The 56,965-nt window shown below is 58.9% G+C and carries 49 protein-coding genes, 2 tRNA genes and 2 pseudogenes (1 of these 53 running past the window's edge); 16 read left to right on the top strand and 37 right to left on the bottom strand.

Going from position 1 to position 56,965, the window contains the following annotated elements:
* From ACP7BO_RS15490 to ACP7BO_RS15475, 4 genes are all read left to right on the top strand, one after another.
* Window positions 1-706: the 3' portion of a LysR family transcriptional regulator gene (locus ACP7BO_RS15490; protein WP_397455035.1), read on the top strand. It extends 200 nt beyond the left edge of the window; 706 of the gene's 906 nt are visible here — the last part of the coding sequence; the start codon falls outside the window, past its left edge; its stop codon occupies window positions 704-706.
* 175 nt (window positions 707-881) lie between these two features.
* Window positions 882-2,096 (top strand): nicotinate phosphoribosyltransferase, encoded by a 1,215-nt coding sequence (gene pncB / locus ACP7BO_RS15485; protein ID WP_060695741.1) that lies wholly within the window; start codon window positions 882-884, stop codon window positions 2,094-2,096.
* Window positions 2,097-2,099: 3 nt separating this feature from the next.
* Entirely contained in the window at window positions 2,100-2,927 is an 828-nt protein-coding gene (gene nadE / locus ACP7BO_RS15480; protein WP_397455036.1) for an ammonia-dependent NAD(+) synthetase, read from the top strand.
* Window positions 2,928-3,114: 187 nt separating this feature from the next.
* Window positions 3,115-4,137 (top strand): DUF1338 domain-containing protein, encoded by a 1,023-nt coding sequence (locus ACP7BO_RS15475; protein WP_426211256.1) that lies wholly within the window; start codon window positions 3,115-3,117, stop codon window positions 4,135-4,137.
* Between the two features lie 64 nt (window positions 4,138-4,201).
* Here ACP7BO_RS15475 and azu read toward each other — a convergent pair whose 3' ends face one another.
* Window positions 4,202-4,648 (bottom strand): azurin, encoded by a 447-nt coding sequence (azu, locus tag ACP7BO_RS15470; protein ID WP_060695747.1) that lies wholly within the window; start codon window positions 4,646-4,648, stop codon window positions 4,202-4,204.
* Window positions 4,649-5,017: 369 nt separating this feature from the next.
* Between azu and ACP7BO_RS15465 the strand changes: the two genes are divergently transcribed.
* Window positions 5,018-5,224, top strand: coding sequence for a hypothetical protein (locus ACP7BO_RS15465; RefSeq protein WP_060695749.1), 207 nt, complete (start codon window positions 5,018-5,020; stop codon window positions 5,222-5,224).
* 269 nt (window positions 5,225-5,493) lie between these two features.
* On the opposite strand, the gene ACP7BO_RS15460 is transcribed toward ACP7BO_RS15465, so the two are convergent.
* From ACP7BO_RS15460 to rnr, 8 genes are all read right to left on the bottom strand, one after another.
* Window positions 5,494-7,800 carry a YgiQ family radical SAM protein gene (locus tag ACP7BO_RS15460; protein ID WP_060695751.1) on the bottom strand — a complete coding sequence of 769 codons (2,307 nt, stop codon included), beginning with the start codon at window positions 7,798-7,800 and terminating at the stop codon, window positions 5,494-5,496.
* 237 nt (window positions 7,801-8,037) lie between these two features.
* Window positions 8,038-9,432, bottom strand: coding sequence for a replicative DNA helicase (gene dnaB, locus ACP7BO_RS15455; RefSeq protein ID WP_048360319.1), 1,395 nt, complete (start codon window positions 9,430-9,432; stop codon window positions 8,038-8,040).
* A gap of 134 nt (window positions 9,433-9,566) precedes the next feature.
* The gene (gene rplI / locus ACP7BO_RS15450; RefSeq protein ID WP_003439047.1) at window positions 9,567-10,013 is read right to left on the bottom strand and encodes a 50S ribosomal protein L9; all 447 of its coding nucleotides are present in this window, start codon (window positions 10,011-10,013) and stop codon (window positions 9,567-9,569) included.
* A gap of 19 nt (window positions 10,014-10,032) precedes the next feature.
* Window positions 10,033-10,929, bottom strand: coding sequence for a hypothetical protein (locus ACP7BO_RS15445; protein WP_426211253.1), 897 nt, complete (start codon window positions 10,927-10,929; stop codon window positions 10,033-10,035).
* A 36-nt stretch (window positions 10,930-10,965) separates the two neighbouring features.
* Window positions 10,966-11,196 carry a 30S ribosomal protein S18 gene (rpsR, locus tag ACP7BO_RS15440; protein WP_003171373.1) on the bottom strand — a complete coding sequence of 77 codons (231 nt, stop codon included), beginning with the start codon at window positions 11,194-11,196 and terminating at the stop codon, window positions 10,966-10,968.
* 28 nt (window positions 11,197-11,224) lie between these two features.
* Entirely contained in the window at window positions 11,225-11,650 is a 426-nt protein-coding gene (rpsF, locus tag ACP7BO_RS15435; protein ID WP_003439045.1) for a 30S ribosomal protein S6, read from the bottom strand.
* A 294-nt stretch (window positions 11,651-11,944) separates the two neighbouring features.
* Window positions 11,945-12,712, bottom strand: a complete 768-nt coding sequence (gene rlmB / locus ACP7BO_RS15430) for a 23S rRNA (guanosine(2251)-2'-O)-methyltransferase RlmB (protein ID WP_060695754.1) — start codon at window positions 12,710-12,712, stop codon at window positions 11,945-11,947.
* Window positions 12,709-15,366, bottom strand: a complete 2,658-nt coding sequence (rnr, locus tag ACP7BO_RS15425) for a ribonuclease R (RefSeq protein ID WP_060695757.1) — start codon at window positions 15,364-15,366, stop codon at window positions 12,709-12,711. Before rnr ends, rlmB begins: the two co-directional genes overlap by 4 nt.
* Before the next feature lie 227 nt (window positions 15,367-15,593).
* Here rnr and ACP7BO_RS15420 point away from each other — a divergent pair.
* The 4 genes from ACP7BO_RS15420 (at window position 15,594) to ACP7BO_RS15405 (ending at window position 18,724) form a co-directional block, all read left to right on the top strand.
* Window positions 15,594-15,680: transfer RNA gene (locus tag ACP7BO_RS15420), tRNA-Leu, on the top strand.
* 165 nt (window positions 15,681-15,845) lie between these two features.
* Window positions 15,846-15,932, top strand: a tRNA-Leu gene (locus ACP7BO_RS15415).
* Between the two features lie 213 nt (window positions 15,933-16,145).
* On the top strand, window positions 16,146-17,171 hold the full coding sequence (locus ACP7BO_RS15410) for an iron ABC transporter substrate-binding protein (RefSeq protein WP_426211251.1): 1,026 nt from the start codon (window positions 16,146-16,148) through the stop codon (window positions 17,169-17,171).
* The gene (locus tag ACP7BO_RS15405; RefSeq protein WP_426211249.1) at window positions 17,171-18,724 is read left to right on the top strand and encodes an ABC transporter permease; all 1,554 of its coding nucleotides are present in this window, start codon (window positions 17,171-17,173) and stop codon (window positions 18,722-18,724) included. The genes ACP7BO_RS15410 and ACP7BO_RS15405 overlap by 1 nt, the downstream gene beginning before the upstream one ends.
* 91 nt (window positions 18,725-18,815) lie before the next feature.
* Here the strand turns inward: ACP7BO_RS15405 and ACP7BO_RS15400 are convergent.
* The 13 genes and pseudogenes from ACP7BO_RS15400 to ACP7BO_RS15340 all read right to left on the bottom strand — a co-directional run.
* A pseudogene (locus ACP7BO_RS15400) lies at window positions 18,816-19,310 on the bottom strand (methyl-accepting chemotaxis protein); the annotation flags it as partial.
* A gap of 411 nt (window positions 19,311-19,721) precedes the next feature.
* Window positions 19,722-19,787 (bottom strand): annotated as a pseudogene (locus ACP7BO_RS15395) (hypothetical protein); the annotation flags it as partial.
* A gap of 1,094 nt (window positions 19,788-20,881) precedes the next feature.
* On the bottom strand, window positions 20,882-22,177 hold the full coding sequence (locus ACP7BO_RS15390; RefSeq protein ID WP_003439037.1) for an adenylosuccinate synthase: 1,296 nt from the start codon (window positions 22,175-22,177) through the stop codon (window positions 20,882-20,884).
* A 53-nt stretch (window positions 22,178-22,230) separates the two neighbouring features.
* Complete coding sequence (locus ACP7BO_RS15385) at window positions 22,231-23,418, bottom strand: ATP phosphoribosyltransferase regulatory subunit (RefSeq protein WP_073509423.1); 1,188 nt, start codon at window positions 23,416-23,418, stop codon at window positions 22,231-22,233.
* Window positions 23,419-23,756: 338 nt separating this feature from the next.
* Window positions 23,757-24,635 (bottom strand): protease modulator HflC, encoded by an 879-nt coding sequence (gene hflC, locus ACP7BO_RS15380; protein WP_003439032.1) that lies wholly within the window; start codon window positions 24,633-24,635, stop codon window positions 23,757-23,759.
* Window positions 24,635-25,810, bottom strand: a complete 1,176-nt coding sequence (gene hflK / locus ACP7BO_RS15375) for an FtsH protease activity modulator HflK (RefSeq protein WP_060695766.1) — start codon at window positions 25,808-25,810, stop codon at window positions 24,635-24,637. The genes hflC and hflK overlap by 1 nt, the downstream gene beginning before the upstream one ends.
* Before the next feature lie 96 nt (window positions 25,811-25,906).
* Window positions 25,907-27,208 (bottom strand): ribosome rescue GTPase HflX, encoded by a 1,302-nt coding sequence (hflX, locus tag ACP7BO_RS15370; RefSeq protein ID WP_060695768.1) that lies wholly within the window; start codon window positions 27,206-27,208, stop codon window positions 25,907-25,909.
* A gap of 12 nt (window positions 27,209-27,220) precedes the next feature.
* Window positions 27,221-27,481, bottom strand: a complete 261-nt coding sequence (hfq, locus tag ACP7BO_RS15365) for an RNA chaperone Hfq (protein ID WP_003439025.1) — start codon at window positions 27,479-27,481, stop codon at window positions 27,221-27,223.
* Between the two features lie 89 nt (window positions 27,482-27,570).
* Window positions 27,571-28,551: a tRNA (adenosine(37)-N6)-dimethylallyltransferase MiaA gene (gene miaA, locus ACP7BO_RS15360; RefSeq protein WP_060695770.1), complete on the bottom strand. Its 981-nt coding sequence runs from the start codon at window positions 28,549-28,551 to the stop codon at window positions 27,571-27,573.
* Window positions 28,551-30,464, bottom strand: a complete 1,914-nt coding sequence (gene mutL / locus ACP7BO_RS15355; RefSeq protein WP_426211245.1) for a DNA mismatch repair endonuclease MutL — start codon at window positions 30,462-30,464, stop codon at window positions 28,551-28,553. Before mutL ends, miaA begins: the two co-directional genes overlap by 1 nt.
* Entirely contained in the window at window positions 30,461-31,885 is a 1,425-nt protein-coding gene (locus ACP7BO_RS15350) for an N-acetylmuramoyl-L-alanine amidase (RefSeq protein WP_397457318.1), read from the bottom strand. Before ACP7BO_RS15350 ends, mutL begins: the two co-directional genes overlap by 4 nt.
* Before the next feature lie 2 nt (window positions 31,886-31,887).
* Window positions 31,888-32,364 carry a tRNA (adenosine(37)-N6)-threonylcarbamoyltransferase complex ATPase subunit type 1 TsaE gene (tsaE, locus tag ACP7BO_RS15345; protein WP_426211243.1) on the bottom strand — a complete coding sequence of 159 codons (477 nt, stop codon included), beginning with the start codon at window positions 32,362-32,364 and terminating at the stop codon, window positions 31,888-31,890.
* Window positions 32,352-33,212, bottom strand: coding sequence for an NAD(P)H-hydrate dehydratase (locus ACP7BO_RS15340; protein WP_397455047.1), 861 nt, complete (start codon window positions 33,210-33,212; stop codon window positions 32,352-32,354). The genes tsaE and ACP7BO_RS15340 overlap by 13 nt, the downstream gene beginning before the upstream one ends.
* Window positions 33,213-33,274: 62 nt before the next feature.
* Between ACP7BO_RS15340 and queG the strand changes: the two genes are divergently transcribed.
* A complete protein-coding gene (queG, locus tag ACP7BO_RS15335; RefSeq protein ID WP_426211240.1) occupies window positions 33,275-34,342 on the top strand; it encodes a tRNA epoxyqueuosine(34) reductase QueG in 1,068 nt (355 codons plus the stop codon).
* A gap of 19 nt (window positions 34,343-34,361) precedes the next feature.
* Here the strand turns inward: queG and ACP7BO_RS15330 are convergent, their stop codons facing one another.
* Complete coding sequence (locus ACP7BO_RS15330; RefSeq protein ID WP_003439018.1) at window positions 34,362-34,973, bottom strand: trimeric intracellular cation channel family protein; 612 nt, start codon at window positions 34,971-34,973, stop codon at window positions 34,362-34,364.
* 145 nt (window positions 34,974-35,118) lie between these two features.
* Window positions 35,119-35,661, bottom strand: a complete 543-nt coding sequence (orn, locus tag ACP7BO_RS15325; protein ID WP_426211238.1) for an oligoribonuclease — start codon at window positions 35,659-35,661, stop codon at window positions 35,119-35,121.
* 106 nt (window positions 35,662-35,767) lie between these two features.
* Between orn and rsgA the strand changes: the two genes are divergently transcribed.
* The gene (gene rsgA, locus ACP7BO_RS15320; RefSeq protein ID WP_003439013.1) at window positions 35,768-36,799 is read left to right on the top strand and encodes a small ribosomal subunit biogenesis GTPase RsgA; all 1,032 of its coding nucleotides are present in this window, start codon (window positions 35,768-35,770) and stop codon (window positions 36,797-36,799) included.
* A gap of 46 nt (window positions 36,800-36,845) precedes the next feature.
* On the opposite strand, the gene motB is transcribed toward rsgA, so the two are convergent.
* Window positions 36,846-37,850 carry a flagellar motor protein MotB gene (motB, locus tag ACP7BO_RS15315; RefSeq protein WP_426211235.1) on the bottom strand — a complete coding sequence of 335 codons (1,005 nt, stop codon included), beginning with the start codon at window positions 37,848-37,850 and terminating at the stop codon, window positions 36,846-36,848.
* A 3-nt stretch (window positions 37,851-37,853) separates the two neighbouring features.
* Window positions 37,854-38,705, bottom strand: coding sequence for a flagellar motor stator protein MotA (motA, locus tag ACP7BO_RS15310; protein ID WP_060695781.1), 852 nt, complete (start codon window positions 38,703-38,705; stop codon window positions 37,854-37,856).
* A 164-nt stretch (window positions 38,706-38,869) separates the two neighbouring features.
* Here motA and ACP7BO_RS15305 point away from each other — a divergent pair, with 164 nt between their 5' ends.
* The 3 genes from ACP7BO_RS15305 to asd are packed head-to-tail and all read left to right on the top strand — an operon-like array spanning window position 38,870 to window position 42,155.
* Window positions 38,870-40,408 carry an HDOD domain-containing protein gene (locus ACP7BO_RS15305; RefSeq protein WP_426211233.1) on the top strand — a complete coding sequence of 513 codons (1,539 nt, stop codon included), beginning with the start codon at window positions 38,870-38,872 and terminating at the stop codon, window positions 40,406-40,408.
* A gap of 43 nt (window positions 40,409-40,451) precedes the next feature.
* A complete protein-coding gene (locus tag ACP7BO_RS15300) occupies window positions 40,452-41,279 on the top strand; it encodes a rhodanese-like domain-containing protein (protein ID WP_397455050.1) in 828 nt (275 codons plus the stop codon).
* Window positions 41,280-41,288: 9 nt separating this feature from the next.
* Window positions 41,289-42,155, top strand: a complete 867-nt coding sequence (asd, locus tag ACP7BO_RS15295; RefSeq protein WP_060695785.1) for an archaetidylserine decarboxylase — start codon at window positions 41,289-41,291, stop codon at window positions 42,153-42,155.
* 67 nt (window positions 42,156-42,222) lie between these two features.
* Here asd and serB read toward each other — a convergent pair whose 3' ends face one another.
* On the bottom strand, window positions 42,223-43,437 hold the full coding sequence (serB, locus tag ACP7BO_RS15290) for a phosphoserine phosphatase SerB (protein ID WP_073509417.1): 1,215 nt from the start codon (window positions 43,435-43,437) through the stop codon (window positions 42,223-42,225).
* Window positions 43,438-43,569: 132 nt separating this feature from the next.
* On the opposite strand from serB, the gene ACP7BO_RS15285 reads away from it, so the two are divergent.
* On the top strand, window positions 43,570-45,108 hold the full coding sequence (locus tag ACP7BO_RS15285; RefSeq protein WP_060695789.1) for an AhpA/YtjB family protein: 1,539 nt from the start codon (window positions 43,570-43,572) through the stop codon (window positions 45,106-45,108).
* Between the two features lie 132 nt (window positions 45,109-45,240).
* Here ACP7BO_RS15285 and ACP7BO_RS15280 read toward each other — a convergent pair whose 3' ends face one another.
* The 9 genes from ACP7BO_RS15280 to ACP7BO_RS15240 all read right to left on the bottom strand — a co-directional run bounded on the left by ACP7BO_RS15280 (window position 45,241) and on the right by ACP7BO_RS15240 (window position 54,509).
* Window positions 45,241-45,942 carry a PqiC family protein gene (locus ACP7BO_RS15280; RefSeq protein WP_426211230.1) on the bottom strand — a complete coding sequence of 234 codons (702 nt, stop codon included), beginning with the start codon at window positions 45,940-45,942 and terminating at the stop codon, window positions 45,241-45,243.
* A gap of 176 nt (window positions 45,943-46,118) precedes the next feature.
* Complete coding sequence (parC, locus tag ACP7BO_RS15275; protein WP_397455054.1) at window positions 46,119-48,383, bottom strand: DNA topoisomerase IV subunit A; 2,265 nt, start codon at window positions 48,381-48,383, stop codon at window positions 46,119-46,121.
* Window positions 48,384-48,394: 11 nt separating this feature from the next.
* Entirely contained in the window at window positions 48,395-48,916 is a 522-nt protein-coding gene (locus ACP7BO_RS15270; protein ID WP_060695795.1) for a retropepsin-like aspartic protease family protein, read from the bottom strand.
* Window positions 48,913-49,893 (bottom strand): esterase-like activity of phytase family protein, encoded by a 981-nt coding sequence (locus ACP7BO_RS15265; RefSeq protein ID WP_426211227.1) that lies wholly within the window; start codon window positions 49,891-49,893, stop codon window positions 48,913-48,915. The genes ACP7BO_RS15270 and ACP7BO_RS15265 overlap by 4 nt, the downstream gene beginning before the upstream one ends.
* Window positions 49,893-51,797 (bottom strand): DNA topoisomerase IV subunit B, encoded by a 1,905-nt coding sequence (parE, locus tag ACP7BO_RS15260; RefSeq protein WP_426211225.1) that lies wholly within the window; start codon window positions 51,795-51,797, stop codon window positions 49,893-49,895. Before parE ends, ACP7BO_RS15265 begins: the two co-directional genes overlap by 1 nt.
* A gap of 52 nt (window positions 51,798-51,849) precedes the next feature.
* Entirely contained in the window at window positions 51,850-52,458 is a 609-nt protein-coding gene (locus tag ACP7BO_RS15255; RefSeq protein ID WP_060695802.1) for a YqiA/YcfP family alpha/beta fold hydrolase, read from the bottom strand.
* A 76-nt stretch (window positions 52,459-52,534) separates the two neighbouring features.
* Complete coding sequence (gene cpdA, locus ACP7BO_RS15250) at window positions 52,535-53,350, bottom strand: 3',5'-cyclic-AMP phosphodiesterase (protein WP_060695804.1); 816 nt, start codon at window positions 53,348-53,350, stop codon at window positions 52,535-52,537.
* Window positions 53,351-53,448: 98 nt separating this feature from the next.
* Window positions 53,449-53,901 carry a DUF1249 domain-containing protein gene (locus ACP7BO_RS15245; protein ID WP_060695806.1) on the bottom strand — a complete coding sequence of 151 codons (453 nt, stop codon included), beginning with the start codon at window positions 53,899-53,901 and terminating at the stop codon, window positions 53,449-53,451.
* On the bottom strand, window positions 53,892-54,509 hold the full coding sequence (locus ACP7BO_RS15240; RefSeq protein ID WP_060696986.1) for an NUDIX domain-containing protein: 618 nt from the start codon (window positions 54,507-54,509) through the stop codon (window positions 53,892-53,894). The genes ACP7BO_RS15245 and ACP7BO_RS15240 overlap by 10 nt, the downstream gene beginning before the upstream one ends.
* Window positions 54,510-54,730: 221 nt before the next feature.
* Between ACP7BO_RS15240 and ACP7BO_RS15235 the strand changes: the two genes are divergently transcribed.
* The gene (locus ACP7BO_RS15235) at window positions 54,731-55,477 is read left to right on the top strand and encodes an RsiV family protein (RefSeq protein ID WP_426211222.1); all 747 of its coding nucleotides are present in this window, start codon (window positions 54,731-54,733) and stop codon (window positions 55,475-55,477) included.
* An 86-nt stretch (window positions 55,478-55,563) separates the two neighbouring features.
* Here ACP7BO_RS15235 and cytX read toward each other — a convergent pair whose 3' ends face one another.
* Window positions 55,564-56,838 carry a putative hydroxymethylpyrimidine transporter CytX gene (cytX, locus tag ACP7BO_RS15230; protein ID WP_426211416.1) on the bottom strand — a complete coding sequence of 425 codons (1,275 nt, stop codon included), beginning with the start codon at window positions 56,836-56,838 and terminating at the stop codon, window positions 55,564-55,566.
* Between the last annotated feature and the right edge of the window lie 127 nt (window positions 56,839-56,965).

Raw genomic sequence — 56,965 nt, 5'->3', positions numbered from 1 at the left:
CGGTGATTTGTATCTGGTAGAAGTCCGAAAAATCCTGACCCAGGTCGAGATGTCGACCCACACCCTGCGCTCCTACGGCGGCGAAACCGAAGTGCTGCGCGTATCGACACCCTCGACCTTCGGCGCCCGCTGGTTGGTGCCGCGCCTCAAAGGCTGGCGACTGCGATACCCGCATATTCATCTGGACCTGTGCAATGAGCAGCAGGCCGATGACTTGCTGCAAGGTCGCAGCGATCTGGCATTTTATTTTGGCCAGGGCGCACGCCCCGGCACCGAGTGCCTGAAGCTGTTTGGCGAAGAACTGGTGGCCGTGTGCGCGCCATCGAGCCTGCCTGAGATGCCCTATACCGACCCTACGCAGCTGACTGAACTGGTGCTGCTGCAAAATGCCTCCCGCCCACAGGCCTGGCATGACTGGTTTGAAAACCAGGGCTATCGCACCGATCACAGCTACCACGGCCCGCGCTTCGACACCTTTTATATGTGTATACGAGCGGCGCAAGTGGGGTGTGGCGTGGCATTGCTGCCACGGTTTCTGGTCGAAGAAGAATTGGCTGACGGCAAACTGGTTGTTGCCTGGCCGTACTCCATGCCGAGTCCCGACGCCTATTACCTGGCTTACCCGGAACATTCGGCCGGCGTGCCCAAGGTGCAGGCATTTGTGGCCTGGATGATGGCGCAATTGAACGACCCACAAACCCTGTAGGCGCGAGCTTGCTCGCGAGCTTTTGACCTTATAAAAGACCACGAGACAAGCTCGCTCCCGCAGATGAAAGAAAAACCGCTGGCAAAACCGCCTGCGGATATGCGCCACTAGCGCCATTCATTGAAAGAGCTGAACGTCGTGATTATCAGGCACGGCCAGCATGGAGATTGCCGCTATGAGCGAGAGTGTGTTTGCCGATCGCATCGTGCAGAACTTGCTCGACACCGACTTCTACAAATTGACCATGATGCAGGCGGTGCTGCACAACTATCCCAACGTTGAAGTCGAATGGGAATTCCGCTGCCGTAACAGTGAGGACTTGCGCCCGTACCTGAGCGAGATTCGCCATCAGATCGAGCGTCTGGGCGAGCTCAGCATGACTCAGGACCAGCTAGGGTTTCTGGAACGAATCACCTTTATGAAGCCCGATTTCATACGCTTCCTGGGCCTGTTTCGCTTCAATTTGCGCTATGTACATACCGGGATCGAAAACGGCGAGCTGGTCATCCGTCTGCGCGGACCGTGGCTGCACGTCATTCTGTTTGAAGTGCCGCTGCTGGCGATTGTCAGTGAGGTACGCAACCGCTCGCGCTATGCCGACACGCTGCTGTCACAGGCCCGCGAGCAGTTGTACCGCAAGTTTGACTGGTTGCTGGCCAACGCCAGCGCCGAAGAACTGGCCGAATTGCAAGTCGCCGATTTCGGAACACGCCGACGCTTTTCTTACCTGGTACAGGAAGAAGTGGTCAGCGTGCTCAAGCACGACTTCCCGGGCCGCTTCGTCGGCACCAGTAACGTCAACCTGTCCCGCGAGCTGGACATGAAGCCGCTGGGCACCATGGCCCATGAATGGATCATGGCCCATCAGCAACTGGGTCCGAGATTGATCGACAGCCAGAGTGCGGCGCTCGATTGCTGGGTGCGCGAATACCGCGGGCTGCTGGGGATTGCCCTGACGGACTGCATTACCACCGATGCATTTCTCGCCGATTTTGATCTGTACTTTGCCAAGCTGTTCGACGGTTTGCGCCATGACTCCGGTGACCCGGTGGTATGGGCCGAAAAATGCATCGCGCACTACCACAAGCTGGGCATTGATCCGATGAGCAAGACCCTGGTCTTCTCCGACAGCCTGACCCTGCCCCGCGCACTGGAGATATTCCGTGCATTGCGCGGGCGGATTAATGTCAGCTTCGGCATCGGCACCAACCTGACCTGTGACATTCCAGGTGTCGAGCCGATGAGCATCGTGCTTAAAATGACCGCCTGTAATGGCTCGCCCGTGGCCAAAATTTCGGACGAGCCGGGCAAGACCCATTGCTCGGACCCGAACTTTGCCGCCTACTTGCGCCATGTTTTCCAAGTTCCTGAACTACCTCCAAAGGAGTGAATCATGCAGGCCGTACAGCGTCAGATTGCTGAAGAGCTCAAGGTCCAACCGCCGTTTAGCGACACCGCAGCCCTTGAGGCCGAGGTGGCACGACGCATTACCTTTATCCAGTGCTGCCTGCACAATTCCGGGCTCAAGACCCTGGTGCTGGGCATCAGCGGCGGGGTCGACTCGCTGACGGCAGGTTTGATGGCCCAGCGCGCGGTCAAGCAACTGCGTGAACAGACTGGCGATCAGGCCTACCGCTTTATTGCCGTGCGCCTGCCATACGGCGTGCAGCACGACGAAATCGACGCCACTGCCGCTGTCGACTTTATTAACCCGGACGAACGTCAAACGGTGAATATCGGCCCGGCAGTAAAAGCACTGGCCGCCGAAATTTCGGCCTTTGAAGGCAAGCCACACGCTACGGTGGATTTTGTGCTGGGCAACACCAAGGCGCGGATGCGCATGGTGGCGCAATACACCATCGCCGGGGCTACGGGTGGCCTGGTGATTGGTACTGACCACGCCGCTGAAGCAGTGATGGGCTTTTTCACCAAATTCGGTGACGGTTCCTGCGACCTGGCACCGCTCAGCGGGCTGGTCAAGAATCAGGTGCGCGCGATTGCACGTCACTTTGGTGCGCCAGAATCGCTGGTGGAGAAAGTCCCGACCGCAGACCTTGAAGACCTGGAACCCGGCAAACCTGACGAAGCATCCCACGGCGTGACCTATGCCGAGATTGATGCCTTTTTGCACGGTCAGCCGGTGAGTCAGGACGCGTTTAACATCATCTGCCGCACGTACGAGAAGACCCAGCACAAGCGTGAGATGCCGCTGGCCCCTTGAAGTAAGCCTTGCACCTGTGGGGACTGGCTTGCCGGCGATGCAATCGCTGGCAACCCTGATCCCACAGGTTTTGCACAGACTGAACATGTACGAAAAAACGGAATGAACCCCACGTTTTTTTTCGCTTGCCGCCTCTGCATTCAAAGGCTTTGATAGACGCCTATTTGGTCGCCAGAGCCCTGCCCCCATGTCTTCTTTCGATGGTTTGTTCTCTCTTGTCGAGTCTGCGCTCGGTCAGCCTGCCGCTCACTGGCTGCGCGAGCATGTCGAGGTGCCCCGGGGGCTGCTGGCTTTCAGCTGGCATGAGCAGGCCGTGCACCGGGCCTGGCTGGCCGAAGCGTTAAACCTGTGCCTGCTGCACAAGCTGGTGGACGCCGTACCGGATGGCCGGCGCTACGTAGAGGAACAAGCGCTGCAAGGCCGCAAAGTGGTGTTTGACCATGGTGCGATTCGCACTGTCGACTGGCCCGCCAACGGCGAACTGCCCCGGGGCCGTCAGGCATTTTCGCGATTGCTGGAGCCACTGGGCTTTACCGATGTACGAACCTACCCGCTGACCAGGCTGAACATGACCGGGTGGGGCTATCGGCAGATGGACCTGCCAGAAGACATTGCGCAGTTTTTTGTCTCGGAATTACACCCGGGGCGATTTAGCCAGACGTTTCAGCAGGCGGTTACCCGCGTCGTCGGTTCCAGCCTCGATCCGCTGCAAGCCGAACACACCCGCATTCTCAAGCGCCTGAGCCTCACCCGCCATTGCCGTCTCGATGAGGCGCAAGCCCTGCTACCGGCGTTGTATCGAGCATTCGGCCGGCAACACGGCGCGGTGCTCGAAGCCGATTACCATTGCCTGCTCAGTGAAAGTGCAGAAATGGCCTGGATTGCCACCGAGGGCAACAGCTTCAACCATCTGACCGATCGCGTGCAGGATCTCGAAGCCTGTGTGGCACAACAACGGGACTTGCAGCGGCCGATGAAAGACAGCATCGAAGTCTCTGCCTCAGGCCGGGTGATGCAAACTGCGTATCGCGCCTGCACGGTTACGCGAGGGCTGATCGATGCCGACGGGCATTATCGCGAGCATCAGGTGCCGGGCTCTTTTGTCGAGTTCATTGAGCGCAAGGTCGACCCGGAAAACGGGCGTATCGATCTGAATTTCGACAGCAGCAATGCCCAGGGCATTTTCAAGATGACTGATTCAAAAGCCTGAGCCCAAACGCAAACAGCCCTGAGCGCACAAGGCGCGTCAGGGCTGTTTATTGGCTGGCCGGGTCTTATTTAAGAACCACGGAGCCTTTCATCATCGAGTTGTGGCCAGGGAATGTGCAGAAGAACTCGTACGTTTCAGCCGGGTTCAACTTCGACACGTCGAAGGTCACCGAATCTTTCTCACCGGCACCAATGATCTTGGTGTGGGCAATGATGCGGGTGTCGCCGTCTTTCAGGTAGTTTTTATCCAGCCCGGCTGCCATGCCGTCAGTAGCAACACCGGCCATGTCTGCAGTTTTGCTCAACACCCAGTTATGACCCATGACGTTTTTCGGCAAGCTGCCGGAGTGCGTCAGGTTAACGGTGAAAGTCTTGCAGGACTTGTCGATGACGATCTCTTTGGTGTTGTAAGACATTTGGTCAGTCGAATCGACAGTCACAGCGCATTCAGCCGCCAGCAAATGGCCACTGGCCAGGGTCAAAAGGGATACCGCAAGAACTTTGGCAAACATGGTGTATCTCCAAGGCAGGGTATGAACAACCAATCTGTATACAGATTGCCCGAAAATTGTCTCGATTCAAATGATCTGAGTCATGTTCCTGGCGTTGATGGAAACAATTCATCCATTGGGTCAACGCCGGGCTTATAACCTTAGGTCATCAATGCGGTATTCGGGGGAATAAGTGGCGGGACTTTCTGCGCTGATCAGCAGCTGCGATCACCTCCGGTCCGAGATTTAATCCACAACCGGCTTTTTCGGCAGTGTAGAGTCGTGTTTTCAGCGCAAAATAGCGACTTGCTAAAACCCAGCTAACGGCTAAGCACTAATACAGGGCAGAATACGCGCCGCTCAACCCCTTCGACCCCCAGAGGATCGCCCATGGCCAAACCAAATTACAACTTCGCTAAGCGTCAAAGAGACTTGGCTAAAGAGCAGAAGAAAGAGGAAAAGCTTGCCCGCAAGAAAGCGGCAGCTGAGGAAGGTACTGTAGAGCTGGATCCGAATGCCGACGTTGAAGTCGATGCAGAAGGTGATGTTGTCGCTGAAACCACCGACGCCGTAGAACAAAAAGCACCAGACGCGTAACACCCTCGGCCCGGTTATCCACAACCCGGCCCACAGGATCTGTGATCAGGATCAGCAGCCCGGCTGTTGATCCTCGCAGTCCGCCTGATTGCCCCTGCTGCATCCTCAGACGTTCCAGGTCACCTACGCCTACATCCGGACATTAATCATGCCTGCTCGCGCCTGACGGGCTTGTGCGCGCGCAGAATGCACAACGCCAGCCCGAAGGCTGGCGTTGTGTTTGGCCAATAGCGCTTTTGCAGGCGCCGGCAACCCGGCGCCAACAGAAGTTAGCGCGGAACCACCGGCTTGCGTGTCGGCTTCTGGCTCTTGCCGCCCTTGGCTGCTTCGTGACGTTCTTTGGCAGCCTGTTTGTTACGGGCAAATGCGGCGGCCTTGGCCTGCTCGCGCTTGTCCCACGGGTTGCCACCATCGCTGGCACGCGGCGGCAGGCCGGTGTGCTGGGTCAGGATCTTGGTGGTTTTCTCTCCGGCGACTTTGTGGCTACCGGCAGGCGTCGAGTTTTTGCGACGGGCACTCTGGTAGCTGTCGGTCGCCGGCTGATGCAACGGAATCAGTTGGTCTTTGCCCGAACCAATCAGGTCGGCACGGCCCATGCGGGTCAGGGCCTCACGCAGCATTGGCCAGCCCTTCGGGTCGTGGTAACGCAAGAACGCCTTGTGCAGACGACGCTGCTCCTCGCTCTTGACGATGATCACCGAGTCGCTTTTGTACGTGACCTTGCGCAGCGGGTTTTTGCCCGAGTGGTACATCGCAGTGGCAGTGGCCATCGGCGACGGGTAGAACGCCTGCACCTGGTCAGCACGGAAGCCATTACCCTTGAGCCACAGCGCAAGGTTCATCATGTCTTCGTCTTTGGTGCCGGGGTGAGCGGCGATGAAGTAAGGGATCAGGTACTGCTCTTTACCCGCTTCCTTGGTGTACTTCTCGAACATGCGCTTGAACTTGTCATAGCTGCCAATGCCCGGCTTCATCATCTGGTTGAGCGGACCTTCCTCGGTGTGTTCCGGGGCGATCTTCAGGTAACCGCCTACGTGGTGCGTCACCAGCTCTTTAACGTATTCCGGCGACTCGACCGCGAGGTCATAGCGAAGACCGGAAGCGATCAGGATTTTCTTCACGCCCGGCAAGGCACGGGCGCTGCGATACAGCTGAATCAACGACGAGTGGTCGGTGTTCAGGTTCGGGCAAATACCCGGGAACACGCAGGATGGCTTGCGGCACGCGGATTCGATTTCCGGGGTTTTGCAGGCGATGCGGTACATGTTCGCGGTCGGGCCGCCGAGGTCGGAAATGACGCCGGTGAAACCTGGCACCTTGTCGCGTATCTCTTCGATTTCGCGAATGATCGACTCTTCGGAACGGTTCTGGATGATCCGGCCTTCGTGCTCGGTGATCGAGCAGAAGGTGCAGCCGCCAAAGCAGCCACGCATGATGTTCACCGAGAAGCGGATCATGTCGTAGGCCGGAATTTTTTCCTTGCCGTACGCAGGGTGCGGAACACGTGCGTAAGGCATGCCAAACACGTAGTCCATTTCTTCGGTGGTCATCGGGATCGGAGGCGGGTTGAACCACACATCCACTTCGCCGTGCTTTTGCACCAGCGCACGGGCGTTACCCGGGTTGGTTTCAAGGTGAAGCACGCGGTTGGCGTGAGCGTACAGAACCGAGTCGCCACGCACTTTCTCTACCGATGGCAGACGGATAACCGTCTTGTCACGGGTCATGCGCGGGCTGGCCAGGATTTGCACAACCTTGGCTTCGTTCGGATCTTCAACCGGACCTTTTTCCTGCTCGATGGCACAGGCCTGAGTGTCCTGGGTGTTCACGTACGGGTTGATGATCTTGTCGATCTTGCCCGGACGGTCGATACGCGTGGAGTCGACTTCGTACCAGTCTTTTGGCGTATCGCGACGAATGAACGCGGTGCCGCGAACATCGGTAATGTCTTCGATCTTGTGGCCATACGACAAACGCTGGGCAACTTCGACAATGGCACGTTCGGCGTTGCCGTACAGCAGGATGTCGGCGCAGGCGTCGATCAGGATCGAGTTGCGCACGCGGTCCTGCCAGTAGTCGTAATGCGCGATACGGCGCAGGGACGCCTCGATGCCACCAAGTACGATCGGTACGTTTTTGTAGGCTTCCTTGCAGCGCTGGCTGTACACCAGGCTCGCGCGATCCGGACGTTTGCCAGCCATGCCACCGGGGGTGTAGGCGTCATCGGAACGGATTTTTTTGTCGGCGGTGTAGCGGTTGATCATCGAGTCCATGTTGCCGGCCGCAACGCCGAAGAACAGGTTCGGTTCGCCCAGCTTCATGAAGTCGTCTTTGGACTGCCAGTTCGGCTGCGCAATGATGCCCACACGGAAGCCCTGGGACTCCAGCAGGCGACCAATGATCGCCATGCCGAACGACGGGTGGTCGACGTATGCATCACCGGTGACGATGATGATGTCGCATGAATCCCAGCCAAGCTGATCCATCTCCTCCCTGCTCATCGGCAGGAATGGCGCTGGACCGAAACATTCGGCCCAGTACTTGGGATAGTCAAATAAAGGCTTGGCTGATTGCATGTCGATGACCGGTGTTGAGTACAGAAAATTGGGCGCGTCATTTACGAAGAAATTCGCGGGCGCGGAATATAGCACAAAAAATGATCAATTCCGACGGTAATGGTCGGAATTGATTGGAGCCTTGGATTGCGATCCCTCGCAGGCCTGACTTGCCGGCGATAGCCTCGGCGCGACCGCCAAGGCAATCACCTAGCCTGCAGCGCTGGCAAACCAGCACCCGCAGGGGCATGCGGGCCGTTAATCGTCGTCGAAGTTGTAGCTACCCGGGGCCAGGTTTTCAAAACGCGTGTATTTGCCGATAAACGCCAGGCGCGTGGTGCCGATAGGGCCGTTACGCTGCTTGCCGATGATGATTTCGGCAATGCCCTTGTGTTCGGTTTCGGGGTGATAGACCTCGTCCCGGTACACAAACATGATGACGTCGGCATCCTGCTCGATGGCGCCGGATTCACGCAAGTCGGAGTTGATCGGGCGCTTGTTGGGCCGCTGCTCAAGAGAACGGTTGAGCTGCGACAGCGCAACCACCGGGCAATTGAATTCTTTGGCCAGCGCTTTCAACGAGCGGGAAATCTCGGAGATTTCGTTGGTCCGGTTGTCACCGCCCGAACCGGGGATCTGCATCAGTTGCAGGTAGTCGATCATGATCAGACCGATCTCACCGTGTTCACGCACCAGACGACGGGTACGTGCGCGCATTTCCGACGGGCTGATGCCGGCCGTGTCATCGATGAACAGCTTGCGGTCGTTGAGCAGGTTGACCGCCGAGGTCAGGCGCGGCCAGTCATCGTCTTCCAGTCGACCGGCACGGACCTTGGTCTGGTCGATGCGGCCCAGGGACGACAGCATACGCATGATCAGCGATTCGCCTGGCATCTCGAGGGAGTAAACCAGTACCGCTTTTTCGCTGCGCAATACCGCGTTTTCCACCAGGTTCATCGCAAAGGTGGTTTTACCCATCGATGGACGACCGGCAACGATGATCAGGTCGGACGGCTGCAAGCCGCTGGTCATGCCATCGAGGTCGGTATAGCCGGTGGACAGGCCGGTGATGGCGTTGTCGGTATTGAACAGCGTATCGATCCGGTCGATAGCCTTGGTCAGCAGGTCGTTAACGCTTACCGGGCCGCCGGTTTTTGGCCGGGCCTCGGCAATTGCAAAGATCTGGCGCTCGGCTTCATCGAGAATTTCGGCCGCATTACGCCCTTCAGGATTAAAAGCGCTATCGGCGATTTCGGTACTGATGCCGATCAGCTGGCGCAACGTGGCGCGCTCGCGAACGATTTGCGCATAGGCCTTGATGTTGGCGACCGATGGCGTGTTTTTCGCCAGCTCGCCCAGGTAGCCCAGGCCACCGACTTGTGAGGTCTGACCTTCCTTGTCCAGTTGCTCGGCAAGGGTCACGACGTCAATCGGGGAGTTCTGGTCTGCCAGCTTGGCGATGGCGCGGAAGATCAGGCGGTGGTCATGCCGATAGAAATCGCCGTCCGAGACCTGATCCAGCACGCGTTCCCAGGCGTTGTTGTCCAGCATCAGACCACCGAGCACAGCCTGTTCGGCCTCGATGGAATGCGGCGGCACCTTCAGGGCTGCGGTTTGCAGGTCATATTGCTCAGGAGCGGAGATATCGTTCATGGCCACTTGGTTAATTTGTAAAAGCTGGGGGTTTGAAATCAGGAACAGCAGAAAGACAAAGGGCACGACCTGTAAACAGGATCGTGCCCGATGTTAACCGCCTGACACACAAGGTGCCAGTCAGTTAAGACTGCTTAAGCAGCTACCACAACAACGCGTACGGTTGCTTCAACTTCGGCGTGCAAGTGCACAGCCACGTCGAATTCGCCAACGTTGCGGATAGTGCCGTTCGGCAGACGAACTTCGCTTTTTGCAACTTCAACGCCAGAGGCGGTCAGTGCATCAGCGATGTCGTGGGTGCCGATCGAACCGAACAGCTTGCCTTCGTCGCCAGCGGTGGCGGTGATAGTCACTTCCAGCTCAGCCAGTTGGGCAGCGCGTGTTTCAGCCGAAGCTTTTTTGTCTGCTGCTGCTTGTTCCAGCTCAGCACGACGCTCTTCAAACGCAGCCAGGTTGGCAGCGGTTGCAGCGGTAGCTTTGCCGTACGGCAGCAGGTAGTTACGACCGTAACCGGCCTTAACATTTACTTTGTCGCCCAGGTTGCCCAGGTTCGCGACTTTTTCCAGAAGGATCAGTTGCATGTGAAAATCCTCTTAACTTTTAACCTTCACCGTCCGCAGAGTCTTTACCAGCGTCTTTCGGCGCCAGACGTCCGCGAAAATCAATCAGGCTGTCGACAATGGCCAGGACCACGAGTAACGGATAGATCAGCTGCATAAACAGCAACAGCGTGACGTACAACCCCACCAGCCAAAACTTGGCCAGTCGCTTTTGCGCCACCAGCCCGTGTATCAGGGCCAGCCCGGCGAAGAACAACGCTACGCTGCACAACGGCGTGAGCATGGCCATTTGAGGACCGAAATTCGGTCCTACAAGCATGCACGCCAGCAACAGTAACGCTGGACCCAGCGGTAGGCGGATGCTGCGAAATTCGCTGGCAAAACCGCCCGGGTTGTACAACAACGCCTGCCAATAACGCCCGATAATCAGGCTAAGCACGCTGACGACCTGCATCAAAGCTGCAATCAAACCGGTGAGAACAGGGGCAATCAATGCTCCTAGGCGCGCTCGCTCTACGTCAGACAACTTGTCGTAGAGACCATTGAGGACCTGCGGAAGAAGTTTTTCCAACTCCTGCGCCATCGCACCAATGGGTTCGCGGAAAACCGTACCCAGGATCACGCCATACACTACACCCAACGCCACGCTGACCAGCAGCACGCGATACCAGGGCTGACCGGCGCGTAACATCATCGCCAATCCCAGAGATCCCAACAGCACCATCAAGGTGCGAGGTTCTCCGATAAACCACCAGACCAAGGCCGGCAGTAGAGCCCACGTGAGGATGCTCAAGGCATCTCTCGGACCGCGCCGCAGGAGCACAAGGCAACCTGCAGCAGCACTCAACCAGAACAAAAACGGCAATGCCGCACATCCGGCCACGATTAACGCGGCCTGCACACGGCCTCGCATGATGAACTCAGCTAAGGCGCGCATGCTTTCAATCCTTTACTACTTGTCGACTGCCCGGTCTCAGCGGCCGTGGCTGTCGGTGTAGGCCAGCAGGGCCAGGAAGCGGGCGCGCTTGATAGCGGTGGCCAGCTGACGCTGATAACGAGCTTTAGTACCGGTGATGCGGCTTGGAACAATTTTGCCGGTCTCGGATACGTAAGCTTTCAGAGTGTTGAGATCCTTGTAATCGATCTCTTTCACTTCTTCTGCGGTGAAGCGGCAGAATTTACGACGACGGAAGAAACGTGCCATGTAATTGGCTCCTCAAAAGGTCCGTGGATTACTCGTCAGCGTTATCGCTGGCGTCGCTGTTATCGCTGTCATCGCCATCGGCGCTGTCAGAATGCTCAGGACGGTCACGACGCTCACGGCGCTCACTGCGGTTCTCTTCAGCCTTGAGCATCTCGGACTGGCCAGTTACGGCTTCGTCGCGACGGATGACCAGGTTACGGATCACAGCATCGTTGTAACGGAAGTTGTCTTCCAGCTCAGCCAGGGCTTTGCCAGTGCACTCAACGTTCAGCATCACGTAGTGAGCCTTGTGAACATTGTTGATTGCGTAGGCCAGTTGACGACGGCCCCAATCTTCCAGACGGTGGATTTTGCCGCCGTCTTCTTCGATCAGCTTGGTGTAACGCTCTACCATGCCGCCGACTTGTTCGCTTTGATCCGGGTGGACCAAAAAGATGATTTCGTAATGACGCATGAATGCTCCTTACGGGTTGTAGCCTGCCGCTAACTAAAAAGCGGTCAGACAAGGAGTGAATGACACTTGTGTGTCTTGCCTAGAGAGGCACATATGCGCCCGCCATGACGGCAAGGGGCGCAATTGTAGAGAAGGGGCAAGAGAGGTGCAAGGCAATTGGTGATTATTTGAACAATCTTTAATCACCACAAACCTGTAGTCGCTGCTGAAGGGTGCGAGAGGGACCGCAGAGCCATCAAAAGAACGGATTGCTTCACAATCCTTCGCAGCCTGCGGCAGCGACTACAAGTATTGCTATTTCTTCTTTGAAGAAGTCTTGGCCTTGACGCTGCGCTGGCGCAGCGCTTCAAACAGGCAGACGCCCGTTGCGACCGATACGTTCAGACTGCTGACGCTACCGGCCATCGGCAGACGCACCAGATAATCGCAATGCTCACGAGTCAGGCGGCGCATGCCTTTGCCTTCAGCACCCATGATCAGGATGGTCGGGCCGGTCATGTCTTGGTCGTAGAGTTCCTGCTCGGCTTCGCCGGCAGTGCCCACGATCCACAGTCCGCGCTGCTGAAGCTTTTTCAGCGTGGCGGCGAGGTTAGTAACTGCAACCAACGGAATGACTTCCGCAGCGCCGCAGGCTACTTTTCGTACAGTCGGAGTCAGGGTTGCAGACTTGTCCTTAGGTACGATGACGGCCAAAGCACCCGCCGCATCCGCCGTGCGTAAGCAAGCGCCCAGGTTGTGCGGATCGGTCACGCCGTCCAGAACCAGAATCAGCGGAGCACCTTCGGTACGGTCCAGCAATTCGTTGAGCATGGCCTCGCCCCACACCTGACTCGGGCTCACTTCAGCCACGACGCCCTGGTGCACGCCTTCAACCCAAACGTCCATCTCGCGACGTTCAGCGTTACCGACATCAATCCGGTTTTCGGCAGCCAGCGCAATCAGGGTCTGAACGCGAGGATCGCTGCGGCTTTCAGCCAACCATACTTGCTTGACGCGTTTTGGATGGTGACGAAGCAACGCTTCTACAGCGTGAATACCGTAGATTTTTTCCAACTGACTCATGACTTGGCCTTAGGTTTGCGCGCTCCGCCACTTTTGGCAGCAGGAGCGGTGCCCGATTTTGGCGGGCCTTTACGATGTTTGCTCGGCTTGGAAGGCTTACCTGCATCTTTGGCAGGCGCCCCCCTACCCGACTTTCCCGGCTCCGATGTCCGACCGCCGCTTTTCGCGTCGGCCAGAAGCGCCTGCTTCAACTCACGACTTTTGCGCAGCTCGGCATTTTTTGCCGCAGCATCGCTCGGGCGATACGTATCGTCGGTTTTCTTGGCAGCCTTGGGCGCGCTGCGACGAGCGGCCGGGGCCGGCTCGACAGGTTTTTCCGTAGCTTTGGTGCCCGATTTACCGGCATTTTTGGCAGCAGGCGCGTCAGTACCGCGATTTTTGCGGCCAATTGGCGCGCTGAGGGTTTTCTCAGCCATCTCAAAGTCGATTTTGCGTTCGTCGAGATCGACGCGCATCACTCGCACTTCAACGGTGTCGCCCAAACGGAAGCTGCGACCGGTGCGCTCGCCCGCCAGGCGGTGATGCACAGGATCGAAGTGGTAGTAATCGCCCGGCAACGCGGTCACATGGACCAGACCTTCAACATAAATGTCGGTCAGCTCGACGAACAGGCCAAAGCCCGTTACCGCAGTAACTACGCCAGGGAAAGACTCGCCGACGCGATCCTTCATGAACTCGCACTTCAACCAGTTGGTCACGTCACGCGTGGCTTCATCGGCACGACGCTCGCTCATCGAACACTGCTCGCCGAGTTGCTCAAGAATCGCTTCGTCGTACGGATAAATGCGCGCTTTCGGAATCGTCATCGCACCGGCACGGCGAACGTGCGGGGTATCCATTTTGGAATGGATGACGCTGCGAATTGCCCGGTGGGTTAGCAGGTCCGGGTAGCGACGAATCGGCGAGGTGAAGTGGGTATAGGCTTCATAGTTCAGGCCGAAGTGGCCCTGGTTATCAGCGCTGTACACCGCCTGACTCAACGAACGCAGCATCACGGTCTGGATCAGATGGAAATCCGGACGATCCTTGATGCTGGCCAGCAACGCCTGGTAATCCTTCGGCGACGGACCATCTTTGCCCTTGTGCAGGCTCAGACCCAACTCACCAAGGAAGGCACGCAGCTTTTCCAGACGCTCAGGTGGAGGACCATCGTGAACGCGATACAGGGCCGGAATTTCGTGCTTCTTGAGGAATTCAGCAGTGGCCACGTTGGCAGCCAGCATGCATTCTTCGATCAGTTTGTGCGCATCGTTACGCGTGGTAGGGCGAATTTCGGCAATTTTGCGCTCGGAACCGAAGATGATTCGGGTTTCCTGCGTTTCAAAATCAATCGCGCCGCGCACATGACGAGCCGCCAGCAGCACCTTGTACAACGAGTAAAGTTGCTTGAGGTGCGGTACTACATCAGCGTATTCGCTGCGCAGTTGCTTGGCTTCGCTGGTTTTCGGCTGTTCCAGGATAGTGCTGACCTTGTTGTAGGTCAGACGTGCCTGGGAGTGAATCACCGCTTCATAGAACTTGTAGTCGGTCATTTCGCCGGACTTGGAGATGGTCATCTCGCAAACCATGGCCAAACGGTCGACTTTCGGGTTCAGGGAGCACAGACCGTTGGATAACTGCTCGGGCAGCATCGGGATCACGCGCTCAGGGAAATACACCGAGTTACCACGTACCTGAGACTCGGCATCCAGCGCCGAACCGATTTTCACGTAGCTGGAGACGTCGGCAATTGCCACGTACAACGTCCAGCCACCCGAGAACAGGCGCAGCTTGCCCGGCTTGGCTTCGCAGTAAACCGCATCATCGAAATCGCGCGCATCTTCGCCGTCAATGGTGACGAACGGCAGATGGCGCAGGTCGATACGCTTCTCTTTGTCTTTTTCTTCAACTTCAGGCTTGAGCTTGGCGGCTTCTTTAAGCACTGCCTCAGGCCAGACGTGAGGAATATCGTAGGTGCGCAGGGCAATGTCGATTTCCATGCCGGGCGCCATATAGTTGCCCACCACTTCAAGCACATCGCCTTGAGGCTGGAAGCGCGGCGTCGGCCAGTGAGTAATCTTCACTTCGACAAACTGGCCAACCTTGGCGCCGGCGTTACGACCCGGGGTAACCAGCACTTCTTGCTGGATCTTCGGATTGTCGGCAACCACAAAGCCAATGCCGCCTTCTTCGAAGTAACGCCCTACGATGGTTTCGTGAGCTCGCGAGACCACTTCAACGATCACGCCCTCACGGCGACCACGGCGATCCAGCCCGGAAACACGAGCCAGCGCACGATCGCCATCGAACACCAGACGCATTTGCGACGGGCTCATGAACAGGTCGTCGCTTCCATCATCAGGGACCAGGAAGCCGAAGCCGTCACGATGACCGCTGATGCGGCCGAGAATCAGGTCGAGCTTGTCCACCGGCGCATAAGTGCCACGGCGGGTATAAATGAGCTGGGCATCACGCTCCATCGCACGCAGGCGACGACGCAAGGCCTCGATTTGGTCTTCTGTAGTCAGACCGAACTCTTCTACCAACTGCTCGCGAGCAGCCGGCGAACCACGCTCGGCCAGATGCTGAAGGATCAGCTCGCGGCTAGGGATAGGGTTTTCGTATTTTTCCGCTTCACGTGCGGCCTCGGGATCGAGGGTCTGCCAATCGGCCATTAGATAGTTTTCACCTTGTCTATATGCGGGTTAGTTTGGCATACGCGTATTGAAACGGGAAATTTCGGACTCATACAGAGCCGTAATAGCCCGTTCTGACGCACATTGCGGTCGCGCACTCGCCGTTCGCGAAATATTTTCACTATTTTTATGCACAACGCTTTACAGGTCAAAGGGTCGTCCGTATAGTGCGCGCCATCGACAACGGCAACGACGTTGAAGATGATGCCCAGATGGTGAAATTGGTAGACACGCCAGCTTCAGGTGCTGGTGACCGCAAGGTCGTGGAAGTTCGAGTCTTCTTCTGGGCACCAATTTAGAGATGCAGATTAGTACAATCTGCAGACTCACACAAAAACCCGCGAAAGCGGGTTTTTGCATTCTAAGCCGCTGATTTATTAAAACTAAAACAGGGGTTTACAGAATCAAAAGCCCTCCGTATAGTGCGCCACATCAACAGCGGCAACGTTGCTGATACTGCCCAGATGGTGAAATTGGTAGACACGCCAGCTTCAGGTGCTGGTGACCGCAAGGTCGTGGAAGTTCGAGTCTTCTTCTGGGCACCAATTCAAGTTTGAAATGTTTTCGCTGAAAACATTTCAAATCTCACAAAAACCCGCGAAAGCGGGTTTTTGCGTTTCCGTGGCTGGCAATCGTCCCAGCCCAAGCTTTCTATCCCTCCTCCTGCGACTATCGCCCCATCCTTGTGGCGCACTTGAGAAGCAATATCGTTTATTATTGTTACAAGTTTTGTAGTACCCAAGCGAGGAACCCAGCGAATGATGCTCCGAAATACCCAGCTTGCAACATTTCTACTGCGTAGTTTGTCCATCGCAACTCTTGGCCTGACCCTGATCACTCCCGCCGCTCAGGCTGCCGATCCTGTAACCCTGACCCTGTATAACGGCCAGCACAAAGAAGTCGGCGACAATCTCGCCGCAGCCTTTGAAGCCAAGACCGGTATTCACGTCGACGTACGCAAAGGCAGCAGTAACCAACTCGCCAGCCAGATCGTCGAAGAAGGCGACCGCTCGCCTGCCGACGTGTTCTATGCCGAAGAATCGCCGCCGCTCAACAGCCTTGGCGAACAGGGCTTTCTGGCCAAGGCCGACGACAGCACCCTGCAAGCGCTACCCAAGGAATATGTGGCCGCCAATGGCACCTGGATCGGCGTGACTGCGCGCACCCGCGTCGTGGCGTTCAACCCTGACAAGATCAAGGAAGAAGAGCTGCCCAAGTCAGTTCTGGATTTCGCAGGCCCCGAATGGCAAGGCAAAGTAGGTTTCGTACCTACCAGCGGTGCATTCCAGGAACAGGCCGTGGCCATTATCAAACTGCATGGCCGTGATGCCGCCGAGGAGTGGCTGACCGGGCTACGCGCCTTTGGCAAGACCTACACCAACAACATGGTTGCGCTAAAAGCCGTCGAAAATGGCGAAGTGGCCGCCGTACTGGTCAACAATTACTACTGGTTCGCCCTGCAGCGCGAGAAAGGCAAGCTGAACTCCAAGCTGTACTACTTCACCGATGGCGATGCGGGCGGTCTGATTACCGTATCCAGCGCCGGCGTACTGAAGGCCAGCAAACACCCCAAAGAAGCCCAGCAACTTCTGGCGTACATGGCCAGCGAAGAAGGTCAGCGAGTGATCACCAACACCACTGCTGAATACCCGATGCGCAAAGGCATGGTCTCGGAACGCGGCCTCAAGCCATTTGATGAGCTACAACCGCCAAAAATCACTCCGGCCGACCTTGGCAACGCTGATGAAGCGCTGGAGCTTGAACAAGATGTAGGCTTGCTCTGATGCTGTCTGCCGCCCAACCTGCACGCTTCACCGTGAAACGTAAAAGGCCTTCGGTCTGGCTGTTGTTGCCCGTGCTGTTGCTGGTAGGCCTGAGCCTGTTGCCGTTGCTGTATGTCGGCACCAAGGCGTGGCAGGCCGGGTGGGCACAAGCGGCGCACTTGTTGTGGCGGCCTTTTGTATTTGACCTGATGCGCAACACGCTGCTGCTGATGGTGGGCGTGACCGTAACCTGCGCGCTGGTCGGCTTGTCGCTGGCCTGGCTGCTTGAGCGCAGTAACTTGCCGGGGCGCCGCCTGTGGGGCGTGATCCTGTGCCTGCCGTTTGCCGTTCCGGCATTCGTCAGCAGCTTCACCTGGGTGTCCCTCAGCTCCAGCTTTGAGGGCCTGGGCGGCGCCATTCTGGTGATGAGCCTGTCCAAATACCCACTGATCTTCCTGCCTGTCGCGGCCACTTTGCGCAATCTCGACCCGGCACTTGAAGAGTCGGCCCGCACCCTGGGCCAGAATCGCCTGGGGGTGTTTTTCAGGATCACCCTGCCGCTGCTCTGGCCTTCGTTGCTGGCAGGCTCGTTGTTGATTGCCCTGCATATGCTGGTGGAGTTTGGCGCGCTGTCGATCATCGGCCTGCAGACCTTCACCACTGCGATCTATCAGCAATTCGAGCTGTCGTTCAGCAACGCCAATGCAGCCATGCTCTCGGCAGTGCTGCTGGTGATGTGTCTGAGCCTGCTGTGGCTGGAACTGAAAGTGCGCGGCAAAGGCCGGCACATTCGAATCGGCCAGGGCGCAGCACGGCGCGCCGAGCAAGTGCGGCTGGGCAAATGGTCATTTATTGGCCAGCTGTATTGCCTGGCACTGGCAATCATTGGGAGCGGGGTCCCGCTGGGCATGCTGGCGTATTGGCTGGTCAAGGGCAGCTCCGCAGCGTTCCCGATGGCAGCCATTGGCGAGGCGCTGCTCTCGTCCCTGTCACTGGCGCTGGGCGGCGCTGCCCTGTGCCTGGTGCTGGCGGTCCCCGTAGGCTTGCTGGTGGTGCGGTATAAAGGCCGGCTGGCCATCTGGGCCGAGCGTCTGCCATACCTGCTGCATGCATTGCCCGGACTGGTGATTGCCCTGGCGCTGGTGTACTTCTCGCTGCATTACGTGCCAGCGCTGTACCAGACCTCCGCCCTGCTGCTGATTGCCTATGCCTTGCTGTTTTTACCACTGGCGCAGGCGCCGATTCGCACGGCGCTGAACAAGGCCGCTCCGCAGCTTGAAGAAGCGGCACGCACCCTGGGCGCATCGTCGTTTTCGGCGTTTTGCCGGGTGACATTGCCAATCATTTTCCCGGCACTGGGGGCGGCTTTCGCCCTGGTGTTCCTGGACGCCATGAAAGAGCTGACCGCCACACTGCTTTTGAGTCCGACCGGTCTTAATACATTGGCAACACAGGTTTGGTCCCACACCTCCAACATCGAGTTTGCGGCGGCGGCCCCCTATGCGGCGCTGTTGATCCTGGTATCGGGGCTGCCGGTTTACCTGCTGACCACCAAGATGTATCTGAGCCGCTAGCAATCTGTTGACGTAGGAGCGAGCTTGCTCGCGAGCTCTTTGGTGGTTGAAAAGCTCGCGAGCAAGCTCGCTCCTACAGGTTGCTCGCGGCCTATGCCCTGAACTGTCCCAGGCTCGCTTTTAGCTGCGCCGCTAACCCGTCAAGTATCTGGCCGCTGGCGGTCGTTTCGTTGACCGCACGGGCTGCACGCTCAGCCTGGGCATGAATCACTTCAACCCGCCCACGCACCGCATGCGCGCCCTGGGCCTGATGCGCAGCAGCTTTAGTGGCATCCCCAATCGCGGCGTGCACCTGCTCAACCGAAGCCTGCACAGTTTTCTGCAACTGAACGCTGCCTCGCAGCACTGCCAACCCCTCATTGGCCTGGCGCCCGGCCAGAGCAATCGCCGCTACTGCCTCCCTGGCCCCCTGCTGCAAGGCTACGATGTGAGCCTGGATGTCGCCGGTAGAGCTCTGCGTCTTGCTGGCCAGCGCCCGCACCTCATCTGCCACCACAGCAAAACCGCGCCCTGTCTCCCCTGCCCGTGCAGCCTCAATCGCCGCATTAAGGGCCAGAAGATTGGTTTGCTCGGCGATGCCGTGAATGACCGTCAGTACCACTTCAATTTGCTCACTTTGCTGTGCCAGACGCTCAATGACCTTGGCTCCAGCCCCAACCTGTCCGGCCAGCGCCTCGATCAAGCCGCCGACTTGTGCAGAGGTGCGGGTATTTTCATCAGTGGCCTGACGAATATCCTGCACCTGCCTGAGCGCTGCCTGCATCGCCTGACTTTCCGACTGCGCCGCATCGGCCATGGTCGATAGCGCCTCCAGGCTCTGGGCCACTTCATCACGCTGCAACTGGGCCGCAGCATTGGCCCCTGCATTGCGCTCTGTCATGGCACCAATCTCGACCCCGGTACGCTGCGCCACATCACCTGCCTCACGCACAATGGGCTGCAACTTGTCGATAAAACGGTTCACCGCCCCCGCCATATCGCCAATCTCATCCTTGCTGTTCAGGCCCACACGCTTGGTCAGATCACCCTCGCCTGCAGCCAGATCGTTCAACGCGGCAATCATCAGCAGCAATTTGTTGACCACCCGCCGCCCCAACACCACAGCCAGCAACAGCAAAACACCCAGCCCCACAATCGCCAGCCCCATGCCAATGCGCCAGCGCAAGGTGTCAGCCGCATCGCGAACGGTCACCGCGGTATTGGCCTGCATCTGCGCCGCTGCAGCCTGGGCTGATTCCAGACGCGCGCCCAGTGCTGCCGAGCTGTCTTTTGCAGCGCCCTGCAGGCTTTCATCCACCAAATGCTCACTGCTGACGATCAGTTGCGCAAAACGCTTATCAAGGGCAGCCAGATCCTTCTCGACCGAGGCCGTGGAAACGCCCATTAACACCTTGCCAATCTCAACGCCATTGGGGCTGATGGAGGCTTCGAGGTAATAAACCGCCGGGTCGTGCCGCGCCGCATCCAGAACTTTATCCAAGGCTCGCTCGCCCTTACCCTTCTCCAAAAGAGCCTTGTTGATCGAATTTTCACGATTGAGGTAACGCGTCAGATGCTGTCCGGCAACGTCGTCATACACCACGAACAGCACGTTGGGATTGCGCTGGGCACGACGGGCGAAATCGGACAATGTGGGCGCATCATTGTCCCAGATGGCCCGTGGCGCTACAGCCGCCAGCAGTTGCGCCATATCATTGGCCGAATCCATCAGATTCTTTTCCAGTGCATTGCGCAGCTGCATTTGCTCTTCTTTCAAGCGCGGCGCCAGCCCGGCCGTCAGGCGTTCGCGAGTGCTGGCAGACAACCCTTCAAGACTGCTCTTGACCTCACGCCCGGCCTGCTCCAGCTCGCCCGTAAGCTTTTGACTGTCCGCCCCCAGGCGCGCATCCAGATCAGACTCAAGGGCCGCCACTGTGCTGCGCGTCAGTGCAACAGCCACCAGCACCTGCACCAAGAGAGCGATACCTAGGGTAACGAATACAGGCCGCAATAGACGACTTCGTAACAGTGAGAGCACGGCAGACACAGAAAACCCCTCCACAGCGGTGCCACTATATTGATGGCACCTTAATGGCTATTTCACAGCAAGGGTCGTGCCGCACGGCAGGCAGAAACAACAAAGGGCCCCGAGGGGCCCTTTGTTTACATCAAAACGTCTTAAGCGAACGGGTGACGCAGAACGATGGTCTCGTTGCGGTCCGGGCCAGTCGAGATGATGTCGATCGGAGCACCGATCAGCTCTTCTACGCGCTTGATGTAAGCACGCGCAGCAGCAGGCAGCTCTTCCAGGGTTTTGGCACCCACGGTCGATTCTGTCCAGCCCGGTACAGCTTCGTAAACCGGCTGCAGACCTTCGTAGCTGTCAGCATCGGTCGGCGCGTCCACCAGGACGTTACCGTTTGCATCTTTGTAGCCGACACAAATATTGATGGTTTCCAGACCGTCGAGTACGTCCAGCTTGGTCAGGCAGATACCCGAGATGCTGTTCACATCGATAGCGCGACGCAGGATAACGGCATCGAACCAGCCGCAACGACGGGCACGGCCGGTGGTTGCACCGAACTCGTGACCCTGTTTGGCCAAGTGAGCGCCCACTTCGTCGAACAGCTCAGTCGGGAATGGACCCGAACCCACGCGAGTGGTGTAAGCCTTGGTGATACCCAGGATGTAATCCAGGAACATCGGACCAACGCCCGAACCGGTGGCAACACCGCCAGCGGTAGTGTTGGAGCTGGTCACGTACGGGTAGGTACCGTGGTCGATGTCCAGCAACGAACCCTGGGCGCCTTCGAACATGATGTCTTTGCCAGCGCGGCGCAGACCGTGCAGCTCGGCAGTCACGTCCAGCATCAGCGGCTTGAGCAGCTCGGCGTATTCCTTGCACTCGGCCAGGGTCTTGTCGAAGTCGATGGCGGCTTCTTTGTAGTAACCCACCAGCATGAAGTTGTGGTATTCCACCAATTCACGCAGCTTGGCTTCAAAGCGCGGCATGTTGAGCAGATCGCCAACACGCAGGCCACGACGAGCAACCTTGTCTTCATATGCCGGGCCAATGCCGCGACCGGTAGTACCGATCTTCAGCTCGCCACGGGCCTTTTCACGAGCCTGATCCAGCGCTACGTGGAAGGACAGGATCAGCGGGCAAGACGGACTGATACGCAGGCGCTCGCGCACCGGTACGCCTTTCTCTTCCAGCTTGATGATTTCACGCAACAGGGCGTCGGGAGCAACCACCACGCCGTTGCCGATCAGGCACTGCACGCCTTCGCGCAATACGCCCGACGGGATCAGGTGCAGAACGGTTTTTTCACCGTCGATTACCAAGGTGTGGCCAGCGTTGTGGCCACCCTGGTAGCGCACTACAGCGGCAGCATGTTCGGTCAGCAGATCAACGATCTTGCCTTTGCCCTCATCACCCCATTGGGTGCCCAGGACTACGACATTCTTACCCATAACACTTGTCCTCTTCGCGCAAACTTGGTGCCGGCAGCCGCCGGCAGGAAAACTCAAGAAGCCAGCGGCACTACTTGCCACAAGCCATTCTGCTGAATCAATTGGCGGTCGCAGTCCGCCTCACTGGCGGCGATCCGTGACTGGCCAGGCAATGCCTGAACCACACGCTGACCTTCACTGCGAAGCTGGCAAACCTGCTGCCAGAGTGTCGCATCTGTACTGTCGGGCATCCAGATACCGCCACACGGTAGCTCGACTTCAGCACGCCCCAGGGTCACCAGGGTTTTCAAATCAGTCGAAAAACCGGTCGCCGGACGGGCACGCCCGAAAACAGCACCAATATCGTCATAACGACCGCCCTGAGCGATGGAATCCCCAACGCCCGGAACAAAGACCGCAAACACCACACCTGTGTGGTAGTGATACCCACGCAACTCACCCAGGTCAAAATACAGCGGCAACTGCGGGAAACGCACAGACAACCGCTCGGCAATCGCCAGCAAATCGTCCAGAGCAGCCAGAACCGGGGCCGGAGCCTGGGCCAGGCGCTCACGCGCAGCAACCAGCACGTCGCGGCCGCCACACAAACCAACCAATGCCTGCAGCATGCCTGCCAAATCAGCCGGCAAACCTTCGGTCAAGGCCGTTACTTCGTCGATCGCCTTGCGTTGCAGAGCGTCGAACAATTGTTGTTCCACTTCAACCGACAGGTTGGCCGCACGGGCCAAACCACGGTAGATACCAACGTGACCCAGGTCCATGTGGACATCCGGCACGTCGGCCAATTGCAGCATGGCCAGCATCAAGCTGATGACTTCCACGTCGCTGCTCGGGCTGGCATCGCCATACAACTCGGCACCCAGCTGGATCGGGCTGCGCGAGGATGACAACCCGCGCGGCTGAGCATGCAGCACGCTGCCGGCGTAGCACAGACGGCTCGGGCCTTCACGGCGCAAGGTATGCGCGTCAATGCGCGCCACTTGTGGCGTGATGTCGGCACGAAAACCCATCTGGCGACCCGTTTGCGGGTCAATAACCTTAAAGGTCCGCAAGTCGAGATCCTGGCCTGCCCCTGTCAGCAAGGACTCCAGGTATTCGATATGCGGGGTGACAACGAACTCATAGCCCCAGCTCTGGAACAGATCCAACACCTGACGGCGCGCCACTTCAATGCGGGCTGCCTCAGGTGGAAGTACTTCTTCGATGCCATCTGGCAGAAGCCAGCGGTCTACCGTTGCCATTACGCCATTCCCCTATGATCCGGGCGGCCAGCCAGCAGGCGAGCCTTGAGTAAAGCAGAACGTGGCTGCGTCTTGAACGCGCACAGCAAAAAAGCCCAAAGCGACAGGCTCGCACATTCCTCGAAAAATCTGCCGACGTGTAACAGCCAGTCGGTCAATCAAACATGCAGACGCAAAAAAGCCGGGAATTTCCCGGCTGCCGCATCATACACACGTTTTCTAAAAGGATCACCCCGCCAGGCAATTTGCCCGCCGGGCGGAGTGAATACATGCGCCAGATATTCATATGTATGAGCGAGCAAACCCGCTCATACAGTGACTAACCGGCGACGCCCCCTTTACTGCTGTGCCGGCTTGGATTTTTCCAGGTAGCGGAAGAAATCGCTGCTTGGGTCCAGAACCAGTACATCGCTCTTGTTCGCAAAACTTTCGCGGTAAGCGCGCAGGCTGCGATAGAACTTGTAGAACTCCTGATCCTGACCATAAGCCTTGGAGTAGATCGCGGAAGCCTGGGCATCACCATCACCGCGAGCCTCTTCGGACTGACGATACGCCTCAGCCAACAGCACGCGGGCTTGACGATCAGCGTCAGCACGGATGCCTTCTGCCAGCTCGTTACCCTTGGCGCGGTGCTCACGAGCTTCACGCTCACGCTCACTGCTCATGCGTTCGAAAACGCTGCGGTTTACTTCCTTCGGCAGGTCGATGGCCTTGACCCGGACATCAACAACTTCGATGCCCAGCTCTTTTTCAGCCATTTTGTTCAGCGACGCAGTCAGGTCAGCCATCAGCGCGTCGCGCTCACCGGACACAACCTCATGCAGCGTGCGCTTGCCGAACTGGTCGCGCAGACCCGATTCGAGACGACGCGACAAGCGCTCGTCAGCAACTTGCTTAAGACCGGAGGTCGCAGCATAGAAGCGACCGGCATCTTTCACGCGCCACTTGGCGAAGGCATCAACCATTACCGCTTTCTTTTCCAGCGTCAGAAAACGCTGAGTCGGCGCATCCAGCGTCATCAGGCGACCGTCGAACTTGCGCACCTGGTTGACGTAAGGAATCTTCACATGCAGACCCGGCGGAACATCGTCCTGCACCACACGACCAAAGCGCAGCATGACTGCACGTTCGGTTTGCGAAACGATGTAGAAGCTGTTCCAGGCAACAATCGCCACGACAACGGCAACAATAAGGGCGATCAGCGATTTATTGCTCATCAGCGACTCTCCCTGGTACGCGGTGGTGTCGGCATATCCGAGTTGGCATGGGATGCCGAATCGTTATTGCCCGCCGCAGCTGCCGAGCCCGTTGCCGGGGTGCTGCCATTACGGCCTTCAATCATTTTGTCCAATGGCAAGTACAGCAAGTTGCTCTGGCCGTTTTTGTTGCCGGTCACGAGTACTTTGCTGGTATTGCTGAAGACTTCCTGCATGGTGTCCAGGTACAGGCGGTCACGCGTCACATCCGGAGCCTTGCGATACTCGCTCACCAGTTTGGTAAAGCGGTCTGCCTCACCCTTGGCGCGAGAAATCACTTCATCACGATAGCCATTGGCGTTTTCGATGATGCGCTGGGCCTGACCGCGCGCTTCCGGCACCACGCCATTGGCGTAGCTTTCTGCCTGGTTGCGGGCACGCTGCTCGTCTTCACGAGCGCGGATCACGTCATCAAAGGCTTCTTGTACTTCACGCGGTGCTGCTGCGTTCTGTACGTTCACCTGAGTCACAGTGATACCGGTCTTGTAGGTATCAAGGAATCGCTGCAAGCGCTCCTTGATGTCCACAGCCATCTGCTCACGGCCTTCGGTCAATACCTGATCCATCGCAGTGGAACCCACTACGTGACGCAAGGCACTGTCGGTGGCCTGTTGCAGGCTGACTTCCGGCTGATCAACGTTCAGCACGAAGTCGCGCAGGTTGCTGATCTTGTACTGCACGGTCAGCGGCACTTCGACGATGTTTTCGTCTTCAGTGAGCATCTGGCCCTGCTTGGTGTACGCACGCTCACGCGTCACGTTTTCCAGGTACTTTTTATCGAACGGCGGGAAGTAGATGTTCAGACCCGGCCCTACGGTGTCGTAGTACTTGCCCAGACGCAGCACCACGGCTTGCTCCTGTTCGTCGACCACGTAAACCGCGCTGTACAGCCAGGCTGCAGCCAGCACGACCAGACCAATGCCCAGCAGGCCAAAACCAGCACCTTTGCCGCCATTTGATCCGCCGTCGCCGCTACCACGTTTTTTCCCACCACCGAACAACCCATTCAGGCTTTCCTGCAGCTTTCGGAAGGCCTCGTCGAGATCTGGTGGTCCCTTGCGGCCGCCGTTATTCGGGCGTTTGCCACCCCAAGGATCTTGATTATTCGAGTTGCCACCCGGCTCATTCCAAGCCATAGCGCTCTCCATCTGATAAAGCAAAGACGCGCCCACGGCGCGCCGACCAATGCTACAGAATGCCTACCATAGCGGCACAGCCGCTTTGTGAGGCTTTTATTGCAAAGTGTGTTGTTCGATAAATTCCAGCGGCTGCATCCCTTCGCGGCTGACCAAGCGATTGAGCTCGGATCGCGGCAGGCGTACGTCCAGCAGACTGGCACCCTCATCGTCGTGCTCTTCTTTTTGTACTACCCCCAGTTCAAAGAACTGGGCACGCAGTCGAGCAAAACGTTGCGGCAAGCGCAAGGTACCCACAAACAAATCATTGCCCAGCAACTCGGCGATGGCTTGTTCAAGCAACTCCAGCCCGACCCCGTCACGCGCCGACAACCAGACCCGCTGCGGTTTGCCATCGGCATCCCGCTGGATCTGCGGCTCGACACCTTCAAGCAAATCGATTTTGTTGTAGACCTCGAGGATCGGCAAGTCCTGGGCTCCAATCTCGCCCAGCACCACCATCACCTGCTCGATCTGCGCCATACGCTCAGGTTCGTGCGCATCGATCACGTGCAGCAGCAAATCGGAATTGCTCGACTCTTCGAGCGTAGACCGGAAAGCCTCAACAAGCTTGTGTGGAAGGTGACGAATAAAGCCCACTGTGTCAGCCAGAACAATCGGCCCCAGGTCGGCCAGTTCAAGACGGCGCAAGGTAGGGTCAAGCGTGGCAAACAACTGGTCGGCGGCAAACACGTCAGAGCCGGTAACCGCATTGAACAGTGTGGATTTACCGGCGTTGGTATAACCCACCAGCGACACCGTAGGAATGTCGGCGCGTTGGCGCCCTCTACGGGACTGCTCGCGTTGACTGCGGACTTTTTTCAGGCGGGCCTTGATCTGGCTGATGCGTACGCGCAACAGACGACGGTCTGTTTCGAGCTGGGTTTCACCCGGCCCGCGCATACCAATACCCCCACCTTGACGCTCAAGGTGAGTCCAGCCGCGCACAAGGCGCGTGCTCATGTGATCAAGCTGGGCCAGTTCGACCTGCAGCTTGCCTTCATGGGTACGGGCGCGTTGAGCGAAGATGTCGAGAATCAACCCGGTACGGTCAAGTACGCGACACTCGAATACACGCTCGAGGTTACGCTCCTGACTCGGGGTGAGGACGTGATTGAAAATCACAATGTCGACCTTCTCGGCCTTGACCAGGTCGCGTAACTCCTCGACCTTGCCACTGCCAATCAGGTACTTGGCCGATGGCCGATGACGCGGCACGTTAAAAAACGCGACCGTCTCGGCGCCGGCCGATACAGCTAACTCCTGGAACTCCTGCGGATCTTCGCGCGCCTCAGGGTCCTGTCCTTCCAAGTGAACGAGGATCGCTCGCTCACCACCACCGTGGCGCTCAAAGAACAAAGCAGACTCCTATCAGGCGTTACCTGGTTCAGCGTCTGCCAGTTCCGATTCAGCTGCGCTTGGCAGACGAATAGGACGTACTGGTACGACTGTCGAGATAGCGTGCTTGTAAACCATTTGGCTGACGGTGTTTTTCAGCAGAATCACGAACTGGTCGAAAGACTCGATAGTCCCCTGCAGCTTGATCCCGTTGACCAGATAGATGGAAACGCCAACCTTCTCTTTACGCAAAGTATTCAAGTAAGGGTCTTGTAGCGAATGCCCTTTTGACATATGCCGCACTCCTGTAAGGATAAAAATAGAAACAAAAATTAGATGGCTGATGACGCCATACCCATAGGATAGACGGCATTTCCTGAGACTCAGCTCAATATGGAGACCGATTCCAGGTATTTCAAGGCTCGTGGCAGATTGTCGCAGTCCAGACTGTCCAGCCAATGCAGATCATTCCAGCTGCGTAACCAGGTGAACTGACGCTTGGCCAACTGGCGCGTGGCAATTATGCCGCGCTCCTGCATCTCGGCCGCTGTCAGCTTGCCGTCAAGGTAATCCCAGACTTGCCGGTAACCCACTGCACGTATAGACGGCAACCCTGCATGCAGGTCACTTCTATTACGCAGGGCTAGGACCTCATCAATGAACCCCTGTTCCAGCATCTGCCCGAATCTTTGTGCAATTCGCTCATGCAGCACCTGACGATTAGCCGGAGCAATGGCCAGGTTCGCGACAGTATAGGGCAATTGACTGCAGCCAGAAGCCGCTGCTTTAGTAGATTCTTCAGATTGTTTCTGGCGGTGGTCCGTCATGCTCATGCCGCTGACCCGATAAACCTCTAAGGCACGGGTCAGACGCTGCGGATCGTTGGGATGAATGCGTGCCGCCGACGCTGGATCGATGGCTGCCAACTGGTCGTGCAACGCTTGCCAGCCGAGGCGCAATGCCTCTTCCTCGAGTTGCGCACGCACTTGCGGATCGGCCGCAGGCATGTCTGCCAGCCCCTCACTAAGCGCTTTGTAATAGAGCATGGTGCCGCCCACCAACAGCGGGATATTGCCGCGAGCGGTGATTTCAGCCATGGCTGTGAGCGCATCACGACGGAAATCAGCCGCCGAATAGCTTTCAGCCGGGTCGAGAATATCGATCAGCCGGTGCGGATGCGCGGCCAGGATTTCTTTCGAGGGTTTGGCCGTGCCGATATCCATACCGCGATAGACCAGTGCCGAGTCGACACTGACCAGCTCGCAGGGCAGCACCTTGCTCAGCTCGATCGCTAGGTCGGTTTTGCCCGCGGCAGTCGGCCCCATCAAAAAGATGGCCGGAGGTAAAGCGTTGGAACCTGTCATCAGCGACCGCGCAAAAAGAGTTTGTCCAAGTCGTCCAGACCCATTTGGGTCCAGGTCGGACGACCATGATTGCACTGACCGCTGCGCTCGGTATTTTCCATGTCACGCAACAAGCCGTTCATTTCCGGCAAGGCCAGGCGCCGATTGGCGCGGATCGCACCGTGGCAGGCCATGGTGCCGAGCAATTCATTGAGATGTGCCTGAATCCGGTCACTGGTACCGTACTCCATCAGATCGGCCAATACGTCGTGCACCAGACGCTGTGCCTCAGCCTGCTTGAGCAGGGCCGGAATCTGGCGGATGGCCAATGTTTCCGGTCCCAGGCGCTGCAGCTCAAAGCCAAGACGCTGGAACCACTCGGCGTGCTCTTCGGCGCAATCGGCTTCCCGCTGACTGACTGCAATCGACTCCGGCACCAGCAGCGGCTGACCGCTCAGCCCTTCACTGGCCATGGCGATCTTCAAGCGCTCATACATGATCCGCTCGTGGGCCGCATGCATGTCCACCAGCACCAGCCCCTGGGCGTTTTCCGCGAGGATATAAATGCCCTTGAGCTGCGCCAGTGCATAGCCCAGCGGCGGAATATCGCCCTGCCCTTCAGGCATCGGCGAGGCGCCGGCCTCAGGCAATGGCGCGAAAAATTCCCGGTAGGCGTTGCGCGCCTCCGCGGCCGGAACAGACGGCGTCGCCGATGGCGGGCGATAGAACGATTGATAGCCCGCCCCGGCACCAGAACCCGGCACATGGGCCGAAGGTGCAGCCTGGGGCGGCTCGAGCAGATTCGCCGCCAGACGCATTTCACCTTGCGGGCCAAACTCACCCGCATCGATCCCGGTAGGCCGTTCGGCACCCGGTACCGGCGCAGGGGCCGCCAGTTGATCTTCCGGTCGCACATCGCCCAGAGCGCGGTGCAACGTGCCGTACAAGAAGTCATGCACCATGCGCCCGTCACGGAAACGCACTTCGTGCTTGGTCGGGTGCACGTTGACGTCTACCGCCGCCGGGTCGACCTCAAAAAACAGCACGAAGGTCGGATGACGGCCGTTGAACAGCACATCGCGGTAAGCCTGACGCACCGCGTGCGCCACCAATTTGTCGCGCACTGCACGGCCATTCACATAGAAGTACTGCAAGTCGGCCTGGCTGCGCGAAAAGGTCGGCAAGCCCACCCAGCCCCACAAATGCAGGCCGTTGCGCTCGATCTCGATCGGCAGCGCCTGCTCCAGGAAGGCCGCACCGCACACTGCCGCCACACGCCTGGCGCGGGCAGTATCGTCGTGGGCTTCGTGTAGATTGAGGATGGTTTTACCGTTGTGCCGCAGATTGAACGCCACATCAAAACGCGCCAGCGCCAAACGCTTGATTACTTCTTGCAGGTGATCGAATTCGGTTTTTTCAGTTTTGAGAAACTTGCGCCGCGCAGGCGTGTTGAAAAACAGGTCCCGTACTTCAACCGAGGTACCGACCGGATGGGCTGCCGGCTGGACCCGGGGCGCCATGTCGCGCCCCTCGGTCTCAACCTGCCACGCCTGATCGGCGCCGCGGGTGCGCGATGTCAGGGTCAGCCTTGCCACCGAACTGATGGAGGCCAGCGCCTCGCCTCGAAAACCCAGGCTCATCACCCGCTCAAGGTCTTCCAGGTCGCGGATCTTGCTGGTGGCGTGACGCGCCAGGGCCAGCGGCAAGTCGTCGCTGGAAATCCCGCTGCCATCGTCGCGCACCCGCAGCAGCTTGATGCCGGCCTGCTCCACATCCACGTCGATTCGTTTGGCACCCGAGTCGAGGCTGTTTTCCAGCAGCTCCTTAATCACCGACGCCGGGCGCTCAACCACCTCGCCAGCCGCAATCTGGTTAGCCAGGCGCGGGCTGAGCAGCTCGATACGCGCACTACTGTTCAACACCCCGTCACTCATTGCTTGGACACCAGTTCGGTGGCAGGGATGTTCAGGTTCTGGCCAACTCGCAACTCATCGGTTTTCAAGTTGTTGCTCGACCGCAGCGTCGCAACCCCCACCTGATAACGCACAGCAATCATCGCCAGGGTTTCGCCAGGACGAACCGTGTGTTCGCGTGCACCCTGGGCGATTTTGCCGGTATCACGCAGCCAGGCAATGTAAGTGCCCGGTGGCGGGTTTTGCTGGAAGAATTGACGCACACCACTGCTGATCGAACGTGCCAGCGCCTGCTGGTGGCTGGAGGACGACAGTTTGTTGGCTTCGTTGGCGTTCGAGATAAACCCGGTTTCGACGAGAATCGATGGAATATCCGGCGATTTGAGCACCATGAACCCGGCTTGTTCCACGCGCTGCTTGTGCAGCGGCGTCACTCGACCGATGTTGCTCAAGACTTTTTGCCCTACGTTCAGGCTGGAGGTGAGCGAAGCGGTCATCGACAAATCGAGCAACACGCCTGCCAGCATCCGGTCCTTGTCATCCAGGCTCACGTTCCCGGCGCCACCGATCAAGTCAGAACGGTTTTCACTGTCTGCCAGCCAACGAGCGGTTTCGGACGTTGCGCCGCGCTCGGACAAGGCGAAGACCGATGCACCAAAGGCAGCCTTGGAAGGCGCGGCGTCAGCGTGGATAGACACAAACAGGTCGGCGCCCTTCTTGCGGGCAATTTCGGTGCGTCCGCGTAACGGAATAAAGTAGTCGCCGGTACGGGTGAGCTCGGCTTTAAAGCCTTTCATGCCGTTGATCTGGCGCTGCAGCTCTTTGGCAATCGCCAGTACCACGTTCTTCTCGTGCTGACCGCCAGCACCCGAAGCGCCCGGGTCTTCGCCGCCATGTCCGGCGTCAATCACCACCACTACGTTACGTTTGCCACTGGGCACGGGAGGCAGATTGACCTCTGGTTGCGCGGGGGTCACCGGTACCACCGGAACCGTCGCCACATTGGTCGCCGGCAAACTCGGGCTCAGGTCAGCCCCCTGGTCATACAGGTCGACCACCAGACGGTTGCCGTATTGCGCATTAGGTGGGAGAACGAAGCTTTTAGGGGTCACGGCCCTTTTCAGATCGATCACCACCCGCAAGTCGGTAGGCGTGCGTTGCGCCGAGCGCATGCTGGTGATTGGCGTGTTGGCCGTGGCCACATTCAAAGGCCCGCCAAGGGTCGCGCCATTGATATCAATCACCAGGCGATCCGGTGCTGTTAGCGTAAATACGCTGTGTTGCACCGGGCCTGTGAGGTCAAACACCAGCCGAGTGTTGTCCGGAGCACGCCATAAACGAACGCTTTTTACCTGAGTCGCGGCCACGGCATTCACGGCCATGACACTGAGCAACAGACCAACGACACTCACTAACGCGCGAAAGCGCATACCAAACCCCATCATTATTTGTATTCCGGTGCCAAGGCGGCACACCAAGACTCGCCACGTGAACCTTGGGGCGTCAACTTCAGCAAACGCCCGGTGTTATGCGGGCTAATGGTAATGGTAATGGTCAGGTCAGGCTTTGGCAAAAAGCCTGCACCTTTATCGGGCCACTCGATCAAGCATAGGGCGTCTTCGTCGAAATAATCGCGAATCCCCATATATTCCAGCTCTTCAGGGTCGACCAGGCGATACAGATCAAAGTGAAAAGCGCGTATATCGCCAATTTCGTAAGGCTCGACCAGGGTAAAGGTCGGACTTTTGACCGAGCCAGTGTGCCCCAAGCCGCGAATCAAACCCCGTGACAGGGTGGTTTTACCCATCCCCAAGTCGCCATCGAGAAAGATCAGACCGTGACCCTGGGTAACGGTCGCCAAGCGTGCGCCAAACGCGGTCATGGCCTCTTCATCAGCCAGATGCAGTGTTATCTCGTGCACGGTGCGTATTCCTCCAACAACTGACGAATGACTGGTATCAAATCACTGGCCGCCAGCCCACGGCCCAATATTCCTTGTTGTTCACCGGCGCGGGCATGCAGCCACACCGCCAGACATGCCGCCTCAAATGCAGTCATGCCCTGAGCCAGCAAGGCGCCGATCACGCCAGCCAGCACGTCGCCCAGACCTGCCGTCGCCATTGCCGGGTGGCCATGATTGCACACGGCCAGCTCATCATTCAGGCCTGCGATCAAGGTGCCTGCACCTTTAAGAACGCACACCACTGAGTATTTTTTAACCAGCGCCCGGACTGCAGCAGGGCGGTCGGCCTGCACTTGTGCAGTACTGATCCCCAGCAACCGCGAGGCTTCACCGGGATGCGGAGTGATAACCGAACCTGACGCCAGTTTAAAGTCAGCGTTGGACAACAGATTCAGCGCATCGGCATCCCAGACTTGAGGCATTTTTGCCTGAGCCGCCGCCGATAACAAACTGCGGCCCCATGGCGCCTGCCCCAACCCTGGCCCCACCACCAAAACCGAGGCCTGGGCCAACACACCCATCAGCTGATTGGCCGATGACACACCCAGGGTCATCACCTCCGGCAGGCGCACCAGAGCGCCAGGCACATGCTCAGGCCGGGTAGCCAGCGACACCAGCCCCGCACCGCAGCGCAATGCCGCCTGCGCACTAAGGGTAATCGACCCGCCAAACCCCCGGTCTCCGCCAATCAGCAGCACATGCCCGAACTGGCCTTTATGGGCATCCGGCGCTCGCGCAGGCAGCCGCGACAGGTTATCGGCGAGAAGGGGTTCAGGGCTGGCAAACAGGCGTTTGGTCTGTGGCATGGGTATCGGGCTCCGATGTCTGGCAGAATTATACGCATCTCAGCCCCGGTTTCTCTTGCCTCATGCCTGCTATTACCGTCGACCTCCCCGCTCTCGCACAATCCATCAAGGAATGGGGCCGCGAGCTGGGCTTTCAACAAGTCGCCATTGCCGGCCTCGACCTGGGAGAACACGAGCAACATCTGGAGCGCTGGCTGGCAGCCGGCTACCACGGCGACATGGAATACATGGGCGCACATGGCAGCAAACGTTCACATCCTGAAGAGCTAGTGCCCGGCACCTTGCGCGTGGTGTCGCTGCGCATGGACTACCTGCCCGGCGATACCCACATGGCGCAATTGCTGGCCCAGCCTGAAAAAGCCTACGTATCGCGCTACGCCCTGGGCCGCGACTACCACAAGCTGATCCGCAAACGCGTGCAGCAACTGGGTGACCGGATCCAGGCGGACATCGGCCCGTTCGGCTTTCGCGCCTTTGTCGACAGCGCCCCGGTGCTGGAAAAAGCCATCGCGCAAAAGGCCGGCCTGGGCTGGATCGGCAAAAACACCCTGGTACTCAACCGCAAGGCCGGAAGCTACTTCTTTCTGAGCGAGCTGTTTGTGGATTTACCGCTGCCCGTGGATGCGCCCCACGAGACAGAACACTGCGGACGCTGCACTGCATGCCTGGACATTTGCCCCACCAACGCCTTCGTCGGGCCTTACGTACTGGATGCGCGGCGCTGCATTTCATACCTGACCATCGAACTGAAAACCGCGATCCCCGAAGACTTGCGTCCACTGATCGGCAATCGGGTGTTCGGGTGTGACGATTGCCAGATCGTCTGCCCCTGGAACCGCTTTGCCCGCACCACGGCTGAAGGCGACTTCAAACCCCGACACAACCTCGATAACGCCGGGCTGGCCGAACTGTTCATGTGGGACGAAGACAAGTTTCTGAGCAACACCGAAGGCTCTCCGCTACGCCGTGCCGGCTACGAGCGCTGGCTGCGCAACCTGGCGGTTGGCCTGGGCAATGCCCCGTCGAGCATACCGGTACTCGAAGCGCTCAAAGCAAGGCGTGAATACCCGTCCGAGCTGGTACAGGAACATGTGGAGTGGGCGTTGGCCCAGCACGAGCAACGCGTCTGAGCGCACCCGCATCGCTGGCTCAATGCTCGTCGTTGTACACGAACTTGGGCATTTCCCAGTTGAAGCGAATCGCCAGCAAACGCAGCAAAAGCCCGCCGAACAAGGTGACGAAAATCGCCTGATCGTTGGGCATCTGCAGATAGGTGCACAGCAAGAAACACCAGGCCGCAGCAAACGACACGCTGGCGTACAGCTCGCGGCGGAAGATCAGCGGGATGTCGTTACAGAAGATATCGCGCAGGATGCCACCGAACACCCCGGTAATCACGCCACTCACCGAAGCGACCAACATGCCCTGGCCCATTTCGAGCGCGGTCATGCAGCCAATCAGGGTGAACGCTACCAGCCCCAGTGCGTCGAGCACCAAAAACAGTGAGCGCAGATGGCGCATCAACGGCGCGATAAAGATCGTCACCAGCGCGGCAAAGGTGGTGAGCACCAAGTATTCCGGGTGTTTGACCCAGGTCAGCGGGTAATGGCCCAACAGCACATCACGCACCGATCCGCCGCCCAAGGCGGTGACGCAGGCAATCAGCACCACCCCGAACCAGTCCATGCCCCGCCGACCGGCAGACAGTGCCCCGGTCATGGCCTCGGCAGTAATGGCAACTAAATAGAGCATCAGCAACATGGCAGCGATCCTTGCAATAAGGCGCGCAGTCTACTCATTTGCTTCAAGCACCAATAGAGGGCAGAAAACACACACCCTGTAGGAGCGAGCTTGTCTCGCGATCAACATCAAAATCGCGAGACAAGCTCGCTCCTACAGGAGGGGGTTAGAACTTGATGAAGTGCTTGCGGTAGTGCTGTAGCTCGGCAATCGACTCGCGAATGTCGTCCAGCGCCAGGTGCGTGCCTTTTTTCACCAGGCTGTCGCGCACTTCCGGTGCCCAGCGGGCAACCAGCTCTTTAAGGGTCGAGACGTCGAGGTTGCGATAATGGAAGTAGCTCTCGAGGGTTTTCATGTGGGTGTACAAAAAACGCCGGTCCTGGCAAATGCTGTTGCCGCAGATCGGTGATTTGCCTTTAGGCACCCATTGCTCAAGAAAGGCGAGGGTCTGCGCCTCGGCCTCGGCCATGGTGGTGGTGCTGTCCTTGACCCGCTGGGTCAGGCCGCTGCCACCGTGAGTGCGAGTGTTCCATTCGTCCATGCGCGCCAGCACTTCATCGCTGTGATGGATGGCGATAACCGGACCTTCAGCCAAGGTGTTGAGGTTGCTGTCGGTGACGATGGTGGCCATTTCAATAATGACGTCGTTATCAGGATCCAGACCGGTCATTTCCAGGTCGATCCAGATCAGGTTCTGCGCGTTGTTCATAAATGGCTCCTGGGCTTAGTCGCGCAGTTTAGCTTAGGCATGCAGCCCTCGTGCTAAACTCGCCAGCGTTTTACCCTCCTTATCGTTTTATCAACACGGAACACCCATGGCCAAACGCCAGCTCAATCGTCGCCAAAACTGGCGCATCGAAAAGATCCAGGGCGAGCGCGCTGCCCGCGCCGCCAAACGTGAATCCAGTGCCGTCGAAGCACTTGAAGGCGGCGACCTGGGCGCCGAACAGCTCGGCCTGGTGATCGCGCACTTTGGGGTGCAGGTCGAAGTCGAAGCCCAGGAAGGCGAGCTGAAAGGCCAGATGTTCCGTTGCCACTTGCGCGCCAACCTGCCTGCACTGGTCACCGGTGACACAGTCGTGTGGCGCGCGGGCAACCAGGGGATCGGCGTTATCGTCGCCCAGTTGCCGCGTAAAACCGAACTCTGCCGCCCGGACAGCCGCGGTCAGCTAAAACCGGTCGCAGCAAACGTCGACATGATCGTCATCGTGTTCGCTCCGATGCCCGAGCCGCATGCAAACCTGATCGACCGCTACCTGGTAGCCGCCGAGCACGCCGGGATTCGTCCCTTGCTGCTGCTCAACAAAGCCGACCTGATCGACGACCAGAACGCTCCGGCGCTGAATGCTTTGTTGGCGGTGTATCGCCAGCTGGGCTACCCGGTGCTGGAAGTTTCGGCGCACCACGGCGATGGCATGCAGCAGTTGCAAGCGCAACTGGACGGCCACATCAGCGTGTTTGTGGGCCAGTCAGGCGTGGGCAAATCGTCCCTGGTCAACAGCCTGCTGCCGGAGGTCAACCTTCGTGTCGGGCCATTGTCCGAAGTCTCGGGCCAGGGCACGCACACCACCACCACCGCACGCTTGTTCCACTTCCCGGGCGGCGGCGATTTGATCGACTCCCCGGGGATTCGCGAGTTTGGCCTGGGCCACGTGAGCCGGGCTGATGTAGAAGCGGGCTTTATCGAGTTCAACGACTTGATCGGCCGCTGCCGCTTCCGCGACTGCAAACACGACCGCGAACCAGGCTGTGCTTTGTTGATGGCGCTGGAGGATGGCCGCGTGCAGCAACAGCGCATGAACAGCTATCGCTCGATCATTGCCAGCTTGCCCGAGTCGAGTTACTGACCCCGGCGACTCTGCAGAAGCGAGCTGTAAAGCTCGCCCCTGCAGATCAGGGCGTGGCCGGAGCCTTATCGTCAAACAGGTTGAGCTTCTGGCGCGGTTCATGGGCCGGCATCGGCTGCTGATCCGCCGGCAAGGCAGTCGGATCAACCGGCGCCCTGGGCAGTTCTTGCGCCTTGACCGGCTCCGCACCCTGCTCACCCTCAATCGCCTTTTGTGCCTTTTTGGTCAGCACCACAATGTCGATCCGGCGGTTGACCGGGTTGGTCGGGTTGGCTTTATCAAACAGGGCCGACGAGGCATACCCCACCACCCGCGCCACCTGGCTTTGCGGGTAGCTGCCGGCCACAAGTGCGCGTCGGGCCGCATTCGCACGGTTAGCCGACAACTCCCAGTTGCCGAAATCACCACTGCCGGCATAAGGCGTGGCGTCCGTGTGGCCGCTGATGCTGACCTTGTTGGGCACCGCTTCTATGGTGTCGGCCAGGGCTAGCAAAATATCCTCGAAGTACGGCTTGAGCCGCGCACTGCCGACATCGAACATCGGCCGGTTTTCAGCATCCATGATCTGGATCCGCAGGCCGTCCGGGGTGATCTCAAACAGCAACTGGTCCTTGAACTTGCGCAACTGCGGGTTTTCTTCGACCTTGTTCTGCAACTCCTGCAGCAACAGTTCAAGACGCTCTTTCTCGACCTGCTCCGCCACGCTTTCGGCCTGGTCAGAATTAACATGATCAGAGTCGACGTTGATCTTTTCGGGCTGGGGCTGCAGCTGCTCTTCGGGGTTGAGGGTTTTGTCCGGCGCCAGCGCAGGCGTGCCGCCCAGGTCAATGGTGTAGGGCGTGCCGCTTTCGCTGAACCCGATCGGATCCTTGAAGTAGCCGCCGATGGCAATCTTTTGTTCCGGGGTGGCGGCGGTCATCAGCCACATCACCAGAAAGAACGCCATCATCGCCGTGGCAAAGTCGGCGAAGGCGATTTTCCAGGCACCACCGTGATGACCTGATGCGTAGCGCTTGACGCGCTTGATGATGATCGGCTGATTGTTTTCCATAAATCAGCGACCGCGAACCACTTGCTCCAGCTCGGAAAAGCTCGGCCGGTGCTTGGGATACAACACTTTGCGCCCGAACTCGACCGCCAGTGACGGCGGCATGCCCGAGGCCGATGCGACCAGCGATGCCTTGATCGATTCGTATACGTTGAGTTCTTCCTTGGCATCGTGCGCCAGGGATGTGGCCAAAGGGCCAAAGAAACCATACGCCGCCAGGATACCGAAGAATGTACCCACCAAAGCCGCACCTACGTGCTGGCCAATAGCAGCCTGATCGCCCTCCCCCAGGGAGGCCATGGTCACCACGATGCCCAGAACCGCCGCCACGATACCGAAGCCCGGCATGCCGTCGGCAATTCCGGTAACGGCGTGGGAAGGATGCTCCAGCTCCTCCTTGAGGTTGAACAGCTCCATGTCGAACAGCCCCTCAAGCTCGTGGGGCGCCATGTTGCCCGACGACATGATGCGCAGGTAATCACAGATAAATGCCGTCATGCGCTCATCTTTGAGCACGGTCGGGTATTTGGCGAAGATAGGGCTGGCAGCGGCATCCTCGACATCAGCCTCAATGGCCATCATGCCTTCGCGCCGGCTCTTGTTGAGAATCTCGTAAATCAGGCCCAGCACTTCCAGATAAAAAGTGTGGGAGAAGCGTGACCCGAACATGCCCAGTGATTTTTTGATCACGTGCATGGTCATGTAACCCGGGTTGGCCTGCAGGAATGCACCGAACGCCGCGCCGCCAATAATCAGGACCTCGAACGGCTGAATCAGCGCCCCGATCTTGCCGTGGGAAAGTACGTATCCGCCGAGTACGCTCGCGAACACGACGATGATGCCGATAATTTTAGCCATAGATAAAAAGTACTTATTGAGTCGGGTTCAAGATCATATTCAAGCGTGGTGAAACTCTACTTCTCCTTATCGGCAAATCTGCGCCAGACTATAGCCGGTAAAGGCGAAAAACCATTCTGCCCTTTTGGGGCGTGCAACAAATTGATGATGACCGCGCACCCATCATGACCAGTGAAACCATCCCGCCACTAGCAACACCCTCAACCCTGGATGCCTGGGTCCAGCGCCTTGATGCCGCTCAATTGCCGGTCCCGCTGCATAGCCATGCGCTGGTGTGCAAGGCGCTCAACGACAGCCGCCGCTCGTTGCGCGACATTAGCGAAGTGATGCAAGACAGCCCCGCACTGGCGCTGACCCTGATCCGTGAGGCTAACCAGCACCAGCAGAGCAGCCTCAGCGAACCTGCCGAGAGCCTGGAAGTCGCCATCAATCGACTGGGCCTCAAACGCACCCAGACGCTGCTCGAACAGATGAACGCTTTGCCGAATGAGCAAATCCCCCTGGCGTTCCGGCAAATCCAGCTCATCAGCCAACATGCAGCGCAACAGGCCGTCGGTCTGTTCGGCAATCGTCTGGCGCGGCTGTGGCAGGAAATCTACTGGGGCAGCCTGCTGTTTCTCTCGCCGCTGTGGGCGCTGGCGCTGACCTATCCAGAACTGCTCGAAGAATGGGAGCTACGGGTCATTCACAAAGGCGAGCACGCCAGTGAAGTCGAACAGAAACTGTTCGGTGTCCGCCTGTTTGATATCTGCCTTTCACTGGCGCAACTGTGGCGACTGCCGGCATGGGTACTCCAGGGCTACAGGGTCATGCTTGAAGAGCAGCGCACGCTGGTCAGTGTGTTGCACATCGCCCGCGACACTCATAACCCGCTGCGCCAGCAACAGCGGCTGGACGCCGATCCGGCCCTGCGCCGCTGGCTCAATCAACCGGCCAACAGTGTGTTGCTGGCCAACTGCCTGGCGCTGTCGGCTCAATCCGGCTGGGACACCCCGCACAACATGCGCTGGCAGTTGCTGACGGCGCTGTACCTGCAGACCACACTGGATGAAGTGCAGCAACTGGTGCACCAAAACGCGGCGAGCAGCGCTCGCTATCATTCGGTGCCCGACCTGTGGCACCCGGCACAAGCCCTGCTCTGGCCATGGGATACACGCCTTGCCAATCACGCTCGGCAACCCGCTGCACCACCGTCTGCCGAGGCGCTGGCACTATGGCGCAAACTGTGTGGGCAGCTGCTGGCAGAGCCGAGTTCATTCGCCAACGCAATGCACCTCACCACCTGTGCCCGCGAGGCCCTGCTGGCCTGTGGCATGCAACGGCTGATGCTCCTGAAAGCAGATAAAACAGCCACCACCCTGCAGGTTTGCGAGGTGTCCGGGTTGCCCGCGGCGGCATTCGCCATGAGCTTTACCGTCAGTGAAAGTACCGCCCTGCAACGCTTGATGATGCAACCTGCGCAAGTACGCCTGACTCCCGGGAATAACACGACGATTTCTTCGGTCCTGCCTGCCAACTTGCGCCACCTGTTCCCCGGCGAGCATCTGCTGCTACGCTCGCTGAGCAGCAATGGCCGCGTCGTGATGCTGCTCGTGGCTGACCAGGGTGGCGGCATGTTTTGCGAGACCAGCGTGCAGGCATTTGGCAAAACCGCGCAATGCATCGAGAAAGCCCTGAATAGCTTTAGCTCTCGCGGGCGCTAGCCTTGCGCTACAATCCCTCCTTTTTTCGCTCTGGAGACCTCACATGCCTGACTTCTCTGGCTTGGCGCTGGTGATTGAGCCCGGCGACCTGCTCGCACGGCTCAACACCCCCGAACTGATTGTGGTCGACCTGACCAGCGTTGCGCGTTACGAGTCAGGGCATATCCCGGGCGCTCGTTTCGTCGACCCCAAACGCACGCAACTGGGCCAGCCGCCGGCACCCGGCCTGCTGCCGACCCTGCACTCTCTGGAGGCGTTGTTCGGCGAACTGGGGCACAACCCCAACGCGGTCTACGTTGTTTATGACGACGAAGGTGGCGGCTGGGCCGGGCGCTTTATCTGGTTGCTCGACGTTATCGGCCACAAGGCCTATCACTACCTGGATGGCGGGATACACGCCTGGATCGCCGAGGGCTACTCGCTATCCACCGAAGTGCCGCCAGCTGTCGGCGGCCCGGTCGAGCTGACCTTGCATGACGAACCCATTGCCACCCGTGAATACCTGCAAAGCCGTCTGGGCGCTGCTGACCTGGCCATCTGGGATGCACGCAGCGCCGCCGAGTACGCCGGTGAAAAAGTGCTGGCAGCCAAAGGCGGGCATATCCCCGGTGCGAAAAATTTCGAATGGACCGCGGGCATGGATAAAAGCCGCAACCTGCGCATTCGTACCGACATGGCGCAGATCCTCAAGGATCTAGGCATCACGCCGGACAAAGAAGTGATTACCCACTGCCAGACTCACCACCGCTCTGGCTTTACCTATCTCGTTGCCAAATCGCTCGGTTACCCGCGCGTCAAAGGCTACGCCGGCTCCTGGGGCGAATGGGGCAACCACCCCGACACCCCCGTCGAGCTGCCTGTCAAAAACTAAGGACCTGCAATGAAAAAGCGTTTGTTTCTCCTGAGCCAGTACCTGTTGCCGCATCACCTGTTGTCGCGCCTGGCCGGCTGCATTGCCGAGTGCCGCGTGCGCTGGTTCAAGAATGCGTTCACCACCTGGTTCGCCAAGCGTTATCAAGTGGACATGTCCCAGGCGCTGGTAGAAGACGTTACGGCTTACGAGCACTTCAACGCCTTCTTCACCCGGGCCCTGAAAGACGGTGCCCGCCCTCTGGATCAAACCCCGGGCGCGGTACTGAGCCCGGCCGACGGTGCAGTCAGCCAATTGGGCCCGATCGAGCACGGCCGGGTGTTCCAGGCCAAGGGCCACAGCTACAGCGTGCTGGAGTTGGTGGGCGGCGACGCGGCGGTTGCTGCGCAATTCATGGGCGGCGAGTTTGCCACCATTTACCTGTCGCCCAAGGATTACCACCGTGTGCACATGCCACTGGCCGGTACCCTGCGTGAAATGATCTACGTGCCGGGCCGCCTGTTTTCGGTCAACCAGACCACCGCCGAAAACGTACCGGAGCTGTTTGCCCGCAACGAGCGTGCGGTGTGTATTTTTGATACTGAGCGCGGCCCGATGGCCGTGGTATTGGTCGGCGCCATGATCGTGGCATCGATTGAAACCGTCTTTGCCGGTCTGGTGACGCCGCCTAAACGCGAGCTGAAAACCTTCCGCTACGACGAGGCGGCCCGTGCACCAATCCATCTGGAAAAAGGCGCCGAACTGGGTCGCTTCAAGCTGGGTTCTACTGCGATCGTGCTGTTCGGCCCGGAGCAGGTCAAATGGGCTGAAAATCTGACGGCGGGTTCGCCGGTGATGATGGGTCAAGGCATTGGTGGCCCGGCTAACGCCGAATAACACCTGATCCCTGTACTTGCTCGCGATCTTAAAAGCTCGCGAGCAAGCTCGCTCCTACAGGGCTTCGTTAGCCCTGGCTGTTACGGTCACGCTGGCCCAGCAGGTACAGCACGGCATCCAGACCCAGGGTCGAAATAGCGTGGCGGGCCGACTGTTTCACCAGTGGCTTGGCGCGAAACGCTACACCCAGACCGGCAATCGCCAGCATTGGCAGATCGTTGGCGCCATCACCGACCGCAATGGTCTGCTCCAGTACCAGCCCTTCCTTGATCGTCAGCTCTCGCAGCAAGTCAGCCTTGCGCTGTGCATCGACAATCGGCTCAACCGCCACCCCGGTGACTTTTCCGTCGACCACCTGCAACTCGTTGGCAAACACGTAGTCGATACCCAGCCGCGCCTGCAATTGCTTGGCGAAGTAGGTAAAGCCGCCCGACAAGATGGCAGTTTTGTAACCCAGACGCTTAAGCTCGGCGAACAGCACCTCGGTGCCTTCCGTCAGGCGCAGCGATGCGCCGATGGAGTCCAGCACGCTGACGTCCAGACCTTTAAGCAGCGCCATGCGCTCCTTGAAGCTGGCCTTGAAATCCAGCTCACCGGCCATCGCACGCTCGGTGATCGCAGATACCTGCTCGCCCACGCCTGCAGCTTTTGCCAGTTCGTCGATGACTTCGGCCTGGATCAGGGTCGAGTCCATGTCAAAAACCGCAAGACGACGATGGCGACGGAACAGGGTGTCTTCCTGCAACGCGATGTCGACATTCAGTTCCTGGGCCAGACCAAAGAATGCCGCGCGCAAGGCTTCAAGATCGGTCGGGCCACCGCATACACGCAACTCGATGCAGCTTTTACTCAGTTGCGTCGGCGCATCCAGCGGTACACGACCCGACAGGCGATCCGTCTGCTCGATGTTCAACCCGTGCTGGCTGATCACCGATGTCACGCGTTGCAGTTCATAGGCCGTCACCTGGCGGCTCATCAACGTCACCACATGACGCTGCTGGCTTTGCTCATTGACCCAGCGTTGGTAGTGATCCTCGGTAATCGGGTCAAAGCGCAGTTGCAGACCCTCTTTAGCGATCAGGGGCTGCAGGTCCTTGAGTACCGCCGACACCTGTTCCGCTTGCGGAATTTCAACCAGAAAACCCAACGACAAAACGCCATGAATGACGGCCTGACCAATGTCGAGAATGTTCACACCATTGCTGGCCAGTACGCCGGTAATGGCCGCAGTGAGACCCGGACGGTCCTCACCCGTGATGTTTATCAGGACGATTTCGCGCAAGGCACACCCCCATTCGCTAAAAAAACCGCATTCTACCTACTTTCAGTGACCATCGGGCATCGCCAAGGCTTTGCCGCCCCGGGGCTGCTCGTTATACTGCGCTCCAACTTAACGGACTAAGAGCCGCGCTCAGTGAACCGGCCATTGCCTGTCAAAAACGATAATTTCTTCCTGCTGATCTTCCGGGCCTTGCGCGATCGTCGCGTTCCGATTGCTCTGCGTATTGCCACCCACAACGTGATTCTGGTCGCGTTGGCGCTGGTCATTTATGCGGTGGTGATGGGCCTGCAATTCAAACAGGCCATGCACGAACAAGCCGATGCGCTGGGTCAGAGCCTGACCACCCAAACAGCCACCTCGGCGACCGAGTTGCTGGTGTCCAACGACATCCTCAGCCTCAACGTGCTGCTCAACAACCTGACCAAAAACCCCCTGGTGGCGCACGCCGCTATTTATAGCGTCGATAACCGCATCCTCGCCGAAGCCGGGCAACGCCCGAAGAACGGTCTGCTGGGCGAAACCCAGGGCGTTTACCAGACCAAAATCACCTTTCAGGATGTGACCGCCGGGCATCTGCGCATCAGCCTGGACATGAACCAGTTCGAGCAGCCGATGACCATCAGCTTGCAGAGCATGGGCATTTTGAGCGCCATTCTGCTCGCACTGGCGCTGGCCTTGAGCCTGCGTCTGGGTCGCCATATCACCACGCCCCTGTTGCAGTTGCGGGTATGGCTGCGCGAACCAGACCCTTACACCCCGGCGATTACCCGCCAGGATGAAATCGGTGATCTGGCACGCCAGCTCCACAGCCGGCTGGCCCCGCCTGCTCCAGAGCCGGAGCCCGAGCCCGAGCAGGAAGAAGACTACGACGACAGCGATTACGAAGACGCCGAAGACAACGAGCCGACCTTCGAAGTACGCAACCTGAGCAATCCGGATTTCGATGAAACACCGCCCGCGCCCGCTCCCAAAGCAGCGCCACGGCAAGTGATAAGCACCGAAGAAGACGAGAGCGAAGAAGACCCGTTCGCTGATTTGCGCGACACCTCAACTACCGCCGCGGCGCCAAAAGCCCTGGCCAAAGCCCAGCCGGCCACGCCACAACCGAGCGCAGTACTGGCAGTGCAACTGGGGGCGCAAGAACAACTGCGCCGCCTGCCCCGCGCCCGTCTGATGGAATTGCTCGAGCGCTATCGCGACTGCCTTAACCAGGCTGCCTCGCTGTACCAGAGCGAACTGCACACGCTGAACGACGGCAGCACCCTGATGCTGTTCCATAGCGAAGACAGCGGCGACGACTACCTGACCAATGCTATCTGCTGCGGCGAATTGCTTCGGGCCCTGGGTCATGCCTTGCAGATCGAAGTTGCGGACAGCGGCATCACCCTGCAATTGCAACTGGGCCTGGTACTGGGCGAAGGCCTGAACGGCCTGAGCCAGATCGATCTATTGCTGACCGAAACCGCACAGGACGCCCTGGCCCTGTCGCAACACAGCCGCAACTTGCTGCTGGTGGAGCGCAAGATCAGTGATGACCCGCTGATCCGTCAACGCGCCCGCATCCGCCCTATCGCCAGCCCCGAAGGTGCCTGCTGCGTTGAGCGGTTAATGGAGCCCTACCCGTCCATGCTCGAGCGCCAGTTGGCACGAATGCATGAGAACCGCGTATAGAGGCCAACCCCTGCAGGAGCGAGCTTGCTCGCGAGCCATGCGCTGAAAAGCTCGCGCCTACAAAGGCAGGGCAAAAAAAAACGCCGCTTTCCCATTTCCGGGTAAGCGGCGTTTTTTATTGTGCGAACTGGCTCAGAAGCGGAACACTTCCATGTCAGTACGTATCGGTGAAGCCATGGGAATTCTTGGCTTCTCCGTCTGCTTGGGGGCCGGCTTGGCTTCGGGCTTGTGCAGCTCAACCAGCGGCGGCTGATTGGCCAGCGGGGCAAGCGCCACTGCCAATTGCTTGCTCAACTGTTGCAACAACTCGCCCTGGGCCTTGACCTGGGCTGCCGTGCTGCCGTCGTGCTGCTGCTCCAGATGAACCATGCGGTTATCCCGAACCTGGCCGCGTCGGTCGATCAAGCGCCATTGCGCATCCAGAATTGCCGGCTGATTTTTACCGGAGTCCAGACGGGTGATCGACAGCAGCACTTGCACGTCAGGGCTGAAGCCCGCAGGGGCCGGTGCCAGAACGACACGCTGGCTGTCCAGGCGCCAGGCAACCTGACGCAACAACAACTGATCAATGTCTGACGACAAGCTGCCAGCCCAACGACCATCGGTGGCCGCACTCAGGCTGCCATCGGCCTGGCGTTGCAGCAGGGTTTCGCGTTGCAGGTAATCGGCCACGGTCACGGGGCCAAGCACCACAGCCATACCCGCGCTTTGCTTGGGCTGGCCGGGAGTGCCACTGTCCAGTTGGTACAGAGCAGCTGGCTGGTGCGTGCTGCACCCCGCCAGGCCAAGCACACCGGTCAATAGCGCAATTAAAGGAAGACGTAGAACGTTCATCATTCCATCCAGGGGGCCGCCGTTTGGCGCGCCGCAGTGTGATTCTGAAGAATTTTAGGAATATTCATACGCACCATGTCGTAAGAGCCGCATATCATCCGCGAATATCAGGCGCGACTCCAGCGCCGTTGCGCCGATCTACGCGATAAATCGAAGATCGGGCGCATTAAACAGGCTTAATTGGGCACTTCTACCAACAAAGCGTCCACGCGCTGGAATCCTCGCGGCAACTTGTTCCCGCGCCGGCCACGTTCACCTTTGTAATGTTCCAGGTCATCAGCCTTGAGCGACAAGGTGCGCTTGCCGGCCTGCAACACCAGCGTGGCGTTGTCCGGCAGTACGGCGATGTCCGTCACATACTCTTCGCGGTTGGCGACGCGATCACCGGGAATGCCGATGATTTTGTTGCCCTTGCCTTTACCCAGCTGCGGCAGGTCGCTGACTTTGAAGATCAACAGACGGCCTTCAGTGGTCACGGCCGCCAGCCAGTTATGCTCGCGATCCGTCACAGGTCGCGGCAGCATCACTTGCGCACCTTTTGGCAGGCTGAGCAGCGCCTTGCCGGCCTTGTTCTTGGCTTGCAGGTCTTCACCCTTGACCACAAAACCGTAACCGGCATCGGAGGCGATTACGTACAGCGAGTCGTCTTCAGGCAACAACACACACTCAAACGTCGCGCCCGGCGGCGGTGTTAGACGGCCGGTCAACGGCTCGCCCTGGCCACGGGCCGACGGCAGGGTGTGCGCCGGTACCGAATAACTGCGCCCGGTGGAATCAATAAACACTGCGTACTGGTTGGAACGCCCGGCAGCAGCGGTTTTGTAGCCGTCCCCTGCTTTATAGGACAGCCCTGTCGCATCCAGGTCGTGACCTTTACCGCAACGTACCCAGCCTTTTTCAGACAACACAACCGTGACCGCTTCAGTCGGCACCAGCTCGTTTTCCGACAAGGCTTTGGCTTCAGCGCGAGACACAATCGGCGAACGACGGTCATCGCCATAGGTTTCGGCGTCGGCCAGCAACTCGCTGCGCACCAGCTTTTTCAGCTTGGCTTCGCTGCCCAGCAAGGTTTGCAGTTTGGCTTGTTCTTTACGCAGCGCGTCTTGCTCGGTGCGCAGCTTCATCTCTTCAAGGCGGGCCAGTTGGCGCAAGCGCGTGTCGAGAATGTAATCGGCCTGGGTTTCGCTCAGGGCAAAGCGCGCAATCAGCTCGGCTTTGGGGTGCTCCTCGGTACGAATGATATGGATCACTTCGTCCAGGTTCAGGTAAGCCGTGAGCAAACCGTCCAACAGGTGCAGGCGACGCTCGACTTTATCAAGGCGGAACTGCAAGCGGCGGCGCACGGTGTGAACCCGGAACTCCAGCCACTCCACCAGCAAGGCACGCAGGTTTTTCAGCTGCGGTTTGCCGTCCAGGCCAATGATGTTGATGTTGACGCGGAAAGTGGACTCTAGATCGGTCACAGCAAACAAATGCTGCATCAATTCGTCGAGATCGACCTTGTTGTTGCGCGGGATGATCACGATGCGGCACGGGTTTTCGTGGTCAGATTCGTCGCGCAAGTCAGTGACCATGGCCAGCTTGGTCGGCTTGGCCTGCATCAGCGCGGCAATCTGCTCCAGCACCTTGGCGCCGGACACCTGGTGCGGCAACGCCGTGACCACGATGTCGCCATCTTCAATGTGATACACGGCCCGCATGCGCACCGAACCACGACCGGTCTGATAGATCTTCAGCAGATCGGCGCGCGGGGTGATGATTTCGGCTTCGGTCGGGTAATCCGGCCCCTGAATGTGCTCGCACAGTTGCTCTACCGTGGCTTTTGGCTCGTCAAGCAAGCGTACGCAGGCAGTCGCGACTTCGCGCAGGTTGTGCGGCGGCACGTCAGTGGCCATGCCCACGGCGATGCCGGTGGTGCCATTGAGCAGGATGTTCGGCAAACGGGCCGGCAACACTGCAGGCTCGTCGAGGGTGCCGTCAAAGTTGGGCACCCAGTCGGCCGTGCCCTGACCCAGTTCGCTGAGCAGCACTTCGGAGTAGCGCGACAAGCGCGCTTCGGTGTAACGCATGGCGGCGAATGACTTGGGATCATCCGGCGCACCCCAGTTGCCTTGCCCGTCGACCAGGGTGTAGCGGTAGCTGAACGGCTGCGCCATCAGCACCATGGCCTCGTAGCACGCCGAGTCACCGTGGGGGTGGAACTTGCCGAGTACGTCACCGACGGTACGCGCCGATTTTTTGTGCTTGGAGTCTGCATCCAGACCCAGTTCGCTCATGGCGTAGATAATGCGCCGTTGAACAGGCTTGAGGCCGTCGCCGATATGCGGCAAGGCCCGGTCCATGATTACGTACATGGAGTAGTTGAGGTAGGCCTGTTCGGTGAAGTCGGCCAGTGACCGGCGTTCTACGCCGTCCAGGCTGAGATCAAGGGAGTCGCTCATGCGGACCTCATTCAGTTCGTTGTCTGGCGCAGCAGCATGGTGCCGCCGCGCTGGGTAAATTCAAGTTTGTTCAGGGCACTCATGCCCAGCAGTATCTGTTCGCCTTCAAGCCCGGGCGCTGCCACCGCACGTACGTCGCGCAGCACAATGGCACCCAGTTGCAGGCGGTCGATCCGGGTCTGATAGCCCTGGGTGCGGCCATTGGCGGTGTTCAGGGTCACGGGCATGCCTTTGGGTAGTGCCAGTTGCCTGGCCAACTCCAGCGGAACCGCAACATCGGTAGCCCCGGTATCCAGTAAAAATTCCACCGGCACGTTGTTGATACGGCCGCTGGCGACGAAGTGACCCTGCGCGTTGCCGAGCAGTTTGACTTCGATATAACCCTCGCCCTGCTCAGAGGTGACCTCAGCGTTGGGGTTGGCCTGACGCTGTTCCCAGCGTCCAAAAAATTGCGTTGCCAGATACAGCCCCGCACACCAGGCCACGATCATGAAGACCCGCCCTACGCCCTTGCCCGGTGGCTGGCGGCTCATGAGCCGGCACTCCAGCCGCCTTGCGGGGCAGCAAAACGCCAGACAACGGGGCGTTTCTCGCCATCGGCGCGCACATGATTGCCGTTATCCACACCGATCCAGGCGCCTTTGGCGTCAAGACTCAGGGCCTCGGTATTGCCATACGCACTCTTGTAAAGCCGGCCAGCGGTCAACGCATCATTGGCAAATGACCAGCAGCGTTCAACTTCACCCGTGCTCGGGGTGCGACGACAAATGCGATAAGCCATGCGCTCGAGGGTAAACAGTTTGCCCTCGAACAGCGCCAGGTCGGCGAAGTCCTTTTGTTGCGCCTTGACCTTGAGTTGAGGTGGCGGCTGTTCGAGGCCGCCCTCACTCATCAACACGCAACCGCCTTCGCAGTCCCACACACTCTGTTTTTTGCGGATCGTCAGCAAACCACGCCGCTCGCGCTCGGCCGCCAGCCAAACCTGGTTGCCCTGGGGGTTGACGGCGATCCCTTCAAATAGCGCATTGAAATGCAGCAACATGCCGCTGGCACGCGCCTGGCGTACCAGCGCCGGGTCGATTTTCAACCATGCAGGCGCACCCATCTGCGGAATTTGCAGCACCGCGGCATGGGCCTCACTGACCACGAAGCGGTTGCCCGCGTCGTCGCAACTGATCCCTTCGAAATCCAGATCACCACCGCGCAACGGGCTGACGGCCTTGCTCATCATGCGCACGCCCCACGGCAAACCGCTTTCAGGCGGCGGCGGGACATCAATCGTCAGCGCCTCGGCGTGCCACTCGGCAGAGTGCTGATCCAGGCGGTAGATCTGATCATCATCGCGGTCAGAAACCGCCCACAACTCTCCCAGACACAGCGCCAGCCCGGACAGGTTGGCGCCGCGCATGCCTTCTACGGGATGCTCGGACTGCAGCGCCAGCTCGGGCCATGTATCAGCCATTACCGGTGCCGCACCCACACAAAGCAACGCCATCAAGGCAATGCGCATCAGGCCAGTACCTGCGCCAGGTTGCCTTTGGACTCGAGCCAGGACTTGCGGTCACCGGCGCGTTTCTTGGCCAGTAGCATGTCCATCATTTCGGAGGTGGCGGCGTAATCTTCAAGTGTCAGCTGCACCAGACGCCGGGTGTTCGGGTCCATGGTGGTTTCACGCAGCTGTGGCGGGTTCATTTCACCCAGGCCTTTAAATCGCGTGACCTGAGGTTTGCCGCGCTTCTTCTCGGCAACCAGCCGGTCGATGATGCCATCGCGTTCGGCTTCGTCCAGGGCGTAAAAAATCTCTTTGCCCAAGTCGATCCGGTACAACGGCGGCATGGCCACGTACACGTGGCCGGCGTCCACCAACGGCCGGAAATGCTGCACGAACAATGCACAGAGCAAGGTCGCAATGTGCAAACCGTCGGAGTCGGCGTCGGCCAGGATGCAAATTTTGCCGTAGCGCAGCTGGCTGATGTCGGCCGCGCCCGGATCAACCCCGATGGCCACCGCGATGTTGTGCACTTCCTGGCTGGCCAGCACTTCGCTGCCATCGACTTCCCAGGTGTTAAGAATCTTGCCGCGCAACGGCAGGATGGCCTGAAACTCTTTGTCCCGGGCTTGCTTGGCAGAACCGCCAGCGGAGTCACCCTCCACCAGGAACAGCTCGGAGCGCATCGGGTCCTGCCCGGCGCAATCGGCCAGCTTGCCCGGCAACGCCGGCCCCTGGGTGATGCGCTTGCGTTCGACCTTTTTACTGGCCTTGAGCCTGCGCCCGGCGTTGTTGATCGCCAGCTCGGCCAGTTGCATGCCCAGCTCGGGGTTGGCATTGAGCCACAAGCTGAAGGAGTCCTTGATCACACCCGAGACAAAAGCCGCCGCTTCACGGGACGACAGACGCTCTTTGGTTTGGCCCGAGAATTGCGGTTCCTGCATTTTCATCGACAGCACGAACGCAATGCGCTCCCACACGTCTTCGGGGGCCAGCTTGACGCCCCGCGGCAGCAGGCTGCGGAACTCGCAGAACTCACGCATGGCATCGAGCAAGCCCTGGCGCAGACCGTTGACGTGAGTCCCGCCCTGAGCCGTGGGGATCAGGTTGACGTAGCTTTCCTGGACACTGTCGCCGCCCTCTGGCAACCACAACAGCGCCCAGTCGATGGCTTCTTTATTACCCGCCAGGCTGCCGCAGAACGGCTCATCCGGCAGGCGTTCGAATTCGCTGACGGCATCAACCAGATAGGAGCGCAGGCCGTCTTCGTAGTGCCACTCGATTTTTTCGCCGGTGCCCTTGTCTTCAAAACTGACCAGCAGCCCCGGGCACAATACGGCCTTGGCCTTGAGCACGTGCTTGAGACGGCTGACCGAGAACTTGGGCGAATCGAAATATTTCGGATCCGGGGCGAAGTACACGCTGGTTCCGGTATTACGCTTGCCGACGGTACCTACAACTTCCAGGTCGGTGGCTTTATAGCCATCGGCGAAGGTCATCTGGTACTCGTTGCCGTCGCGTTTGACCTTGACCCTGACCAGAGTCGACAGCGCGTTGACCACCGAAATCCCCACGCCGTGCAGGCCGCCGGAGAACTGGTAGTTTTTGTTCGAGAACTTGCCGCCCGCATGGAGCTTGGTAAGGATCAGCTCGACGCCTGACACGCCTTCTTCGGGGTGAATGTCCACCGGCATGCCGCGCCCGTCATCGCTGACTTCCAGCGAGTGATCGGCATGCAGAATGACTTGCACCGATTTGGCATGGCCGGCCAGGGCTTCATCGACACTGTTGTCGATGACTTCCTGGGCCAGGTGGTTGGGCCGACTGGTGTCGGTGTACATGCCGGGGCGTTTGCGCACCGGGTCGAGGCCCGAGAGGACTTCGATGGCGTCGGCGTTATAAGAGCTAGCGCTGGGAGTGGCCATAGGGTCTCGTCGTTAGTCGTAAATGAAAAATAAGGGCCATTCGACGGGCGCCTTAAAGGGCCGCAAAGTCGATGGTTTGATACTGCTGGGCGCCAATCCCGGCAAAACTCAACAGCGCGGGCAGTTGCTGCGCGAACCCCTGGTAACTGTGATCGCCACCGCCCTGAATCCGCAAGGCACAGGCCTGGTAATAGGTTTCAGCGTAACGGTAGTCCAGGGTTTCATCGCCTGTTTGCAACCACACCTGATACCGCTGCGGGTCTTGGGGCGCCGCCACTTCAAGCTCGGCCAGGGCCTGCACATGATCGAGGGTCAGTTCCCAGGTTTCGCCGCTGTAAAGGTTGGTTTGCGTGCCCAGATAACCGTCGAACATCCGATGCGGGCTGACGGCCGGATTGACCAGCAAGGCTTTGAGCCCATGCTGTTGGGCCAACCAGGTCGCATAGTAGCCGCCGAGTGAACTGCCTACCAGCAACGGGCGGTCCATCTCGTTGATTGCCGCCGTCAACTGCGCCATCGCTTCGCGCGGGTGATGATGCAAGGCCGGCACCCGGAGCTGATCGCCAAGACCCATGCGCTGCATTACCGAGATCAACTGCGTGGCCTTCCTGGACTCAGGGGCACTGTTGAAGCCGTGGATATACAAGATGGAACCGGACATGCAATCACTCCCGAGTACAGATTTGGCCGTCACAACATCAATAAAGACGCGCAGTTTAGCCTGACTCAGGGGCAACTCAGTAATTGTTGGCGCTGTAATCGGGTTCGAAGACGAAGTCGGGGATGCGCGACACCCCGGTTTGCAAAGTGCCATCAGGCTGCAGGCGCAGCCAGCGATAACCTGGCGCCTCGCTGCTGACCTTGAAATCAGGGCTGGCGGGGGTGAACTGGACGCAGGTCGAAGGGGATGCCAGCAGCCTCACGCCATTGCGGTGCTGATCAAACTCTTGATGCACATGGCCCCACAGCACGCCACGCACCTGTGGATAACGATCGAGCACCTTCCAGAATTCGCTGGCGTTGCGCAGCCCGATCGGCTCAATCCACTCACAGCCCACCGGCACTGGATGGTGGTGCAGGCTGATCAGATGATGAAGGTCAGGCGCTTCGCTCAACGACTGCGCCAGCAACTGGAGTTGACTGTCTTCCAGATAACCGTGGCTTTTCTGGTCCACGTTCGAATGCAGCAAGGTGATGCGCCAGTTGCCCAGATCAACCACCGGGTCCAGCAAACGGCTTTGCACGGCGGCTTCGTACATATTGGGCACATGATCATGGTTACCGGGAATCCAGCGCGCCCGGGCGCACAGCGACCCGGTCAGCTCCCGGAAATGCCGGTAAGCCGCAACGCTGCCGTCCTGGGCCAGATCACCGGTGCCCAGCAGCAAATCAACCTGCGGCTGTTCGGCGCGAACCAGATCGATTACTTGCTGCAGACTGTCTGCGGTCCTGAGGCCCAGCAGCGAACCGTCGGCCTCGGCAAACAAATGGCTGTCGGTCAGTTGCACCAGCAGCACCGGGTCTTCGGTGGTCAGCGTGGATACATTCGGCAAGGAGGCTACCCCGGGAGAAAAGTTGAGCGGTAGAAGCGAGTGTGCTCGCGAACTGTCGGGTTGAAAAGATCGCGAGCGAGCTCAAACAGATCGTACGTCTAACGAACTTCCGCGTACTCATGCCCGCATGCCAGACAATGGCTCAGCCATTCACCCAAAAATATATTGAGCTGGGCTTTCTCGTCGGGCTGGTGCATGGCCACGTTGGGGTACGGGTAAATACTGCGAAAGCGTCGCGCATGCTCGGCCGCAATGACTTCGGCCATACGCGCATCGTGGTACACCTGCACTTGCAGTTCGGGTACCGGCAACCAGGGCAGGCTGTGCTCCTGACGCACCCGCAAGGTGCTGGTGTAAGGGCAGTCCTGGATCACCTCTAGGGTCAGCACCCCCAGCATCTGGTCACCCTGGGTCACGGCAATCCGCCGGGCACTCGGTTGCTCGCGCATATCGGGCAACAACCGCATCAGCCGGGCGTAATTGGCCTCGCAGGCAGCCTGCAAGCCAATCAGATCGACCCGGTATCGTTCACGACGCGCAATTACAACCATAACCCCCTCACTTCAGCGCGATTAAGCGCCAGCCATTGCAGGGCAATAATGCTCGCTGCATTGGAAATACGTCCATCGCGTACGGCTTGCAGGGCATCTTCATAGGCCCAGACCGTTACCCGGATATCTTCGGCTTCTTCTTCCAGCCCGTGCAATCCGCCAACACCCACGGTGCTGCAACGGCCCAGATACAGATGCACAAACTCGGTGCTGCCACCCGGCGACGGAAAGTAGCGGGTGATCGGCCACAGGGAGGAGAACGTCAGCCCGGCCTCTTCTTCACCTTCGCGACGAGCGACTTCTTCAGGCTCTTCGACCTTGTCGATGAGTCCGGCCACCAGCTCGATCAACCACGGGGTTTGAGCCTTGCCCATGGCACCGACGCGAAACTGCTCGATCAGTACCACTTCATCGCGCTGCGGATCATACGGCAGCACACACACGGCATCGTGACGGACAAACACTTCGCGACTGATCTCACGACTCATACCGCCAGCAAACAATTCATGGCGCAGATGGACGCGGTCAAGCTGGTAGAAACCCTTAAAACACTCTTCGCGTTTTATGATCTCTGTGGCGCTTGGCGTGGCCTTGGTGATGTCAGTCATGGAAAACCTCTTGCTGGCGAATTTCACCGGGGTTGCCCGCGGCATCGGGCATCCTAACGCGCCTGCGGCCAAGGATGCAGCCCCTTTTATGACGCGGGGATAGACGGATTGCCTGCAAACCCTCTCTAATTGACACTATTGAGCTTAGTGGCGAACCGACTCCCCTGCGGGCAGTCGAACCACCATAATCTGCAACTTTCTTTCGTTGATGAAGGACAACCATGTCGCTTTTAAAATTTGCCTCCATGACCTGTATCGCCCTGACCCTGGGTGCCTGTCAGAGCATGTTCCAGCCGTCCGCGCCAAAACCGCTGGCCTTTACTGCGGACGCCTCCGAGCAAGTCAAAGCCGGATGCAGCGGTATGGAGTGCCCACTGGTCAACATCGAGACAGTGCACTTTGCAGACGCTCCAACACTCGATGCCCTGATCGAAAACCGCTTGTTGAAAATGACCGTCAACTCACCCGACGAGAAACTGGCGCCTTCGCTCAATGCTTACCGCGAGCAGTTTTTGCGCACGCCCCCCAGCCGCAACAGCACCTACCTGCAGGCAAAAGTACGCGAGCAGCATGACGGTCTGGTGATCATCGAGCTGTCCAGTTATCTGGATACCGGCGGCGCCCATGGCATGCCAGGACGTGGCTTTATCAACTACTCGGCCAAAGAGCAGAAAGAAGTGACCCTGCAGGACATGCTGCTGCCGGGCAAGGAGCAAGCCTTTTGGGGCGCCGTCAAAGTGGCGCACAACAACTGGTTGATCAGCAGCAATCACGGCAGCGACCCGGAGTTCGTGAAAAACTGGCCGTTCCAGCAAACCCCGAATGTGGCACTGCTCAAGGACAACGTGGCCCTCAAATACGACGTGTACAGCATTGCACCGTACTCCGAAGGGCATGTCGAGTTGAAGATCCCCTACTCGCGCCTGAACGGAATTCTGAAACCCGAGTGGATCCCGGCCCGCGGCTAACCCCCGCCCACTGTAGGAGCGAGTTTGCTCACGAGCTTTTCAATGGCTTCACAGCTCGCGAGCAAGCTCGCTCCTACGGTCAGCTGTCAGAATTTGTTACGTCCCAGTACCCACTGCAGCAACCCGGCCAGCAACAAGGCCGGCAAGGTCGCGCCCACATCCGGGTACAGATTCGCCAGCAGGTGATAGGTCACCACCCCGCCCAACCAGGCCAGCAAGGTCGACCAGCGAAACAATGTGGCCGTCACCCGGGCACTGCGCTTGCGCAGGATGAAGTGATCCACCAGCACCACGCCAAACAGCGGCGCAAACACCGATCCAATCAACAGCAGGAAGTTCTGGTACTGGGCCAACGGCGCGAAACAGGCAATCAGCGTGCAGATCACGCCAATCGTCAGCGCCAGATGTTCGACTTTGATGCGCAACAAAATCCCGCTGGAGACCGCCGCCGAGTGGATGTCGGCAAAAGCGTTTTCCGACTCGTCGAGCAAGATCAGCAACAACGGAATCCCCAGCCCCGCCCCCGCCAGCGCCAAGAGCAGCGCATTGACTTCGCCACTCGGGGCGAACGCCAGCGTGTAGGCCACCCCCAGGCTCATCAACCAGAAGTTGCCAATAAAGAAGCCCAGCGCAGTGCCGCCGAATACGTTTTTGGCCCGTTTGCCAAAGCGTGAATAGTCGGCGATCAACGGCAGCCACGACAGCGGCATGGCGATGGCAATGTCAAAACCCAGTGCAAACGGCAACGACCCATCGCCCTTTTGCCCCCACAGTGCAGGCAGATCGGCTTTGGCGAGCAGGTTCCAGGTCAGCCACAGGCATGCTGCCAACAGCAGCCAGATGCCCCATTTGCGCAAGACCTTGCGCACAAAGGTCAGCGGCCCGCTGACGGCGAGCAAGGTGGCCAGGGCACCAAAGATCAGCGTCCACAGCATCGGGCTGCTCAACACGCTGCCTTCGCTGAAGGCGCGGGCGCCCAGCAAGCTTGCGGCGTCGCGCATCACGATGATTTCAAACGAACCCCAGCCGATCAACTGCAGCACGTTGAGCATGGCCGGGAGCATGGCGCCCCGGGTACCGAGGCTGAGCTTGAGGGCTGCCATGGAGGACAGCCCGGTGTCGCAGCCAATCACCCCGACCGAAGCCAGTAAGGCCACGCCCACCAGCGTGCCGAAAAAAATTGCCAGCAATGACCCTGAAAGGCCCAGGCCCGGTGCCAGCAAGGCGCCAGTCTGCAGCACCATCAGGCCAATGCCGAGGGAGAACCACAGGGAAAACAGATCACGGGCGCCGAAGACGCGCTTGTCGCCGGGTACCGCAATGTCAGGGGAGTAGGTGCCGGGTGTGTTCAAGGAATGAATCTCAAAGGGACGTTTGTTTTTTGCGATCGCAATCGCCGGCCAGCCGGCTCCCACACTATTGGCGCAATCATTGTGGGAGCCGGCTGGGCGGGGGCGTTGCCCGAAGGTTTTCAAAACACCATTTTGT

The organism is Pseudomonas sp. TWR2-1-1 (genome assembly GCF_049897045.1).
GTDB lineage: Bacteria > Pseudomonadota > Gammaproteobacteria > Pseudomonadales > Pseudomonadaceae > Aquipseudomonas > Aquipseudomonas versuta.
The sequence above is the reverse complement of the archived record's forward strand: the minus strand, read 5'-3'. Positions and strand labels throughout refer to the sequence as shown.

What these genes read in the sequence shown, in the direction of transcription:
- ACP7BO_RS15235 (WP_426211222.1), top strand. Translation starts at nt 54,731, where the DNA reads ATGTCGCTTTTAAAATTTGCCTCCATGACCTGTATCGCCCTGACCCTG.
- ACP7BO_RS15405 (WP_426211249.1), top strand. Translation starts at nt 17,171, where the DNA reads ATGCTGTCTGCCGCCCAACCTGCACGCTTCACCGTGAAACGTAAAAGG.
- rpsF (WP_003439045.1), bottom strand. Translation starts at nt 11,650, where the DNA reads ATGCGTCATTACGAAATCATCTTTTTGGTCCACCCGGATCAAAGCGAA.
- ACP7BO_RS15305 (WP_426211233.1), top strand. Translation starts at nt 38,870, where the DNA reads ATGACCAGTGAAACCATCCCGCCACTAGCAACACCCTCAACCCTGGAT.
- ACP7BO_RS15410 (WP_426211251.1), top strand. Translation starts at nt 16,146, where the DNA reads ATGATGCTCCGAAATACCCAGCTTGCAACATTTCTACTGCGTAGTTTG.
- motA (WP_060695781.1), bottom strand. Translation starts at nt 38,705, where the DNA reads ATGGCTAAAATTATCGGCATCATCGTCGTGTTCGCGAGCGTACTCGGC.
- ACP7BO_RS15255 (WP_060695802.1), bottom strand. Translation starts at nt 52,458, where the DNA reads ATGTCCGGTTCCATCTTGTATATCCACGGCTTCAACAGTGCCCCTGAG.
- miaA (WP_060695770.1), bottom strand. Translation starts at nt 28,551, where the DNA reads ATGACAGGTTCCAACGCTTTACCTCCGGCCATCTTTTTGATGGGGCCG.
- hflK (WP_060695766.1), bottom strand. Translation starts at nt 25,810, where the DNA reads ATGGCTTGGAATGAGCCGGGTGGCAACTCGAATAATCAAGATCCTTGG.
- rpsR (WP_003171373.1), bottom strand. Translation starts at nt 11,196, where the DNA reads ATGGCACGTTTCTTCCGTCGTCGTAAATTCTGCCGCTTCACCGCAGAA.
- ACP7BO_RS15390 (WP_003439037.1), bottom strand. Translation starts at nt 22,177, where the DNA reads ATGGGTAAGAATGTCGTAGTCCTGGGCACCCAATGGGGTGATGAGGGC.
- ACP7BO_RS15300 (WP_397455050.1), top strand. Translation starts at nt 40,452, where the DNA reads ATGCCTGACTTCTCTGGCTTGGCGCTGGTGATTGAGCCCGGCGACCTG.
- ACP7BO_RS15385 (WP_073509423.1), bottom strand. Translation starts at nt 23,418, where the DNA reads ATGGCAACGGTAGACCGCTGGCTTCTGCCAGATGGCATCGAAGAAGTA.
- rnr (WP_060695757.1), bottom strand. Translation starts at nt 15,366, where the DNA reads ATGGCCGATTGGCAGACCCTCGATCCCGAGGCCGCACGTGAAGCGGAA.
- rsgA (WP_003439013.1), top strand. Translation starts at nt 35,768, where the DNA reads ATGGCCAAACGCCAGCTCAATCGTCGCCAAAACTGGCGCATCGAAAAG.
- mutL (WP_426211245.1), bottom strand. Translation starts at nt 30,464, where the DNA reads ATGAGTGACGGGGTGTTGAACAGTAGTGCGCGTATCGAGCTGCTCAGC.
- asd (WP_060695785.1), top strand. Translation starts at nt 41,289, where the DNA reads ATGAAAAAGCGTTTGTTTCTCCTGAGCCAGTACCTGTTGCCGCATCAC.
- rplI (WP_003439047.1), bottom strand. Translation starts at nt 10,013, where the DNA reads ATGCAACTGATCCTTCTGGAAAAAGTCGCGAACCTGGGCAACCTGGGC.
- queG (WP_426211240.1), top strand. Translation starts at nt 33,275, where the DNA reads ATGCCTGCTATTACCGTCGACCTCCCCGCTCTCGCACAATCCATCAAG.
- ACP7BO_RS15245 (WP_060695806.1), bottom strand. Translation starts at nt 53,901, where the DNA reads ATGGTTGTAATTGCGCGTCGTGAACGATACCGGGTCGATCTGATTGGC.
- ACP7BO_RS15445 (WP_426211253.1), bottom strand. Translation starts at nt 10,929, where the DNA reads ATGCGCGCCTTAGCTGAGTTCATCATGCGAGGCCGTGTGCAGGCCGCG.
- parE (WP_426211225.1), bottom strand. Translation starts at nt 51,797, where the DNA reads ATGGCCACTCCCAGCGCTAGCTCTTATAACGCCGACGCCATCGAAGTC.
- hfq (WP_003439025.1), bottom strand. Translation starts at nt 27,481, where the DNA reads ATGTCAAAAGGGCATTCGCTACAAGACCCTTACTTGAATACTTTGCGT.
- parC (WP_397455054.1), bottom strand. Translation starts at nt 48,383, where the DNA reads ATGAGCGACTCCCTTGATCTCAGCCTGGACGGCGTAGAACGCCGGTCA.
- ACP7BO_RS15265 (WP_426211227.1), bottom strand. Translation starts at nt 49,893, where the DNA reads ATGCGCATTGCCTTGATGGCGTTGCTTTGTGTGGGTGCGGCACCGGTA.
- orn (WP_426211238.1), bottom strand. Translation starts at nt 35,661, where the DNA reads ATGAACAACGCGCAGAACCTGATCTGGATCGACCTGGAAATGACCGGT.
- ACP7BO_RS15280 (WP_426211230.1), bottom strand. Translation starts at nt 45,942, where the DNA reads ATGAACGTTCTACGTCTTCCTTTAATTGCGCTATTGACCGGTGTGCTT.
- ACP7BO_RS15460 (WP_060695751.1), bottom strand. Translation starts at nt 7,800, where the DNA reads ATGCAATCAGCCAAGCCTTTATTTGACTATCCCAAGTACTGGGCCGAA.
- hflC (WP_003439032.1), bottom strand. Translation starts at nt 24,635, where the DNA reads ATGAGCAATAAATCGCTGATCGCCCTTATTGTTGCCGTTGTCGTGGCG.
- dnaB (WP_048360319.1), bottom strand. Translation starts at nt 9,432, where the DNA reads ATGAACGATATCTCCGCTCCTGAGCAATATGACCTGCAAACCGCAGCC.
- nadE (WP_397455036.1), top strand. Translation starts at nt 2,100, where the DNA reads ATGCAGGCCGTACAGCGTCAGATTGCTGAAGAGCTCAAGGTCCAACCG.
- ACP7BO_RS15240 (WP_060696986.1), bottom strand. Translation starts at nt 54,509, where the DNA reads ATGACTGACATCACCAAGGCCACGCCAAGCGCCACAGAGATCATAAAA.
- ACP7BO_RS15340 (WP_397455047.1), bottom strand. Translation starts at nt 33,212, where the DNA reads ATGCCACAGACCAAACGCCTGTTTGCCAGCCCTGAACCCCTTCTCGCC.
- pncB (WP_060695741.1), top strand. Translation starts at nt 882, where the DNA reads ATGAGCGAGAGTGTGTTTGCCGATCGCATCGTGCAGAACTTGCTCGAC.
- azu (WP_060695747.1), bottom strand. Translation starts at nt 4,648, where the DNA reads ATGTTTGCCAAAGTTCTTGCGGTATCCCTTTTGACCCTGGCCAGTGGC.
- ACP7BO_RS15350 (WP_397457318.1), bottom strand. Translation starts at nt 31,885, where the DNA reads ATGGGGTTTGGTATGCGCTTTCGCGCGTTAGTGAGTGTCGTTGGTCTG.
- motB (WP_426211235.1), bottom strand. Translation starts at nt 37,850, where the DNA reads ATGGAAAACAATCAGCCGATCATCATCAAGCGCGTCAAGCGCTACGCA.
- rlmB (WP_060695754.1), bottom strand. Translation starts at nt 12,712, where the DNA reads ATGAGTCAGTTGGAAAAAATCTACGGTATTCACGCTGTAGAAGCGTTG.
- ACP7BO_RS15465 (WP_060695749.1), top strand. Translation starts at nt 5,018, where the DNA reads ATGGCCAAACCAAATTACAACTTCGCTAAGCGTCAAAGAGACTTGGCT.
- ACP7BO_RS15330 (WP_003439018.1), bottom strand. Translation starts at nt 34,973, where the DNA reads ATGTTGCTGATGCTCTATTTAGTTGCCATTACTGCCGAGGCCATGACC.
- ACP7BO_RS15270 (WP_060695795.1), bottom strand. Translation starts at nt 48,916, where the DNA reads ATGAGCCGCCAGCCACCGGGCAAGGGCGTAGGGCGGGTCTTCATGATC.
- ACP7BO_RS15475 (WP_426211256.1), top strand. Translation starts at nt 3,115, where the DNA reads ATGTCTTCTTTCGATGGTTTGTTCTCTCTTGTCGAGTCTGCGCTCGGT.